Origin of the sequence: Massilia sp. 2TAF26, assembly GCF_052115005.1 — a bacterium.
In the GTDB taxonomy this organism is placed as follows: Bacteria; Pseudomonadota; Gammaproteobacteria; order Burkholderiales; family Burkholderiaceae_D; genus Telluria.
In genome coordinates this window covers 1-56,406 of sequence record NZ_JBFRFV010000026.1, presented here as the reverse complement: position 1 = coordinate 56,406, position 56,406 = coordinate 1, and the positions used below count along the sequence as shown (strand labels likewise).

Genomic DNA, 56,406 nt, shown 5'->3' with positions numbered 1-56,406 from the left:
ACTCGAACCGGCTGGGCTTTCGCGGCGTGGAGCAGCTCGGCAATGGGCTGAACGCGCACTTCCAGCTGGAGAGCGGCTTCAACAGCAAGACCGGCGCCCTGGACAACACCAACAACGTCCTGTTCAACCGTACCGCAGCGGTCGGGCTGGGCGGCAGCTGGGGTTCGATCGACATCGGCCGCCAGTACACGATCGGCTTCCGGACCGAGAAATTCCTCGACCCCTTCGATCACCACTACACGCCCATCGTGCCGTTGTCCTCGGGCGCCGGCACCAGCTTGCCGGCGGCGGCGAAAACGGCCGGCCTGAGCGCATCGTCGTCGTCCGGCACGCGCTTCAACAACGACATCCAGTACACCGGCAGCTTCGACGGCCTGACCCTGCGCGCCGAATACGCGCCGGGCGAAGTCGCGGGAGATGCCGGGAAGGGGACGGCGAAGGCAGTGGGCTTCAGCTACGCCAAGGGAATGCTGCTGGCGGCGGGTGCCTGGACGGACAAGCAGACCACCACCGGCTTCGACAATCACGCCTTCGTGGTGGGCGGCGGCGTCAAGGTCCATGCCTTCACCGTCAAGGCCGGCCTGTCGCGCGAACGCCAGGAGACCGCGAGCGCGGGCAGCTACCAGCTGGAGACGCGCTTCGGCGGCGTCAACTACCAGGTCAACCAGCCGGTGGAAGTCACCGCCGCCTTCTATCGCTCGGACTACGACAGCCGCACGGGCGGCGGCCGGCGCGACCTGACCCTGGTGGGCGCTGCGTACCACTTTTCGAAGCTGACCAACCTGTATGCGGAGGTCGACTTCAACCGCTATGACGACGCCCTGGTCCCGTCGACCAAGCAGACCTCCCAGCGCGCGGTGCAGCTGGGCGTGATGAAGATGTTCTGAGGTCAGGGAGAGACCGTCCAGGCTTCAGGCCGCAGGCCTTAGGGAGGCCGGCGGCGTGATCGGCAGCCGGATGGTGAAAGTCGTCCCGGCCTCGGGCGTCGATGCGACCTCGATGCGTCCGCCGTGCTTGTTGATGACGCTGTAGGACAGCGACAAGCCCAGTCCCGTGCCGCTGCCGACCGGCTTGGTGGTGAAGAAGGGTTCGAAGATGCGGTTCATGTTCTGCGCCGGGATGCCGCAAGCGGTGTCGCTGATCGCCACCCACACCCAGTCGCCGTCGACCCCGGTGCCGATGGTGATCACGCCGCGCGACCGTGGCCTGCCTCGGGCGCCGGCGGCGGGCTGCACGCGAAGGATTCGACTTCTTCAAACCGCATGGCCATGGCGGATTCGGCGGACGACGAAAGCACGATTCCATTATCGCGGCGAACGATAAATACGGAACGCATTCTTGCTTTTTCCGCACGGCGATATTGCGAAATATGGCCCCGATACGACAAAAAAGCCGCCCGAAGGCGGCTTGTCGTCGCTGGCGGGCGCCAGGATCAATAGGTGTAGAACATGCGCTGGATTTCCCTGGTGCTGTTCGTCTTGGTCAGCGCCAGCATCAAGAGGATGCGCGCCTTCTGCGGATTCAGCGTGTCCGAGACGACGAAGTCGAGCTGGTCGTCGTTGGCTTCGCCGTTGCGCGCCACGATGCCCTGGCCGACGCGGCTCGAACGCACGACGACCACGCCTTTTTCGCGCGCGGCGGAGAGGGCCGGGCGCACCTTGTTCGGCAGGCTGCCGTCGCCCACGCCGGCGTGGACCAGGCCCCTGGCGCCGGCGGCGACGAAGGCGTTGACCGCGGTCGGGCCGACGTTGGCGTAGCTGTAGGCGATTTCCACGGCCGGCAGCGACGTCAGGTTCGACACGTCGAACTCGGTGTCGACGGTGTGCTTGCGGGTCGAGGCGCGGTAGAAGTGCGGCTGGTTGCCGACCACATAGCCCAGCATGCCCAGCTCCGGCGACTTGAAGGTGTCGGTGGTGACGGTGTTGGTCTTGGTGACTTCGCGCGCGGCGTTGATCTGGTCGTTCATCACCACCAGCACGCCTTTGCCCACCGCTTCCTGGCTGCCGGCGGTCAGCACGGCGTTGTACAGGTTGATCGGGCCGTCGGCCGAGATCGCGGTCGAGGGACGCATCGCGCCGACCACCACCACCGGCTTGCGGCTCTTGACCACCAGGTCCAGGAAGTAGGCGGTTTCCTCGATGGTGTCGGTGCCGTGGGTGATGACGATGCCGTCCACGTTCGGCTGGGCCAGCAGGGCGTTGACGCGCTTGGCCAGGATCAGCCACTGCTCGTTGCCCATGTTCTCGCTGGCGATCTGGAACACCTGTTCGCCGCTCACGTGGGCGACCTTCTGCAGTTCCGGCACCGCCTTGATCAGGGCGTCGACGCCGACCGTGGCGGCGGTATAGCCGACCGTGGTGGTGCTGGTGGCGCCGGTGCCGGCGATGGTGCCGCCGGTGGCGAGGATGACCACGTTCGGCAGTTTGGCCGGGGCGGCGGTCTGGGCCTGGGCGGCGAGGGCGAACAGGCAGAGGAAGAGCGCGAACAGCGTGCGCGCGGATTTCAGGTAAGTCATATGGTCTCCAGAAAAGCGTCGCCCCCGCGCAGGCGGGGGCCCAAGTTCTGCGTGAGCTAACAAGACGCATGCAAACTTGGGCCCCCGCCTGCGCGGGGGCGACGGATGAAAATCAGCGCAGCGGCGACGTCGCAATATCCGTGCCGGCCGCCTTCGGGTCGCTCAGTTCGCCTTCCCACTTCGCGACCACGGCGGTGGCGATGCCGTTGCCGATCACGTTGGTGGCCGAGCGCGCCATGTCCAGGAAGTGGTCGATGCCCAGCAGGAGCAGCAGGCCGGCTTCCGGAATGTGGAACTGGTTCAGGGTCGCGGCGATCACCACCAGCGAAGCGCGCGGCACGCCGGCCATGCCCTTCGAGGTCAGCATCAGCACCAGCATCATGGTCAGCTGGGTCGACAGCGGCACTTCGATGCCGTAGGCCTGGGCGATGAAGATGGTGGCGAAGGTGCAGTACATCATCGAACCATCGAGATTGAACGAGTAGCCGATCGGCAGCACGAAGGCGGCCAGGCGGTTCTTGACGCCGAAGCGCTCCAGGCCTTCCAGGGTTTTCGGGAAAGCGGCTTCCGACGAGGCGCAGGTGAAGGCCAGGATGGTCGGTTCGCGCAGTTCGCGCAGCAGCTGCAGGATGCGCGGGCCGACGAACAGGATGCCGATCGCGATCAGCACGATCCACAGCAGCGCGATGCCGAGGTAGAACTCACCCATGAACACGCCGTAGGTCGACAGCACGCCGACGCCGCTCTTGGCGATCACGCTGGCGACCGCCGCGAACACCGCGACCGGCGCGAAGTTCATGACGTAGCCGGTTACCTTCAGCATCACGTGGGCGGCGCCGTCGATGGCGTCGATCAGCGGGGTGGCGCGCGCGCCCACGGCGGCGGCGCCGGTGCCGAAGAAGATCGAGAAGATCACGATCTGCAGGATCTCGTTCTTGGCCATGCCGTCGGCGATCGAGGTCGGCACCAGGTGGGTGATGAATTCCTTGAGCGTCAGGCCGGTCACGGCGATGCCCGAGGATTCGGTCACGGCCGGCAGGTGGCCGGCGGCGGCCATCGCGTCGCCCGGACGGAACAGGTTCACCAGGATCAGGCCCAGGGTCAGCGAGAGGATCGAGGCGATGATGAACCAGCCCAGCGCCTTGACGCCGATGCGGCCCACCTCGGAGGCGTCGCCCATCTTGGCGATGCCGACCACCAGGGTCGAGAACACCAGCGGCGCGATGATCATCTTGATCAGGCGGAGGAAGAGGGTGGTTACCAGCGACAGCGTGTCGGCGAAGCCGGCAGCGCTTTCCAGGTAATTGTGTGCGAAGTAGCCGACGGCGATGCCAAGCACCAGCCCCACGAGGATGTAAGTGGTCAGGCGATTACGATTATTCATAGGGTTCCTTCCGGTGATGGCGGTGCGACGGAAAACAGGGGAGATCGTCCGACCTGTTCCGCTGACTTTTCTGGCGCGGTACTGACAATCTTGGCAAGTTCCGCAGTATCCTAGGGGCCGATGGTGCTGTCAAGCACGCCCAAGGCACACAACTATATGATTGAAATAGACAATGTCAGCAAGTGGTACGGCAGCTTCCAGGTGCTCAGCGATTGCAGCACGCGGGTGGCGCGGGGCGATGTGGTGGTGGTGTGCGGCCCCTCCGGTTCCGGCAAATCGACTCTGATCAAGACCGTCAACGGCCTCGAGCCCTTCCAGCAGGGCAGCATCCACGTCGACGGCACCTCGGTCGGCGACCCGGCCACCCGGCTCCCGGCGCTGCGCGCGCGGATCGGCATGGTGTTCCAGAACTTCGAGCTGTTCCCCCACCTGTCGGTGCGCGACAACCTGAACCTGGCCCAGATGAAGGTGCTGAAGCGCTCGCGCGAGGAGGCGACCGCCAACGGCCTGAAATACCTGGAGCGGGTCGGCCTGCTGGCGCACCAGGACAAGTTCCCCAGCCAGCTCTCGGGCGGCCAGCAGCAGCGCGTGGCGATCGCGCGCGCGCTGGCGATGGACCCGGTGGCGATGCTGTTCGACGAGCCGACCTCGGCCCTCGATCCGGAGATGGTGGGCGAGGTGCTGGACGTGATGACGGGCCTGGCCCAGGACGGCATGACCATGATGGTGGTGACCCACGAGATGGGATTCGCGCGCCGGGTGGCCGACCGCATCCTGTTCATGGACCACGGCCGCATCGTCGAGGAAAGCGCCAAGGACGATTTCTTCGACGCGCCGAAGTCGGAGCGGGCGCGCGAATTCCTCGCGCGGATCATTCACTGACTAGAGCGCGCCGGCACAGCGCCAGCAGCGCCTCGATGCCCTCGGTGCGGTACTTCTGCCGGTGCAGCACGATGTGCAGCGGCCGCACCAGGCGCAGGAAGGGCGTCTCCACCAGCGCCAGGCTGCCGCGTTCGACTTCGCCGGCCAGGGTGGTCGAGGACAGGCAGGAGATCCCGATCCCGCTTTCCACCGCCCGCTTGATCGCCTCGGTGCCGCCCAGCTCCATCGCCAGCGCGATTTCGCCCAGCTGGCCGGTCAAGAGCTGCTCGACCACCTCGCGCGTGCCCGAGCCTCGCTCGCGCAGGATCCAGCGCGCACGCCGCAAGGTGTCGATGCTGGCGCCGCCCGGCCGGGCCAGCGGATCGTCCGGCCGCACGCACACCGCCAGCTGGTCTTGGCGCCAGGCGATGGATTCGATGTCCGCGTGCAGGCAGGGCCCTTCGACGAAGCCGACGTCGATCTCGAAGCGCAGCAGTGCATCCAGCACCTGCTGGGTATTGCCGACGTCCAGCCGCAGCTGGCTGCCCGGCCGCGCCGTCTGGAACTGTCCGATCAGGCGCGGCAGCAGGTAGTTGCCGATGGTGGAGCTGGCGCCCAGGCGCAGGTTCACCGCGCGCCCGCCTTCATGGAACAGCTGCTCCATCTCCACCGCCCGCTCGACCATCTCGACCGCCTTCGGGTACAGCACCCGGCCGTCGCCGTTCAGCACGAGGCGCTTGCCGACCCGGTCGAATAGCCGGGTGCCGAGCTGGCGCTCGAAATCGGCCAGGGCCATGCTGGCCGCCGACTGGGTCAGGCCGATCGCGGCGGCGGCCTGGGTCACGCTGCCTTTGCGGGCGGTGGCGACGAAGACTTCGAACTGCCTGAGGGTCGTGTGGAGCATTGCTTATCAGTTATGCTGATTAATCATATCAATATAACTTGTTTTTCTTATGAATGGGAAATGTTTAACCTGCATGGGTACAACAGGAGAAACCCATGCCTCACCCATCCCGCCCTTGTCTTCCCTACGTCCACGGCTGCGCGCTGGCGGCGCTGCTCGCCGCGCTGGCGATGTGGGGCGCCGCGCTGCCGGTATTCCAGCGCCTCGGCCTCAGCGCGCTGACCCTCGCCATCGTCGCCGGCATCGTGCTCGGCAACACGGTCTTCCCGCGCATCGCGCCCTTCAGCCAGGAAGGCGTCGACTTCGCCCGCAACCGCCTGCTGCGCCTGGGAATCGTGCTGTACGGCTTTCGCATCACCTTCCAGCAGATCGGCCACATCGGCTGGGCCGGCGTGCTGATCGACGCGCTGGTGATCGTCGCCACCTTCACTCTGGCGGTGCAATTGGGCACCCGGGCGTTCGGGCTGGACCGCCAGACCGCGATGCTGATCGGCGCCGGCAGCGCGATCTGCGGCGCCGCCGCCGTGATGGCGGCCGAGCCGGTGGTGCGCGGCCAGGCGCACAAGGTGTCGGTGGCGGTGGCGACCGTGGTCGTGTTCGGCACCTTGTCGATGTTCGTGTATCCGCTGCTGTATCCCTGGCTGCACCTGTCCGAGACCGCCTACGGCCTGTATGCCGGTTCGACCATCCACGAGGTGGCCCAGGTGGTGGTGGCCGGACGCGCCGTCAGCGAAGCCGCGGCCTCGAGCGCCGTGATCGAGAAGATGCTGCGGGTGATGATGCTGGCGCCCTTCCTGGTCGTCCTGAGCAGCCGCCTCGGCGCCGAAGAGGGAACCGAAGCTGCCGCCAGGCGCCGCATCACCATTCCCTGGTTCGCGCTGTTGTTCGTCGGCGCCAGCGGCCTGAATTCGCTGCGGCTGCTGCCGGCCGGCCTGGTCGACGCCATCCTGCAGCTCGACACCGTGCTGCTGGCGATGGCGATGGCGGCCCTCGGCCTGCGCACCCACGTCGGCGCGATCCGCCAGGCGGGCATCAAGCCGATCCTGCTGGCCAGCGTGCTGTTCCTGTTCCTGGTGGTCGGCGGCTACCTGATCAACCGCGTGGTCACCATGATCGCCTGATTCAGCGGCGTCCTTCGACGACGGGACTGGACAGCGTTCCCAGGAATGCGGCCAGGTCGCGCACTTCGCTGTCGCTCAGGCGCAGCGGTTTCAGTTCGCTGTGTCCGGCGGCGGCGGCCGGCGCGCGGCGGTAATGCTCCAGCACCTCGCCCAGCGACGCCAGCTGGCCCGCGTGCATATACGGCGCCCGCGCTGCCGCATTGCGCAGACCGGGCACCTTGAAGGCGCCGTCCAGCGTGTGGTCGTCGGCCGACAGGAAGCGCAACTCCTCGCACTGTTCCGGTTTGGCGTCGCTGTAGGGGCCGAGGCAGTTGAATTCGTCCCTCAGGAGTTGCGTCAGCGCCGCGCCGCGGCCGAAGTCCGGCTTGCCCGGCGTGCGCGGAGCGATGCCGGTGTTGTGGAACTGCTGGTCGCTGAACAGCGGGCCGTTATGGCAGGTCACGCATTGCGCCTTGCCGATGAACAGGCGCAGGCCGTTCTTTTCCTGCGCGCTCAGGCGCTGCGGCGCCGCCGGGTCGGCGTGCAGCAAGTCTTCGCGCAGTAAATCTTCAATATAGCCGTCGAGCCGCGACTCGCCGTAGTGCAGCGTCTTCTCGTAGGCGGCGATCGCCTTGCCGAGGTTGGCGAACACGCGCGACACCGCACGCCGGTCGTCCTCGCGCATCGCGGCCCAGGCGGCGCGCTGCGCCGGGGTGCCCAGCGGACCGCCTTCCGCCGGCAGCCGGCTCAGGTCCGGCATGGGGCCGAACAGCGCTTCGTACTGCGCGCGGTAGTGGGCGCGCACCAGGTGGGCATAGGCCAGGCGGCTGCCGCCGTGCTCGAGCTGGTCTTCGAGCGGACCGAGGGCCTGCGACCACAGGCTGTCCTTGCGGCCATCCCAGAAGGTGAAGGGCGCATGGCCGGCTTCGGCCAGCGGCATCGTGCGGCGCCGGCCGGTGCCGACGCCTTGGCCCAGCGGCCGGCCGTCCTGGAACTGCTTGTCCGGCTGGTGGCAGCTGGCGCAGGACACCGCGCCGTTGCGGCTGAAGCGGGTGTCGGCGAACACCTGCTTCCCGAGCTGCACGGCGTCCGGCCTGGCCTCGACCGCATTCGAGGGGTCTGGCGCCGGCGGCGCCAGTTGGCTCAGCCTGAGCGTGGACAGGATCTGCAGTTCGCCGTCGCTCCAGCCATCCCGGCCGGCCGAGGTGAATGCGGCGAGCGCGGCGCCCGTGGCCAGCAGGGCGGCCAGCGCCAGCAGGAGCTTCCGGAAAGGCGCTTTCACGGCCGGCCTCAGCGCGCCGCCAGCCGCCCGCCGCGGCCGTCGACGATGGTGTTGAAGGTGACGGTGTCGCTGCCCGCGGCGCCGTCGATCTTCAGCTTGATCTCCCACCAGCCGGTCATGCTGAACTTCATGCCTTCCATCAGGTAGCGGCCGGCGCCGAGCTGGCGGGTGACGCGCGGCCGCGTCGGCAGGCCGTGGCCGTGCTGGGGCATGCCGCCGTCGACCGCGATTTTCAGGCCGTCGACGGGCTGGCCGGACGGCGAGCTGACGTCGACTTCCCAGGCGTGGATGCGGTTCAGGTCGGCAGGGCCGTCGACCGGACGGATGTCGACCACGTAGCGCTGGTTGGCGGTGGTCCGGTGCGTGGACAGGTCCAGGTCGCTAGGTGGGGACATGCAGCCCGCCAGGAAGGACAGCGACAGGAAGGCCAGCAGCGGCAGGATTTTTTTGGTAACCATGATGTGCTTTCAAAAGTGAGGTGGATCGGAACCCTCACTTTCGAGCTTCCCATCATTGGAAGGTCAAGGGGTCAATCAAACATTTTTTATGATGAGGCTGATGCCGCCGATCACCAGCACGCCCCAGATCGCCTGCACCACCCGCGCCGCCGGCAGCCGGCTGTGCAGGTGATTGCCGAGCCACAGGCCGCCCATCGCGAACGGGAACAGGAGCGCGGCCAGCACCAGCAGCGTATGGTTGCGATACAGACCGGCGCTCGAGAACAGGGCCAGGCGCGCCAGGCCGCTGAAGAAGATCACGCCGCTGATGGTGGCGCGCAGCACCAGCTTGTCGCGCAGGCGGCGCGTCAGGTAGATCGTGTAGAAGGGGCCGCCGGTGCCGAACATGGCGGTGAACATGCCGCCGACCACGCCGAAGGGGAGGACCCAGCCGGCGCCGAGCGGTTTCGGCGGCTGCCGCAGCAGCAGGCTCCAGGCCGAATAGCAGAGGATGAAGGCGCCCAGCACCACCAGCAGCACGCGCTCCGGCGCCCGCACCAGCGCGAACACGCCCAGGCCCATCCCGGCCAGCATGAAGGGAATCAGGCGCAGAACTTCGCGGCGCTCGATCGTCTTCAGGTTCTTCAGGCCCAGCAGCAGGCCGGCGCTCAGGTCGAACACCAGCATCAGCGGCACCGCCATGCGCAGCGGGATCAGTTGCACCAGCAGCGGCATCGCCGTGACCGAGGAGCCGAAGCCGGTCAGGCCGAACACGGTGTAGGCGAAGACGATGATGAGCGCCAGCGGCGCGACCGTGCCGAAATCGAGATCCATGCCGATAGTCGAATAGTGAATAGCTAAATTTTATCTTCTTCTATCGATTTAGTTCTTTTAGGAAACGTATCGTGCGCGAGCCGTGGCGGGCGCGTGCCGTCTTCCATACCTGCAGGTAAAATGCCGGGGTTCGCAATCCGAGAGCCGCCATGTCCATCATCGAATCCCCCGACACCATCACCCTCATCCGCCCCGACGACTGGCACCTGCACCTGCGCGACGGCGCGCAGATGGCCAGCGTGCTGCCGCACACCGCGCGCCAGTTCGCCCGCGCGATCGTCATGCCGAACCTGAAGCCGCCGGTCACCACCGCTGCCGACGCAGCCGCCTACCGCGACCGCATCCTCGCCGCGCTGCCGGAAGGCATGCAGTTCGAGCCGCTGATGACCCTGTACCTGACCGATAACACCGACCCGGACGAGATCCGCCGCGCCCAGGACACCGGCTTCATCCATGCGGTGAAACTGTACCCGGCCGGCGCCACCACCAACTCGGCGGCCGGCGTGACCGACCTGCGCAAGTGCTACAAGACCCTCGAGGTGATGCAGGAACTCGACATGCCGCTGCTGGTGCATGGCGAAGTGACCAACCATGACATCGACCTGTTCGACCGCGAAGCCGTGTTCATCGAGCGCGTGATGCGCCCGCTGCGCCGCGATTTCCCGGAACTGAAGATCGTGTTCGAGCACATCACCACGCGCGACGCCGCCCAGTACGTGGCCGAGGCCGAAGGCCCGATCGCGGCCACCATCACGGCCCACCACCTGCTGTACAACCGCAACGAGATCTTCAAGGGCGGCATCAACCCGCACTACTACTGCCTGCCGGTGCTCAAGCGCGAGGAACACCGCCTGGCGCTGGTGACCGCCGCCACCAGCGGCGACGAGCGCTTCTTCCTCGGCACCGACTCGGCCCCGCACGCCGTGCACGCCAAGGAAAGCGCCTGCGGCTGCGCCGGCTGCTACACCGCCCTGCACGCGATGGAGCTGTACGCCACCGCCTTCGAACAGGCCGGCGCACTGGACAAGCTGGAGGCTTTCGCCAGCCTGAACGGCCCGAACTTCTATGGCCTGCCGGTCAACGAGGGCAGCATCACCCTCAAGCGCGAAACCTGGACCATCCCGCCGAGCGTGCCGATGGGCGAACACCAGCTGGTGCCGCTCGACGCCGGCCAGCAGCTCCACTGGAAGATGCTGTAAGCAGGAATGTTCGAGCAGTTCGAGCAGATCGGGTGGGCGCAGCCGTGGTATGACGCGGTGCGCCCGGCCTTCGACAGCCTGGAGCCGGCCGCGGGTTCAGCTGATCATTTCATCGACCGCTTCAATGCGAATGCGGCCCGCCTCCAGCTGCAGAACCACCGCGGCCAGCCTGTCCGCTTCGTGCCCCAGGCCGCGCTGCCGCCCAACACCGCCTACGAAGAATTCATCGGCGCCACCGGCTGCGTGCCGACGCGCGAGAACCTGCACGACTTCTTCAACGGCCTGGTGTGGCAAACCTTCCCGCTCATCAAGCGCGAGCTGAACGCACTACAGGCGGCGCAGATCGCCGCCGCCGGCATCAAGCAGTCGCGCGGACCGGCGCGCGATGCCGCCACCATCTTCGACGAGAACGCCGCCCTGCTGGTGGTGCGTGACACCGGCGATGGCCGCGCCTTGGTCGACGGTCTGCGCGGCCACCAGTGGCACCACACGCTGTACCTGCGGCGCGCCGCGTTCGAGCGCGATGCCGAGGTCTGGCTGTTCGGCCACGCCCTGATGGAAAAGCTGGTGGCGCCGCGCAAGGCGATCACGGCGCACACGCGGGTGCTGTTCGCGCCCGATGCCTGGTTCGGCCTGGCCTGGGACGACCGGCGCGCCTGGATCGACATGCAGGTGGCCGGCCAGCTGTGCACCGAGGGCCTTGCCACGTCCGGCTTCACGCCGCTGCCGGTGCTGGGCGTACCCGGCTGGTGGCCGCAGCAGGACGAGGCGTTTTATCTCGACCAGACCGTATTCCGGCCCAAGCGGCCGGCCAAAGAGCTGACTTAGGAGGAAACATGACTGATGTGGTCCGCTGGGGCATTCTCGGTACCGGGAAGATCGCCAAGGCCTTCGCCAATGCGCTGAAGGATACGCCGGGGGCGGTGCTCGCCGGCGTCGGCTCGCGCAGCTTGCCGGGCGCGCAAGGCTTCGCCGACGAATTCGGCGGCACTGCTTACGGCTCCTACGAGGAGCTGGCGCAGGCGCCTGACGTCGACCTGATCTACGTGGGCACGCCGCATCCCGCCCACGTCGACAACGTGCGCATGGCCCTGAACGCCGGCAAGGGCGTGTTGTGCGAGAAGCCCTTCACCATGAACCGCGCCGAGGCCGAAGAACTGGTGGCGCTGGCGCGCGCGAAAAACCTGTTCCTGATGGAGGCGATGTGGACCCGCTTCATGCCGGCGCTGGCGGAAGTGCGGCGCGTGGTCGACTCCGGCGAGATCGGCAAGGTGACGCAGGTGATCGCCGACCTGGGCTTCAAGGCCGACTTCGGCCATGAACACCGCGTGTTCAATCCGGTGCTGGGCGGCGGCGCGCTGCTCGACCTGGGCATCTATCCGCTGTCGATCGCGGTGGCGCTGCTGGGCCCGGTGGAATCGGTCGCGGCCCAGGCCGAACTCGGCCCCACCGGCGTCGACGAACAGACCGGCTTCGTGCTGCGCCACCGCGGCGGCGGAATGTCGATGTGCAGCTGCTCGCTGCGCGCGCGCCTGCCGAGCGAGCTGACGATCGCCGGCGAACGCGGCCACGTGCGCATGAACACCATGTTCCACCGCGCCCAGACGGTGACGGTGGTGCGTGCCGACGGCATCAACCGCACCATGCCCACGCCTTTCCTGGGCAACGGCTATGTGCACGAGGCGATCGAGGCCCAGCGTTGCTGGCAGGCCGGCCTGATCGAGAGCCCCGGCATGCCGCATGAAGACACGCTGGCCCTGATGGGCGTGATGGACGAAGTGCGGCGCCAGATCGGCGTGCACTACGCGGCCGACGACGGCACCGCCAAGGAATAACCAACAAGGAGAAAAACCATGAAACGCGATCCCCGTACCACCAGCCGCATGCGGCGCCTGAACGCACGCCAGCGCAAGAAGGCGCGCGTCGGCGAATTCAAGGAGCACTGCTTCGACATCGAACTCGTGTTCCACAGCCCGATGCGCGGCGAGCCTTACCACGACTTCATCAACGATTTCTTCGGCTTCCTGGAACAGCGCGGCCTGCTGGGCGGCGGCTTCGGCGGCAAGGAGCCATTCAGCGAGACCGAAGGCGTGATCGCCAACATCGAGCGCGGTTCGCCCGCCGAGGAAGACCGCGAGGCGGTGGTGCAGTGGCTGCGCGCCCGTCCGGAAGTCGTCGACGCCCGCGCCAAGGACTTCAAGGATGCCTGGCACGGCTACGGCTTCTGATTGCCTCCGATTGTAAGCATTTGTCAGCGCGGTAAGGCTTTGTAAGGAGCGTCAACAGGACAGTAAGGTTCCTCGTTTTAGGGACAAGTGACACGCAAACGACGTGCACTCCGAACCCGATAACCCTGAGGACCCTTCATCATGAAAAAGACCATCGCTACCCTGATCGCCGGCCTGTTCGCTACCGCAGCATTCGCAGCACAGACTCCTGCCACCACGACGCCGGCGGCTAGCACGCCGGCAGTGGCGAAGGCTGAAGTGAAAGAGACCAAGGCTGCGACCAAGGCCGACGTCAAGGCTGAAGTCAAGGAAGCCAAGGCCGACGCCAAGGAAGCCAAGGCCGATGCCAAGGAAGCCAAGGAGGTCGCCGCCAAGGCCGACGTGAAGGAAGCCAAGGCCGAGCACAAGGCTGTCCACAAGACCGCCCACAAAACCGCCCACAAGACCAAGAAAGCTGCGCACAAGGACACCACCGTCGCCGCAGCGACCCCGGAAGCTGTCGCCACCCCGGCACCGGCTACCAAGTAATCCCTGATGCTGTTTTACGCACGGCGGCCGATGGCGGCTGCCGCGCGGCTTCCCTGACCAGACAAGACAAAACTTGAGGATCGCACCATGAAAAAGACCATCGCTACCCTGATCGCCGGCCTGTTCGCTACCGCAGCATTCGCGGCACAAACTCCCGCCACCACGACGCCGACGGCTACCACGCCGGCAGTGGCGAAGGCCGAAGCCAAGCAAGAAAAGCAGGCTGCGAAGGCTGAAGTGAAAGAAACCAAGGCTGCGGCCAAGGCAGACGTCAAGGAAGCCAAGGCCGATGCCAAGGCCGAAGTAAAAGAAGCCAAGGCCGACGCCAAGGAAACCAAGGAAGCCGCCAAGGCGGACGTGAAGGTCGCCAAGGCAGAGCACAAGGTCGCCAAGACCCATCACAAGGCTGCGGTCAAGGCCGAAGCGCACAAGGACACCACGGTCGCTGCCGCTACGCCGGCCAAGTAAGCCCGCACTTTGTACGTCGTTCCCGGCATTGCCGGAAACGACTTCCCGCTCCTTGATCGTCATTCCCGCGCAGGCGGGAATGACGTTTACGGGCAGCCGGCGTGACATGCATATCCGGATTTGTTTGACATCGCGAACGGAAGCAATCGATACTTTTCGCTATCCGTTCCCCCGGTGTCCGACAAACGAAAGGAAGCCCCATGCTCCGCCGTGCCATCCTGCTCGCCGCTTGCCTGTGCGCAGCCCAACCCAGCTTCGCGGACCCGGTGCCGGTCCCCGCCGACAAATCAGCCTACGTGGGCGAATGGATCGGCGAGAAGATGCGGCTGAAGATACAGCAGAACGGCCAGGTCGAATACAAGCGCGACCGGCCGGGCAAGAACGTGGATCTCCACGTCGACCTGCAGGGCTTCAACGGCGACAATTTCGACGTCGGCGTCAGCCTGGTCCGCTCCACCTTCGTGGTCAGCAAGCCGCCGCACCGCGAGGGCGGCAAGTGGAAGATGACGGTGGACGGCGTCGACCTGACCAAGGTGAACTGAGAGCCTGGGCCGCCATCAGGCCGCGGCCGGCGCCGACGCCGCCCGGCGTGCGCCGAAGACCACCCAGGCCGCCAGCGCCAGCTCGATCACGTTGGCGGCGCGCTCCACCAGGAATACCGTCGACGCGGCGGCGTCCTGCACCTTCGAATACATCATGCACAGGTTCAGCACCATGTGCAGCACCACGCAGAGCCACAGGCTGCCGCTGCGGTAGCGCACGGCGGTGAACATCATGCCGGCGATCGAGGTCACCACCATCTTCCAGCAGGCGGTCTTCCAGTCGGTGTCCATGAAGCCGTGGATCAGGTGCATGGCGCCGAACAGCAGGCCGTTCAGCACGATGGCGCGCCATACCGGCAGCGACAGCAGCAGCGCGAAGATCACGCCGCGAAACAGCAGCTCCTCGCCGAAGGCGTTGAAGAGCTGGATCGTGAAGTCGGAGAGGATCTTGCCGCCGTCGGCGCTGCGCAGGCCCCAGGGCAGGAACAGCGCGGCGGTCGACAGGCTGGCCAGGAACACCGGTTCCGGGCGGATGCGGCCCAGGCCGAGCGCCAGCCGCTTCCACAAGCCGAAGGCATGGGCCAGCACCAGCGGATAGACGATGGTCGAGGCGAAGGCGAGCAGCTTGACCTTGCCGTAGGCTTCGGGCGGGGCCAGGCTGAAGCCGAACTTGAGGATCAGGATCGTCAGCAGGAACTGGCCGACGGCGCAGGCGATGGCGAAGGGAACCGGGGTCTCGTTGTGATAAGTGGTTTGCATGGCGCGTCTCGTTGTTTTTGTATTGACGTGCGCACTGTAATGAAAGGCGCTGTGCCGGGCGGTCCGTTTGCGACAGACGGCAGAAATCGCGGAACAGGCCGTCTTTACAACAGGTGTACATTAGGGCCTACGACAACGCGGAGGAGCCTCGAAATGAAAAACATGACCGCCATCCTGATCGCCGGCCTGTTCGCCGGCGCCGCATTCGCCCAGACCGCGCCTGCCCCGGTGCCGGGCCAGACCACCACGCCGGATTCGAGCACCTCGCCGGAAGTCGCCAAGGCCGCCGCCGCCCACGAGAAGGACGCCACCAAGGATGCCAAGTCCGATGCCCGGCAAAAGAAGGACGCTGCGAAGCCCGCCACCGGCAAGGGAAAAGGCAAGAGCAAGCCGACCCGGGCCAAGATCAAGGTCCCGCCCGACAACGGCCATACGAGCAAGGAAGACCCGACAGCTTAGAACCTATCCCGGTTCTTAGACCTTGAGGAACTCTTCCCGTCCGCCCAGCCAGCGCAGCAGGTGGGCGTCGACGACGGCATCAAGCTCCGGCCGGTCGGAGCCCAGCAGCCAGGCGGCGACGTCGCGCGCCTGTTCGACGATCCACTGGTCGGTCTCCAGGTTGGCGAAGCGCAGCATGGCTTCGCCGGATTGGCGCGCGCCGAGGAATTCGCCGGGGCCGCGGATCTCGAGGTCGCGGCGGGCGATCTCGAAGCCGTCGGTCGTCTCGCGCATCGTCATCAGGCGCTGCTTGGCCACCTGGCCGAGCGGGCTCTGATACAGCAGCAGGCACACGCTGGCCGCCGAACCGCGGCCCACGCGCCCGCGCAGCTGGTGCAGCTGCGAGAGGCCGAAGCGCTCGGCGTGCTCGATCACCATCAGCGAGGCGTTCGGCACGTCGACCCCGACCTCGATCACGGTGGTGGCCACCAGTACGTGCACCTCGCCTCTTGAAAAGGCATCCATGATGACCTGCTTTTCCGCCGGCTTCATGCGGCCGTGGACCAGGCCCACCACCAGGTCGGGCAGGGAAGCGGCCAGGGTCTCGAAGGTGTCGGTGGCGGTCTGCAACTGCAGCGCTTCCGACTCTTCGATCAGCGGACAGACCCAGTAGACCTGGCGGCCCTCCAGCGCGGCGGCGTGCACGCGCTCGATCACCTCGTCGCGGCGGTTCTGGTCGATCGCGCGGGTGACGATCGGCGTGCGGCCCGGCGGCAGCTCGTCGATCACGGACACTTCCAGGTCGGCGTAATAGGTCATCGCCAGGGTGCGCGGGATCGGCGTGGCCGACATCATCAACTGGTGCGGCACCAGGCCGTCGCTGCCCTTGTTGCGCAGGGTGAGGCGCTGGCCGACGCCGAAGCGGTGCTGTTCGTCGACCAGCACCAGGCCCAGCTTCGCGAACTGCACCGAGTCCTGAATCAAGGCGTGCGTGCCGATCACCAGGTTGGCTTCGCCCGATTCCGCCATCTCGCTGGCGGCCTGCTTTTCCTTCTTTTTCAGGCTGCCGGTCAGCCAGGCCACCTTCACGCCCAGCGGTTCCATCCAGGCCGCGATCTTGCGGAAGTGCTGCTCGGCCAGGATCTCGGTCGGCGCCATCAGGGCCGCCTGGTAGCCGCTGTCGATGGCCTGGGCGGCCGCCAGCGCGGCGACCACGGTCTTGCCGCTGCCGACGTCGCCCTGCAGCAGGCGCTGCATCGGATAACCCTCGCGCAGGTCCTTGCTGATTTCCTGCACCACGCGCTGCTGGGCATTGGTCAGCTGGAAGGGCAGGGCATTCAGGAAGGCCTCGGACAGCGCGCCGACGCTGGTGAGCTGGGGCGCGCCCTTTTCGCGGCGTGCCTGCTGGGCGCGTTTCAGTGACAGCTGCTGGGCCAGCAGTTCGTCGAACTTCACCCGGGTCCAGGCCGGGTGGGTCTTTTCGATCAGTGCGTTCTCGTCGACGTCCGGCGGCGGATAGTGCAGCAGGCGCACCGCCGGCTGGAACTCGGCCAGCGACAGTTTTTCGCGCACCGCGCGCGGCACGGTGTCGGTCCAGTCGACCCGCTTCATGGCATCGGAAATCGCGCGCCTCAGCACGGTCTGCGACAGGCCTTCGCCGGACGGGTAGACCGGCGTCAGGGAAGTCGGCAGGGGCGCGCCCTCGTTGACGACTTTATAAACGGGATGGACCATCTCGGCGCCGAAGAAGCCGTGGCGCACCTCGCCACGCGCCCGCACGCGGGTGCCTTCGGCCAGCTGCTTGACCTGGCTGCCGTAGAAATTCATGAAGCGCAGCTGGATGTCCGAGGTCTCGTCGGCGATCGAGACCAGCAGCTGCTTGCGCGGCTTGTACGTGATTTCGTTTTTGCTAACGATGCCTTCGACTTGCGAGACGTGGCCGCCGCGCAGGCAGGCCTCGCGGATCGGCACGATCTCGGTTTCGTCCTCGTAGCGCATCGGCAGATGCAGCACCAGGTCCATGTCGGTGCGCAGGCCGAGCTTGGCGAGTTTGCTCTCGATGGTCTTCTGAACCGGGGTTGTTGCGGGCTTGGCTGCGGCTTTGTCTTTGGTTGCGGGCATAAAGGCTGGTGTAAAATAGAGGGTTCGCCGCATACGCTTGAGCTTATATTGTAAGGCTCCTGGCACTGTTTTCCCATCATGAGCAGAATCTACTCCCTCTCCGATTTCGATTTCGACCTGCCCGACGAGCGCATCGCCCAGGTGCCGCTGCCGGATCGCAGCGCTTCGCGCCTGCTGCAGCTCGACGGCGACCGCATCACGGATCGCACATTTTCAGATATCGTCGACCAGCTTGCCGCCGGCGACGTGCTGGTGATGAACAATACCCGCGTGCTGAAGGCGCGCTTCTTCGGCCAGAAGGAATCCGGCGGCCAGGTCGAGGTGCTGGTCGAGCGCGTGCTCGACAACCGCACCGTGCTGGCGCAGGTCCGCGCGTCCAAGTCGCCCAAGCCGGGCAACCGCATCCGCCTGGCCGATGCCTTCGACGTCACCACCGGCGAACGGGCCGGCGAGTTCTTCACGCTCCACTTCGAAGGCGACGTGTTCGAGCTGATCGAGGCCCACGGCCGCCTGCCGCTGCCGCCCTATATCGCCCACGACGCCGACGAATTCGACGAGCAGCGTTACCAGACCGTCTATTCATCGGCGCCGGGCGCCGTCGCCGCGCCGACCGCCGGCCTGCACTTCGACCAGCCGCTGCTGGACAAGCTGGCCGCCAAGGGCGTGAACATCGCCTACGTCACCCTGCACGTGGGCGCCGGCACCTTCCAGCCGGTGCGGGTCGAGAACCTGGCCGAGCACAATATGCACAGCGAGTGGTACACGATCTCCTCGGCGACCGTCGATGCGGTACGCGCCGCGCAGGCCGCCGGCCGCGACGTGGTGGCGGTCGGCACGACCTCGCTGCGCGCGCTGGAGTCGGCCTCCCAGTCCGGCAGCCTGCAGGCCGGCAGCGGCGACACCCGCCTGTTCATCACCCCGGGTTACCAGTTCAAGACGGTGACCCGCCTGATCACGAACTTCCACCTGCCCAAGTCGACCCTGATGATGCTGGTCTCGGCCTTTGCCGGCTACGACGAAATCCGCAAGGCCTATGCACACGCGATCGCCAGCGAATACCGCTTCTTCAGCTATGGCGATGCGATGCTGCTAACCCGGAAAAATTAATCCAATATGCTGGAATTTACCCTTCTCAAAAAAGATACGAGCGGTCTGTCGCATGCGCGCCGCGGCCGCCTGAAACTCAACCACGGCACCATCGAGACCCCGATCTTCATGCCGGTCGGGACCTACGGTTCGGTCAAGGCGATGGACCCGACCGAGCTGAAGGAAGTCGGCTCGCAGATCATCCTCGGTAACACCTTCCACCTGTGGCTGCGCCCGGGCACCGAGGTCATGGACAAGTTCGGCGGCCTGCACGGCTTCATGGGCTGGGACAAGCCGATCCTGACCGATTCCGGCGGCTTTCAGGTGTTCTCGCTGGGCGCGATGCGCAAGATCACGGAAGAGGGCGTGAAGTTCGCCTCGCCGATCGACGGTTCGCGCCAGTTCCTGTCGCCGGAAATCTCGATGCAGATCCAGCGCTCGCTGAATTCGGACATCGTGATGCAGTTCGACGAATGCACCCCTTACGAGATCGACGGCCGTCCGGCGACCTTTGATGAAGCGGCCAAGTCGATGCGCATGTCGCTGCGCTGGGCCCAGCGCTCGATGAACGAGTTCAAGCGTGGCGAGAACCCGAACGCGCTGTTCGGCATCGTCCAGGGCGGTATGTACGAGCGCCTGCGCGACGAATCGCTGGCCGCCCTGGAAGACATCGACTTCCCGGGCCTGGCGATCGGCGGCCTGTCGGTGGGCGAGCCGAAGGAAGACATGATGCGCATCCTCGAGCACGTCGGCCCGCGCCTGCCCGAGAACAAGCCCCACTACCTGATGGGCGTCGGTACGCCGGAAGACCTGGTGGCCGGCGTGGCCAACGGCGTCGACATGTTCGATTGCGTGATGCCGACCCGGAACGCACGCAACGGCTGGCTGTTCACCCGTTTCGGCGATCTCAAGATCAAGAACGCGCGTTACAAGGATGACACGGCGCCGCTGGACGAGAGCTGCACCTGCTACTGCTGCAAGAATTTTTCGCGCGCCTACCTGCACCACCTGCACCGCTCGAAAGAGATCCTGGGCGCGCGCCTGAACACCATCCACAACCTGCACTACTACCTGAACCTGATGCAGGAAATCCGCGATGCGATCGATGCCGACCGCTTCCACGAATTCCGCCTGCAGTTCAACGCCGACCGCGCCCGCGGGGTGTAATCCCCAGGGTGGGCACACCGTGCCCACGCGTAAATATCGCTGCACGTGGGCACGGTGTGCCCACCCTACTTGTAATTTACGCAACCGCTCCCACATGGCCGGAAACTGGCTGTTGACAGTTTGCGGGTGCTAGAATACAGCGCTTGTTTTTTCACATTCTTATAAATCGGAGTCCTTGTGTTCATTTCCAACGCTTATGCGCAAACCGCCGCCGGCGCCGCCGACCCTGGCATCATGGGCAGCCTGACGACGTTCGCGCCGATCATCATCATGTTCGTGGTCATGTACTTCATCATGATCCGTCCGCAGCAGAAGCGCCAGAAAGAAATGAAGTCGATGATGGAGGCGCTGGCCAAGGGCGACGAAGTGATCACCATCGGTGGCGTGCTGGGCCGCGTGTCCAAGGTCGCCGACGCCTATGTCACCATCGAGGTGGCTGCCGGTACCGAAATCGTGGTGCAGAAGAACGCCGTCACCACCCTGCTGCCGAAGGGCACCCTGAAGGCCCTGTAACCAGCCTTGCGGCTTCGGCCGCACGCGCTCAATTCTGAACGCTGGAACATCATGAATCGCTATCCCCTCTGGAAGTACATACTGATCCTCGTGGCGGTGCTGCTGGGCCTCCTGTACACGGCGCCGAACTATTTCGTCGATTCGCCGGCGCTGCAGGTCACCACCTCGAAGGCGACGGTCAAGATCAACAGCGACACCGTGGCCCAGGTGACCGCGGCGCTCAAGCGCGACGGCATTCCGCCGGAAGCCGTGAGCCTCGAAGGTTCGGGTGACACGACCGCCGTGCGGTCGCGCTTCGCGTCCACCGATGCCCAGTTCAAGGCCAAGACCGCCCTCGAGCGCGACCTCAACCGCGACCCGACCGATCCGGACTACATCGTCACCGTCAACCTGGCGAAGAACACCCCGATGTGGATGCAGAAGCTGGGCGCGCAGGCGATGAACCTGGGCCTGGACCTGCGCGGCGGCGTGCACTTCCTGCTGCAGGTGAATTCCAAGGCGGTCCAGGAAAGCCGCATCAAGAACCTGCAAACGACCATCCGCGGCCAGCTGCGCGACAAGAACGTGCGCCACGCCGGCATCGACCGCATCGGCAACCGCATCGAAGTCCGCTTCCGGGACGCCGACACCCGTACCCAGGCGCGCAACGTGCTGGCCCAGGATCCGGACCTGACCTTCGCCGATACCACCGACGGTACCGACCTGAAGCTGGTCGTGACCCTGAAGCCGGAAGCGCTGCAGCGTGCCGTGGAAGAGGGCGTCAAGCAGAACATCTCGACCCTGGGCAAGCGTATCAATGAACTCGGCACCACCGAGCCGGTGATCCAGCAGCAGGGCCGCGACCGCATCGTGGTGCAGCTGCCGGGCGTGCAGGACGTGGCCCATGCGAAGGACATCATCGGCCGCACCGCGACCCTGGAATTCCGCACCGTCGACGATACCGTCACCCCGGGCACCGAGCTGAGCGCCGCGGTTCCGCTGAATTCGGAACTGTTCACCACCGGTCCGGGCGCACCGGCCGTGGTGTCGAAGGACGTGTTCCTGGGCGGTGAATCGATCACCAGCGCGACGGCCAGCTTCGACCAGCAGAACCAGCAGCCGGTCGTCAGCATCAGCCTGAACGCCGAAGGCGGCCGCAAGATGCGCCAGATGACCCGCGAACGCGTCGGCAAGCGCATGGCCGTGCTGCTGCTGGAAAAAGGCAAGTACACCGTGCTGTCGAACGCGACCATCCAGGGTGAATTCGGGGCCTCGTTCCAGATCACCGGCATGCCGTCGGCGGAGAAGGCGGCCGAGCTGGCCCTGCTGCTGCGCTCCGGCGCGCTGTCGGCACCGATGGAATTCGTCGAGGAACGCGTGGTCGGCCCGCAGCTGGGCGCCGAAAACATCACCAAGGGCCTGCACTCGACCGTGTGGGGCTTCGTGGCGATCGCGATCTTCATGATCATCTACTACCAGCTGTTCGGCTTCTTCAGCGTGGTGGCGCTGGCCTGCAACCTGCTGTTCCTGCTGAGCCTCCTGTCGATGCTGCAAGTCACGCTGACCCTGCCGGGCATCGCCGCAATCGCGCTGGCGCTGGGTATGGCAATCGACGCCAACGTGCTGATCAACGAGCGTATCCGCGAGGAACTGCGTGCCGGTAACACGCCGCAGGCGGCGATCTCGGCCGGCTTCAGCCACGCCTGGGCCACCATCCTGGACTCGAACGTGACCACCCTGATCGTCGGCGTGGCCCTGCTGGTGTTCGGTTCGGGCGCGGTGCGCGGCTTCGCGGTCGTGCACTGCCTGGGCATCCTGACTTCGATGTTCTCGGCCGTGTTCCTGTCGCGCGGCGTCGTGAACCTGTGGTACGGACGCAAGAAGAAGCTGAGCAAGATCGCCATCGGTACCGTCTGGGAACCGGGCATCACGGCAGCGGGCGCCAAGTCCGCGGCCAAGAAATAAGCAGCGAGGAAAGCCATGGAATTTTTCAAGATTAAACGGGACATCCCGTTCATGCGCCACGCGTTGATCTTCAACGTGATTTCGGCGCTGACCTTCGTTGCCGCGGTGTTCTTCCTAGTGACCCGGCCCCTGCACTACTCGGTCGAGTTCACCGGCGGCACCACCATGGAGCTGCGCTACCCGCACGCGGCGGACCAGGAAAAGATCCGCCACACGCTGGAAAAGATCGGTTATGAGCAGCCCGAGGTGACCAGCTTCGGCACCGCCCAGGACATCATGATGCGCCTGCCGATCCGCAAGGACCTGCCGGGTGCGACCGCCTCGACCACCGTGTTCAACGCCGTCTGCGCGGCCGAGAACGGTACGCCGAAGCAGGTCCAGGAGACCACCGAGAAGGGCGAGAACATTACCCGTACCAGCTGCTTCACCGCGGAGGGCAAGGAAGCCGTGCACCTGCAGCGCGTCGAATTCGTCGGCCCCTCGGTCGGCGACGAACTGGCGCAGAACGGCCTGAACGCGCTGATCATGGTGGTGATCGGCGTGGTGATCTACCTGGCCGTGCGCTTCGAGTGGAAATTCGCGGTGGCGGCGATCGTCGCCAACCTGCACGACGTCGTGATCATCCTGGGCTTCTTCGCCTTCTTCCAGTGGGAATTCTCGCTGACCGTGCTGGCCGCGGTGCTGGCGGTGCTGGGCTACTCCGTCAACGAATCGGTCGTGATCTTCGACCGGATCCGCGAGACCTTCCGCAAGCAGCGCAAGATGAGCGTGACCGAGGTCATCGACCACGCGATCACCAGCACCATCTCGCGTACCATCATCACCCACGGTTGTACCGAGATGATGGTGCTGTCGATGCTGTTCTTCGGCGGCCAGGCCCTGCATTACTTCGCCGTGGCGCTGACGATCGGTATCCTGTTCGGTATCTATTCGTCCGTGTTCGTGGCGGCCGCGATCGCCATGTGGCTGGGCGTCAAGCGCGAAGACCTGATCAAGCCGATCAAGGAACGCGACGAGACCGACGGCGCCGTCGTGTAATCGCCGTCAATACGGAAAAGCCGCCCGGGCCTTGGCCTTGGCGGCTTTTTTGTTTATTGCGCACGATTTCTTCAGGTGTGTGAAACAACGCACAGAGTGTCCCTTAAGGCGGCCTTAAGATGGACTCGTCTCTTTCAGGACATCCCTAGTTTTGGACTTCACCCGCTCCGCTGGAGCGGGTTTTTTTTTTGCCGACTGGCGGGACAATTGCGGTTCCATGCCGCGCGCCGTCGTTGCGGCATGGGATAGTGATACCGATACGTACCATCCTGTCGGAGAGCCTGCTATGACGCTGAAGATAGCCACCGAGGACGACAGCAACACGCCGCCATTCAGCATGGGGAGTTTGCCTGATCAATATCACGCGCTGGTGGTTGGGAGTAGCGGAACGATCGGCGCGGCGATGATCGCCCTGTTGCGATCCGACCCACGTTGCGGTTCGGTACGGGGTTTGCACAGGCATTCCCATCCGCCCCTCGACTTCGCCGATGAAGCTGGTGTTGCCGCGGCCTCCAGCGAATTGGCGCGCGGGCCGCGTCTGAACCTCGTGGTCAACGCGACAGGTATGTTGCATGCTCCGGAACTGATGCCGGAAAAGCGCTTGGCCGATCTGGACTACGCGCACCTGCTCGCGGCCTTCCAGGCGAACACCTTCGGCCCGGCCCTGCTTTTGCGCCACGTCGCGCCCTTGCTGGCCCCCGGGCGAGGCTTGATGGCGATGCTGTCGGCCAAGGTCGGCAGCATCGGCGATAACCGGCTGGGAGGGTGGTACAGCTACCGGGCATCCAAGGCGGCGCTGAACATGCTGGTCAGGACTGCTGCGATCGAGCTTGCGCGTACCCAGCCCAATACCGTGCTGGTCTCCCTGCATCCGGGCACAGTCGAATCGCCGCTTTCCCGTCCATTCCGCGGTGTTGCCTCGGCACGCCCGGCGCACGATGCGGTCGTCGATATGCTACGCGTCCTCGATCGTCTCGTTCCTTCCGATAGCGGGGCTTTTTTCGCATACGATGGCAGCCGCCTGCCCTGGTAGCCGGGTCCGGGAACGAAGTTCCGGATCAGCCTGCTTTTGAGCGCTGCAGGAAGGCCAGGAATTCGGCGCGCATGGCCGCATCCTGGCGGAATGCGCCCCGCGTGACGCTGCTGGTCATCCGCGCATCCATGTCTTTGACACCTCGCCATTGCATGCAGAAATGGTCGGCTTCCATCGCCAGGGCGAGGCCTCGCGGCGCCATCACCGCTTCGAGCGTATCGGCCAACTGGATCAGTGCTTCTTCCTGAATTTGCGGCCTGCTCATGATCCAGTCGGCAAGGCGTGCGTACTTCGAGAGGCCGATCAATTCCGTGTCCGGGCTGGGCAGGACACCGATCCAGATCTTGCCGATCACCGGGCACAAGTGGTGCGAGCAGGCGCTGCGGACGGTGAGCGGACCGATCACCATCAGTTCGCCCGCCTGCGACACGTTCGGAAATGCCGTTACCGAAGGCATGGTTTCATATCGGCCCTTGAAGACTTCCCTGAGGAACATCTTGGCGACACGTCGTCCCGTATCGCGGCTATTGTGGTCGGCCGCCGTATCGATGACGAGGCTGTCGAGCACGTCATGCATCCTGGCGCTCACCTCATCGAGCAGCTCGTCGAGTTCTCCCGGAGCGATGAAGTCAGCGATGTTGTCGTTAGAAAAAAACCGTACTCCCCGCGCTTTCAGGCGTGCGCGGATGCGCTGCGATACGGATTGCGTGTCCGGCAGCAGGGCGCCGGCGTCGAACGGGGGCAAGAGATCGTTGGGCATAAGCTATGGCCGGAGGAATACCTCGAGTATGGGACAAGTATAGCGCTCGTCCGCAATATCATGGTCGATTATGGTTCATTAATCGGTGCAATATCGGTTCATGATACATTTGCGCCTTTTAATGGAAGTGGCAGGCCTTCGGCGCGCGCCAGCCGTTCCAGCGCCGTTTCCAGGATCGCCCGCGCGCGTCCCGCCGCATGGCCGAGATCCAGGTGCAACTGCGCGTCCATGGTGTTGCGCGAAGCACATTGCTGGCTATAGCGCTCGAAGCTGCCGATCATCAGCAACAGCTCCGCCATATGCCGCGGGCACTCGCAGGCCAGCTTGCTGCTTGCCGCGGTCAGGTTGGCCAGCGATTCTTCGTCGAAGCGCTGCGCCGGCGGGAGTTGCTCGGCGTGCCGAGCGGGCAGGCGCTGGCCCTCCAGCGCCTGGCGGCACAAAGGGATGAGCTCGCCCATCTCGGACGGCACGCGCGCCACCAGCCATCCTTGCGACCGCAACGCGCGAATGGTCGCATTCGAGCAGAAGCGGTACAGGACCACGGTTGCCGCCGCCTGCAAGGCCTTGCTGGTCGCAGCGATCATCGGGATGGCGCCTTCGTCCAGCTCCGCCAACTCGACCAGCAGCACGTCCGCGTGCAGGCCGGGGCGTGGAAACGCGGACATGTCGAGGCGTGGACAGCTGTCCAGGACGTTCAGCAGCGCCGTGTCGCGCGGGCTGGCGCCGATCCGGCGCGCCAGGCCGGGGCCGATCACCACCACATCGATCGGCCCTGGCGGCGCGCTGTCGCCGGCCTGGTCGGCGCCCCCGAGGGTACGCAACTCATCGATCGAAAGATGGGCCAGCTGGCCGATCGGATGGCCCTGGTCGACCAGTTGCTTGAGCAAGCCCAGGCGCTGTACCTGCGACGCCGTGTACAGCCGTTGGCCATGGGCCGAGCGGCGTGTCTCGGACAGGTCGTAACGGCGTTCCCACACGCGCAAGGTCTCCACCGGCAAGCCCGCCAGGCGTGCCGCTACGCCACTGCGATACGTGACCTCGCCGGGAGCGGTCGACCGGCCGTCCTGTGCATGTTCAGTTTGCTTTGTCATGATGAACCGTATTTGAACCGTAATATTCGAATTATATAGATACAAAGTCTGGACATGTGTAATTGTCCAACCTATATTTCAGAACGTGGCATACACGCATCGCTGGCTTGTCCAGCTTCTCTTACCAGTTCAACGCTTGAAGAAGGAATCGATAATGAAAAAGTTCTGGCTCGTTACGTCTCTCATGTTGTCCTGCGCCGTGGCCCAGGCAGCCGACATCGTCGACACCGCGAAATCCGCAGGCAATTTCACGACGCTGGTCAAGGCGGTGGAAGCCGCCGGCCTGGTCGATACCTTGAAGGGGCCGGGGCCTTACACCGTGTTCGCACCGACGGACGAGGCATTTGCGAAAGTGCCCAAAGCGAAACTGGATGCCTTGCTGAAGGATAAGGCTGCGTTGACCAAGGTGCTGACCTACCACGTGGTGCCTGGCAAGGTGATGGCTGCCGACGTCAAGCCGGGAATGGTGAAGTCGGTGGAGGGCAGTCCCCTGCACTTCAGCATGAAAGGCGGCAAGGTCCATGTCGACAAGGCGACCGTGGTCGCTGCCGATGTCGCCGCCGATAACGGCGTCATCCACGCCATCGATACGGTGCTGATGCCGAAGTGATCCCCAATCTCATCGTGGCGTCACTCTGAAGGGAGGTCCATCATGTTTCGTTGGATAAAAGGAATCGCCGGCTTGTTACTGGTCGCTTCGATGGCGGCGTGCGGCGGTGGCGGCGGCGACGGTGGCGATCATCCCGGCAACATCGTGCAGGTAGCCCAAAAGGACAGCCGTTTCAGCACCCTGGTGGAAGCCGTCCAGGCTGCGGGCCTGGCCGACACGCTGTCCGCACCGGGGCCGCTGACGGTGTTTGCCCCGACCAACGACGCCTTCGCGGCGCTGCTTACCGAGCTAGGGCTGAGCAAGGATCAATTGCTGAGCAATAAGGCCTTGTTGACCGCGGTATTGAAGTATCACGTCGTCTCCGGCAGCGTAACCAGTACCCAGGTGCCGATCGGCAAGCCGATCATGCCGGCGGCGGGTGGCTTCTTCAAGGCGGACAAGGTGGGAGCCGATCTGGTCATCACCGACGGACGCAACCGGACCAGCAAGATCGTGCAGGCGGATATTCCCGCATCGAATGGCGTCATCCACGCCATCGACAAGGTGCTCTTGCCAGCTGATAAGACAGTGGTGCAGGTGGCGGCAGCCAACCCGGATTTCAGTATCCTGGTTGAAGCAGTCACAGCCGCGGGACTGGCCGACACCTTGAGCGCGCCCGGCCCATTCACGGTCCTTGCGCCGACCAATGCGGCGTTCGCCTCCTTGCTGGCAGAGTTGGGCCTCACCAAGGAACAACTGCTGGGCAACAAAGCGCTGTTGACCAAGGTGCTGACCTACCACGTGGTGCCGGGGTTGGTACTGAAGGCGCAAGTGCCGCTCAATACGCCGATCACGACCGTGGAAGGCGAGACCTTCCAGGTGAGTTCGACGCTCGTCATCACCGACCGCCGTAGCCGCATGGCGAACATCACCGCCGCCGACATCCTGGCGTCGAATGGCGTCGTGCACGTGATCGACAAAGTGATCCTGCCCGCTCCCTAGCGATACAAGGATGCAGGCTTAGCATTCGCTCGCGGCGACGTCCTCTCCGATGCTTAACCGTCGCCCGTTTTGCGCCATCTTGCGGTGGCGCATTTTTTTTACAAAGTTTGCGCGAAATGTTAAAAAATGTGAGTTCGCGCACAGAGTGCTCAGGTTCAGGGAACTAAGATGGACTCGTCTCTTTCAGGACATCCCTAGTTTTGGACTTTACCCGCTCCCTGGAGCGGGTTTTTTTTGCCTGCTTGTTTGCCTGCAGGATGGATGGGGGCGTAATACTTTTCTCATCTATACGGTATTCGGTCCGCCCGCCGAAAATCTCCACAGCATCGCCGATACCGTCGCCGCCGGCGCCTGCATCAATCGGCTTGCCGACAGGCGCAGCGCGCTCGCGCAGGCCGGCCTGCCTGGCGCCGGCAAAGCGATGCTGGGTTTCGGCTGAGGGCCGGCGTTCAGTCCAGCGCCGCCACCAGGCTGCGCACCTCGTCTTCCGATTCCTGCAGGACCAGCGCCAGGGTGCCGTCGCCGACCGCGAAGTCGATGGTGGCGCTGGCCTGGGTCGGGCTGAAGCCCGGGCGTTCGAGCAGGGGGGAGGGAACCGGCGCCAGGTCCTTGGCCAGCATCAGGGTGTCGCCCAGGGTTTCCGGCGGCAGGGCGCGCATGCCGTTCCACAGGGCTTCGATCGCATCCATCACCGGGCCCGGGACGCCCAGCTTGAGCAGGACGCCGCGGCCGATCTCGATCTGGCCGTGCTCGATCCATTCGTCGGCGCCGCCGTCCAGCAGGCCGGGGAACTCGCCTGCTCTCGACAGCAGATAGAAGCCGCCGACCTCGTGCACGATGCCGGCGAACATCGCCGTGTCCGGATCGACGAAGGAAACGCGCCGCGCGATCACCAGCGCCAGCGCGGCGACGTTGGCCGAGTGCTGCCACAGCTGGTCGGCCTTGGCGCGCAGCAGCGGGTCGCTGACGCCGCTGGCCAGCTGGCGCACGATGACAGAGGCGGCCAGCGCCCCCAGCGTGCGAAAACCGACTCGCTGCACCGCGGCGCGGACGTTGGTGACGTCGTTGCCGGCGCGGTTATAGGCGGCCGAGTTGGCGATGGCGACGGTGCGCGCGGCCAGCAGCGGCTCGGTCTGCACCAGGCGTGCGGCTTCCTCGACGTGGCAGTCGGGATCGCTCAGCGCGCGCTGCAATTTCAGCGTCGCGTTGACGTGGGTCGGAAAGGCCAGCTCGCCGCGCCCGGCTTGCGCGGCGATGCTCTTGAGGGCGTCGAGTCTGTCCATGGGGAAATATTATACGGCTTAGGGCTCGCTGAAAATGGCGTCGCAGCCATCTTTCGGCTCTTCCGTGTCTTGCAATTCGTCGACCAGGCCCAGGTCGAACAATTCCTCGACCGCGTTCATGAAGCTGTTGATTTTGGTGGCGCCGATCAGGCGATAGATTTCGCCGGCTTCGTTGCGCACGCCGATCAGCATCTTTTCCTGCTTCACCTCGTCGGGCGGGGCGACGTCGAGCAGCAGGTTGCCGATGATGTGCTTGTCGAAATGGGCGGGCTTTTTACCTTCGAGCAGGGCGGTTTTCACGGGTGGGTCTTCCTTTCTTGTGTGCTGGATCGGATTATAGCGGTCGGCGCGCGCGGAGGGTCGCCGCCCGGGATTCGCGTTTTGCGGCCGCGACAGTTACCATATCGCCATGACCCAGCAGCTGCGCGGCATTGCCGCCCTCATCCTCGTCGTCCTCGTGTGGGGCACGACCTTCCCGGCCATGAAAGACCTCACCGTGACCTTTTCTCCGGTGTGGATCATTTTGACGCGCTTTGCGCTGGCGCTCGTCATCCTGTCGCCCTTCCTGTGGCGCGCGCATTGGAGCGACCTGCGCGCGGGCGTGCTGCTGGGCCTGGTCCTGTTCTTCTGCTACCTGTTCCAGGTCGAGGGCCTGGCGCTGACCAGTTCGAACCGCAACGCTTTCATCACCGGCCTGAACGTGCTGGTGGTGCCGCTGCTGGGCATCCTCGGCGGACGCCTGCCGGAGCGCCGCATCGTGTTCGCGCTGGTGCTGGCGGTTGCCGGCCTGGCGGCCCTGTGCTGGGACGGCGGCGCCTGGGGTACGGGCGACACGCTGGCGCTGCTGGGCGCCTTCTGCTTCGGTGCCTACGTCAAGATCATGGAGATCCGCACCCGCACCGCGAAACAACTGCTGAGCGTGACGGCGGCCCAGATCGGCACCGTGGCCGTGTGCGCGGCCGTGTGGCTGCTGCTGCGCGAAGTGCCACGCGGCGTCGGCGTGCTGGAGGACGCGAACAATTACTGGCGCTACATCGGCGCCAGCCTGCTGGCCTACTGGCCGAACTTCGCCTACCTGGGCGTGGTCTGCACCGCCGCCATCATCTCGCTGCAGACCTGGGGCCAGTCGCGCACCAGCGCCAACGAGGCGGCCGTGATCTATGCCTTCGAGCCGGGAGCGGCGGCCTTCTTCGGCTATTTCTGGCTAGGCGAGGCGATGACGGCCCGCGGCTGGCTCGGCGCCGCCCTGTTGATATCCGGTATGATTGTCAGTCAATGGAATACCGAGAGCCGCCCGGCGGGCGCGCTCGCCCCCGAGTGATGATCCCGACCCCTGTTCCGCATCGTTTCGATGTCGCACGCTGAACTGTCCAGCCTCGCGCAGGAAGCGCCCTTGCGCGTGCTGCTGGTAAATGCCGGCGAGCCGGATTCCCTGACCTGGGCCGGGATCGTGCAGCCCTTGCGCCTGGCGGCCAAGATGGTGGGGCCGCAGCGCCTGATCGTCGACGTGCGCACCCCCGATAAATTCGGCGGCGACGGCCAGCGCCAGTGGCACCTGGTGCTGCTGGTCGCCGACGAGGCCGAGGCCGGCCTGCGCCCCGCCAATATGCGTCTGCTGGCCCAGCGCTGCCGCGCCGCGCCCTGCTGGGGAGGCGTGGGCGCCGGCGTGCTGTGGCTGGCCGAGGCGGGCGCCTTCAACGGCGTGCGCACCGCGCTGCCGTGGTCGCTGTACCCGGATGCCGAGACCTTTGCCGACCAGGCCCTGTTCAGCCCTCACCTGTTCGAGATCGACGGCGCGCGCCTGACTTGCTGCGGCGGCGGCGCCAGCATCGACTTCGCCCTGACCCTGGTCGACATCCTGTTTGGCGCCACGGTCCAGGCCCAGGTCAAGGAAATTCTGTGCGTGGACCGCGTGCGCGGCCAGGAAGAGCGCCAGCGGGTCGCCCTGCAGGCCCGCTTCGGCGTGCTGCAGCCCAAGCTGACCGAGGCCGTGACCCTGATGGAAGCCAACATCGAAGAGCCGCTCTCGACCGACGAGATCGCCCAGCTGGCCGGCATCTCGCGGCGCCAGCTGGAGCGCCTGTTCAAGCAATACCTGGGCAGCCTGCCGTCGCGCTACTACCTCGAACTGCGCCTGAAACGCGCCCGCCAGCTGCTGCGCGACACCAACCACTCGATCGTGCAGGTGGGCCTGATGTGCGGCTTCTCCTCCGGCTCCCACTTCTCCACCGCCTTCGGCGCCCTGTTCGGCAACACCCCGCGCGAAGAACGCCAGCGCAAACTCGCCGAGTAATTTCCCAACTTCGGGGTCAGGTCCATTTTCCTAGGCGAGATGGGTGAGGATGACTGATATTGCCGGAGCATGCGTGCAAAATTGAAGAAGTTGACAAAATAGAGTGCTCTGACCCCGAATTTTGCTTGAGATAGCGCAAAAGTTGCTCGTCCAAAAATGAAAATGCCTGTCGCAGTTTGGAAAGAACTGCAAGGGTCGTGTTTCTATAATGGGTCGCTCGGCGCGGCTGCTGGAGTTCGCGCGACTCTTATCTGGATGAGGAAGAACGTCATGAATGCTAAGCTCGAATCGGGTGTCACCACGCGGCCTGTTACACGCCAGACTTTCGACGAGGTCCTCGTCCCGACCTACGCTCCGGCTGCGATGGTCCCGGTGCGCGCTTCCGGCCTGGATGTCTGGGACCAGGAAGGCAAGCATTACCTCGACTTCACCTCCGGCATCGCCGTCTCCAGCCTCGGCCACTGCAACCCGCTGCTGGTCGACGCCGTGACGCGCCAGATCAATACCCTGTGGCACCTCGGTAACGGCTACACCAACGAGCCGGTGCTGCGCCTGGCCTCGGCCCTGACCGAAGCAACCTTCGCCGACCGCGCCTTCTTCTGCAACTCCGGCGCCGAAGCCAACGAAGCCGCGCTGAAGCTGGCCCGCAAGTACGCGCACACCAAGTTCGGTCCGCACAAGTCGCGCATCGTGTCCTGCCTGTCGTCCTTCCACGGCCGCACCCTGTTCACCGTCTCGGTCGGCGGCCAGCCGAAGTACACCGAAGGCTTCGAGCCGCTGCCGCAGGAAATCAACCACATCGCCTACAACGACATCGAGTCCGCGCGCGCCGCGATCCTTGACGACGTCGCCGCCGTGATCGTCGAGCCGATCCAGGGCGAGGGCGGCGTGATCCCGGGCGATATCGAATTCCTGAAAGTCCTGCGCGAGCTGTGCGACAAGACCGGCGCCCTGCTGGTGTTCGACGAAGTGCAGTCGGGCGTGGGCCGCACCGGCGCCCTGTACGACTACATGAACGTGGGCGTGACCCCGGACATCCTGACCTCGGCCAAGGCCCTGGGCAACGGCTACCCGATCGGCGCCATGCTGACCCTGGAGGAGATCGCCCAGCACTTCAACGTCGGCTCGCACGGCACCACCTACGGCGGCAACCCGCTGGCCGCGACCGTCGCCCTGAACGTGCTCGAGCAGATCAACCAGCCGGCCTTCCTGGCCCGCGTGAACGAAGCCAGCGCCAAGCTGTTCGCCCAGCTGGAAAAACTGTCGGCCGACTTCCCGCAACTGTTCGGCAAGCCGCGCGGCAAGGGCCTGCTGATCGGCCTGCCGATGGCAGAAGGCTTCAAGGGCCGCGCCAAGGACTACACCAAGGCCGCCGAAAAGCTCGGCCTGATGCTGCTGATCGCCGGCCCTGACGTCGTGCGCCTGGCGCCGGCCCTGGTCGTCAGCGACGCCCAGCTGCTCGAAGCCGACCGCATCATGCGCGACACCGCCCAGGCCTTCATCGCCGGCTGATACGCGCCATCCGCCGGCTGCTTCGACGCAGCCGGCCTGCCTGACTCTTGATCGGGAGTTCCCATGTATGTTGTCCGTCCGGTAGAGCCCGCGGATGTCGGCGCCCTCGAGACGCTGCTGGCCACCGCCATGCCGGGAGTGCATACCCTGCCGCGCACGCGCGAGAAGATCGCCGCCCTGGTCGAACGATCAAGCGCTTCGTTCGCGGCCCACGTCGACATCCCCAGCGAGGAAACCTATCTGTTCGTGCTGGAAGACCTCGAGCACCATGAACTGGTGGGCACCGCCTCGATCCACGCCTCGGCCGGCTCGAACGGCACCTATTTCGCGTTCCGCAACGATGTGATCCAGCAGGTCTCGCGCGACCTGAACATCAGTCACAGCGTGCATGCGCTGACCCTGTGCTCGGAGCTGACCGCCTACTCGCAGCTGTCGGGCTTCACGATCCGCCACCGCAATAAGGCCAACTACCGCGCCGGCCCCGAAGCGGCCCTGCTGTCGCGCGCCAGGCTGCTGTACGCCGTGCTGGCGCCGCACCGCTTCGGCGACCGCTTCTTCGTGCCGCTGGCCGGCGTCACCGACGACGACGGCCAGTCGCCGTTCTGGGATGCGCTCGGCCGCAAGTTCTTCAAGATGGATTTCCTCGACGCCGAACGCACCATCGGCGGCGCCCGCAACCGCACCCTGATCGTCGAGCTGATGCCGCACTATCCGGTGTACGTGCCGCTGCTGCCCGGTCCGGCGCAGGCGGCCATGGGCCAGATCCACCCGGATGGCCAGCTGGCCTTCGATCTGCTGACCGAAGAAGGCTTCGAGGCCGACGAGTACATCGACATCTTCGACGGCGGCCCGATCCTGCAGGCGCACAAGAACGCGCTGCGTTCCTTCCGCGGCTCGATGGTGCGCCGCGTCGCGACCCAGGACCAGCCGCCGGGCGCGCCGGACACCATGGCCAGCTACGCGGTGGCCAGCAGCGAGCGCAAGTTCCGCGCCATCGTCGTGACCTGCGCGCCGGCCGAAAGCAGCGAGGCGCTGTGCCTGCCCGCCTGGGCCCAGCAGGCGCTCGGCGTCGCGCCGGGCGATAACGTCATCTGCGTGCGCATTTAAAGGAAACCGATCCATGCTCTTGATTCGCGCAATCACCCTGGACGACATCGATCCGCTGATCGAGATGGCGCGCCAGGTCGGCAGCGGCATGACGACCCTGAAACCGGACCGCGACATGCTGGGCGAACGCGTGAACACCGCGGTCGCTTCCTTCGCCCAGGCCATCCCGCCGGAACAGCGCGACTACATGTTCGTGCTGGACGATACCGCCAACCATCGCCTGGCCGGCGTATGCGCCATCAAGGGCGCGGTCGGCCTCACCGAACCCTTCTACAACTACCGCATCGGCACCCTGGTCCATTCCAGCCGCGAGCTGGGCGTGTTCACCCGCATGGACACGCTCTACCTGTCGAACGACCTGACCGGTTCGAGCGAACTGTGCTCGCTGTTCCTGATGCCGGAATACCGCACCGGCCATAACGGCAAGTGGCTCTCCAAAAGCCGCTTCCTGTTCATCGCCCAGTTCCAGCACCTGTTCACCGAGAAGATCATCGCCGAGATGCGCGGCTTCCAGCTTGATGACGGCTCCTCGCCGTTCTACGAAGGCCTCGGCCGCCACTTCTTCAAGATGGATTTCGACCACGTCGACGGCCTGACCGCGATCGGCAAGAAGTCCTTCATCGCCGAGCTGATGCCGCGCCAGCCGCTGTACGTGGCCTACCTGCCGGAAGACGCCCAGGCCGTGATCGGCCAGGTGCACCGCTCCACGCTGCCGGCGAGGAAGCTGCTCGAGCAGGAAGGCATGCACTACGAGGGTTACGTCGACATCTTCGACGCCGGCCCGGTGCTGCAGGGCCGCGTGGCCGAGCTGCGTGCGGTGCGCGACAGCGTGCTGACCGTGGCCGGGGAAGGCGCGGCGGAAGGCGAGTGCGACATCACCCTGGTCTCGAACACGAAGCTCGACGATTTCCGCATGATCCTCGCGCAAACCTGCGATGGCGGCACCAAGGTGGCGCTGTCGGTACGCGAACTGCAGCTGCTGCATTGCCAGGCGGGCGACCCCGTGCGCACGCTGTCACTCAATGTAAGGAAGAATACGAATGGCTGATACCAACCTCTCGAATTACATCGGCGGCGATTGGCTCGCCGGCAGCGGCCAGGAACTGGTCACCATCGATCCGTCGACCGGCCGCCAGACCTGGACCAGCAAGGAATCGAACGCCGACGACGTGGCCCGCGCAGTCGAAGCGGCGCGCGATGCCTTCGAAGACTGGGCCCTGACCCCGCTCGAGCAGCGCATTGCGATCTGCCAGCGCTTCCGCGACCTGCTCAAGGAGCATAACGAGGAACTGGCCGCGATCATCGCCGAGGAAGTCGGCAAACCGCTGTGGGAAGCCCGTACCGAAGTCACGACCATGGCCAACAAGGTCGATATTTCGGTGCAGTCCCATGGCGCGCGCACCGGCGAGACCGCCGCCAGGGTCGCCGACGGCAATGCCGTCCTGCGCCACCGCCCGCATGGCGTGTTCGCCGTCTTCGGCCCGTATAACTTCCCCGGCCACCTGCCGAACGGCCACATCGTGCCGGCCCTGATCGCCGGGAACACCCTGGTCTTCAAGCCCAGCGAATATGCGCCGCGCACCGCGGTGCGCACGGTCCAGCTGTGGGAACAGGCCGGCCTGCCGAAAGGCGTGCTGAACCTGGTCAACGGCGGCCGCGAGACCGGCATCGCGCTGGGCGCCAACCCGATCGTCGACGGCGTGCTGTTCACCGGCAGCAGCCAGACCGGCGCCGCCCTGCATAAACAGTTCGGCGGCATGCCCGGCAAGATGCTGGCCCTGGAAATGGGCGGTAATAATCCGCTGGTGGTCTGGGACGTAGAGGATCAAAAGGACAAGCGCGACGCCGCCGTCCACCACGCCGTGATGTCGGCGTTCATTTCGGCCGGCCAGCGCTGCACCTGCGCGCGCCGCCTGATCGTGCACGACACCCCGCAGGGCCAGGCCTTCATCGACCGCCTGGTCGAGGTGGCGGGCAAGCTGGTGGTCGGTCCCTCGAACGCCGATCCGCAACCCTTCATGGGCCCGGTCGTATCAAGCACGGTGGCGAGGCGCCTGGTCGAAGCCCAGCAGATGATGGAAGAGAAGGGCGGCAAGGTGCTGCTGCGCATGCGCCAGCTGGATCCTGATAACGGCTTCGTCACCGCCGGCATCGTCGACGTCACCGGCGTGCAGGGCATCCCGGACGAGGAATGGTTCGGCCCCCTGCTGCAGATTATCCGCGTGCAGGATTTCGACAGCGCGATCAAGGCCGCCAACGCCACCGAGTTCGGCCTGGCCGCCGCGCTGCTGTCGCCGTCGGAAGCGCTGTGGAAGCGCTTTGCCGTCAAGGCCAGGGCCGGCGTGGTGAACTGGAACCGCCCGACCACCGGCGCGGCCAGTTCGGCGCCTTTCGGCGGCGTCGGCAAGTCGGGCAACCACCGCCCGAGCGCCTACTACGCGGCCGACTACTGCGCCTATCCGGTCGCCTCGATCGAAACCTCCGAGCTGGAAATGCCGGCCAAACTGTCCCCCGGACTGAGCTTCTAACACTATGCGTAATGCCCGCGAATTCAACTTCGACGGCCTGGTAGGGCCTTCGCACAACTACGCCGGCCTCTCCTTCGGCAACGTCGCCTCCTTCAACAACGTGAAGAGCGCGTCGAACCCGAGGCAGGCTGCCCTGCAGGGCCTGGCCAAGATGCGCGAACTGGCCGCGCGCGGTTTCGCGCAAGCCGTGCTGCCGCCGCAGGCGCGCCCGAACTTCCGGATGCTGCGGCGCCTCGGCTTCTCTGGCCTTGATGCCGACGTGCTGGCCCAGGCGTATCGGGAAGCGCCGGTGATCCTGGCCTGCGCCTGGTCCGCTTCGCCGATGTGGACCGCGAACGCCGCCACCGTCAGCCCGTCGAGCGACACCGCGGACGGCCGCGTGCACTTCACGGCCGCCAACCTGAACAACAAGCTGCACCGTGCCGAAGAGCACATCCAGTCGACCCGCACCCTGCGCGCACTGTTCGCGAACAGCGACCGCTTCGTGGTGCACGAGCCCCTGCCTTCCACGCCGGCGTTCGGCGACGAGGGCGCGGCGAACCACACCCGCTTCGCCAGCGCCCACGGCGCTCTTGGGGTCGAGTTCTTCGTCTACGGCCGTGTGGAATTCGACCCGTCCGCACCGAGCCCGAAAAAATACCCGGCGCGCCAGACCCTCGAAGCCTCGCAGGCGATCGCCCGCCTGCACGGCCTGGATGCGGCGCGCACCGTGTTCGCTTCGCAGAACCCGGACGTGATCGACCAGGGCGTGTTCCACAACGACGTGATCGCGGTCGGCAACGGCAACGTGCTGTTCTACCACGAGCAGGCTTTCGCCGACGAGACCGCGACCCTGGACGCGCTGCGCCGTGCGCTCGCCAACGTGGACGCCGACCTCGCCGCGGTGCGTGTCGATACCGGCATGGTGCCGGTCGCGGACGCGGTGGCCAGCTACCTGTTCAACAGCCAGCTGCTGTCGAAACCGGATGGCCGCATGGCGCTGGTGGTACCGCACGAATGCCGCGAGAACGCCGCGGTCTCGCGCTTCTTGGCCGGCCTGGTCGCGAGTGGCGGCCCGATCGACGAACTGATCGAGTTCGACCTGCGCCAGAGCATGCGCAACGGCGGCGGCCCGGCCTGCCTGCGCCTGCGCGTGGCGCTGACCGATGACGAGGCGGCCGCGATGCACCAGGGCGTGATCATGACCGATGAGCTCTACGCGAAGCTGGTGCCCTGGGTCGAGCGCCACTACCGCGACCGCGTCGAGCCGAAGGACCTGGCCGACCCGCAGCTGGCGATCGAATGCGCCGCCGCGCTGGAAGAACTGGAGCGTCTGCTCGGCCTGCCCGGACTGTACGACCTGGATTAACGAAGAGCCCCCGAAAATATTGCCGCGTGGATACAGAACTGCCTCGCCAGCGTCTTTACGGCATGTTCTAATAGCGGATTAGCTTTCGGGATAAGAAAGCAAGGAATCTGGACGGGACAACCCCGTCCGCATAAGCCTGAGCACGCGTGGCCACAAGCCGCGACGGACTCGGCATCAACACTCAGCTTTGGAGAAGCAAATGAATAAAGACATGCCGTCGGACCTGCGTACCCGTACGCTCGCCCTGGTTAACGAGAAAAATGCGGAAAACAAGCCTGCCGAACAGCTTGGTGCGCTGATCGGCGCCTGGCTCGGTTCCCTCGACGACGAGGACCTGGCGGGCGTTTCGCCGGACAGCCTGGCCGCGATCCTGCAGGACGGCTTCGCCCAGGTTGCGCAACGCACCGGCCAGGGCTGCCAGATCGCCCAGATGCGCTACACCGACGGGCGCTGCGGCATGTCGACTGCTCTCCTGATCCTCAACGAGGACATGCCCTACCTGGTCGATTCCTTCGTGATGGCGCTGCGCCGCCAGCGCGTGGTGGCGACCGGTGTGATGAATGCCGTGCTGCCGGTTCGCCGCGACGCGAATGGCGCCGTGGTCGCCGTCGGCGAAGCCGGCGCGCCGCTGGAATCCTATGTGCTCTGCCTGCTGGGTGAAGACCTGCCGCAGGAAGAGCTGGCCGCCCTGGTCGAGCGCCTGCAGATGGTGGCGCGCGACGCCGCCGTCGTCCACCGCGACGCCGTCGCCATGGGCGACCGCATGAGCGCCGTTGCCGCCGACGCCGCCGCGCAGGGCACGCCTGCCGGCCAGGAAGTCGCCGCCTTCCTCGAATGGGCCAGGAACGAAGGCTTCGAGCCCTTCGGCTATGCCTACTACTTCGTCAAGCCGGGCGTGCGCGAACTCGAACGCGACATCCCGAGCCGCATCGGCGTGCTGCAGGACACCTCGCACCCGGTCTACGCGACGAGTATCCAGAACATCCCGGGCGACTTCGAGATCCTGTCGAAGCGCGAAGAGACCCTGTCGATCGTGAAGGCCGACGTCGCCGGCACCCTGCACCGCGACCAGCCGCTCGACTTCATCGGCGTGCGCGCCACCGACGCCCAGGGCAACACCATCGGCGAACACTGCTTCATCGGCCTGTTCACCCGCGCCGCCACCTCGACCCCGTTGGCGCGCCTGCCGTTCGCGCGCGGCCGTGTCGCCAAGGTGCTCGGCATCGCCGGCGTGCGCCAGGAAGGCTTCCGCGCCGAGAAATTCCTGGAGATCCTGGAATCGCTGCCGCGCACCGAAGCGCTGGAAGCCGATCCGGAATGGCTGGCCCAGGTCTGCAGCGCCGTGGTCTCGCTGTACAAGCAGCCGCGCGCCAAGGTGTTCGCGCGCCGCGACGTCTACGCCCGCCACCTGAACGTGCTTGTCTACCTGCCGCGCGAGCGCTACAGCGCCGCCGTGGTGGCCGCCCTGGCCCAGGCCCTGAAGGACAGCTCGGGCGCCAGCGACGTGCGTACCCAGACCCTGGTGGCCGACGGCCCGCTGGCCCGCGTCTACCTGATCGCCCAGGCCGCGCGCAATCCGCTCGACCTGGAAACCGACATCCAGCAGCCGCTGCTGTCCGTGCTGGACGGCTGGCATGACCGCTACACCACGCTGACCGATGGCGTCGAAGACGTCCCGACCCGCAACGCGCTGCGCAAGCTGCTGCCGACCCTGCCGGTCAACTACGTGGCCGCCACCGCGCCGGAAGTCGCCTTCCGCGACGTCGCCGCCATCCTCGGCAACGGCAAGCCGAACCACGTGTCGGTTCGCATCGAGAGCGACGCCGCGACCGCTGGGGCAAGCTCTGCGTCGATCCGCCTGTACTCGACCGGCAGCCTGCCTTCGCTGTCGCGCATCCTGCCGGCCCTGCAGAACGCCGGCGTGGCGATCGACCGCGAGCAGGCCTTCGCGATCACCACCACCGACGGCGCCCGCCACTTCGTGACCAGCCTGATCGTCGATGCGGAAAGCGCGGCCAAGCTGGCCAAGCCGGGCATCGCCGAGGTGGCCGAAGAGCTGTTCGCCGCCCTGTTCAACGATGAAGCCGAAGACGGCCGCCTGAACGGCCTGACCATCGAAGGCGGACTGTCGACCCGCGAAGTGCAGCTGGTGCGTGCCTACATCAGCTACTGGCGCCAGGCCGGCAGCAAGTTCTCGACCCGCTACATGGCCGAAACCCTGCGCCTGCGCGCCGGCCTGGTGCGCGAACTGGTCGAAGGCTTCAAGCTGCGCTTCGATCCGAAGCTGGGCGAAAACGAGCGCGCCTCCGGCAACGCCAAGCTGGCCGCGCTGAAGGCCGGCCTGGCCCAGGTCAACCACGCCGACACCGAAGAGATCATGGCCGCCCTGGTCGACCTGGTGATGGCGACCGTGCGCACCAACTACTTCCAGGGGGACGAGAAAACCCGCGGCGACAAGATCATCTTCAAGATCGCCACCGCCGACCTGGCGCTGGCCCCGGAACCGCGTCCGTGGCGCGAAATCTATGTGTTCTCGCGCCGCTTCGAAGGCGTGCACCTGCGCGGCGGCCCGGTCGCCCGCGGCGGCCTGCGCTGGTCGGACCGCATGGAAGACTACCGCACCGAAGTGCTGGGCCTGGTGAAGGCGCAGATGGTCAAGAACGCCGTGATCGTGCCGGCCGGCTCGAAAGGCGGCTTCGTCTGCAAGCAGATGCCGAAGGATGCCGTGCGTGAAGTGGTGGCGGCCGAGGGCGAAGCAGTCTACCGCCTGTTCATCTCCAGCCTGCTGGAAGTGACCGACAACCGCGTGCGCGGCGAGATCGTCGCGCCGAACGACACCGTGCGCTACGACCAGGACGACCCGTACCTGGTGGTGGCTGCCGACAAGGGCACCGCGACCTTCTCCGACATCGCCAACAACATCGCCGTCTCGCGCGGCTTCTGGCTGGGCGACGCCTTCGCCTCGGGCGGCTCGAACGGCTACGACCACAAGAAGATGGGCATCACCGCGAAGGGCGCCTTCGAAGCCGTCAAGCGCCACTTCTACGAGATGGGCCATGACATGAACACCACCCCGATCACCATGGTCGGCGTGGGCGACATGTCGGGCGACGTGTTCGGCAACGGCGTGCTGCTGTCGAACCAGCTGAAACTGGTCGCCGCATTCGACCACCGCCACATCTTCCTGGATCCGACCCCGGACGTCGCCGTCTCCTTCAACGAGCGCAAGCGCATGTTCGCGCTGCCGCGTTCCTCGTGGGAAGACTACGACAAGAGCCTGATCTCGCAGGGCGGCGGCGTGTTCCCGCGCAGCGCCCGCCACATCGAGCTGACCCCGCAGGTCCGCGCCGCGCTGGGCATCGAAGAGACCAGCCTGTCGCCGGAAGAGCTGATGCACCGCATCCTGCTGGCGCCGGTCGACCTGTTCTACAACGGCGGCATCGGCACCTACATCAAGGCCTCGACCGAGACCCACGCCCAGGTGCGTGACCGCGCCAACGACAACATCCGCGTCAACGGCAGCGAACTGCGCTGCAAGGTCGTGGCGGAAGGCGGCAACCTGGGCGCGACCCAGGCCGGCCGTATCGAGTTTGCCCTGGCTGGCGGCCGCATCTTCACCGATGCGATCGACAACTCGGCAGGCGTGGACTGCTCCGACCACGAAGTCAACATCAAAATCTGGCTGGACACCGAAGTCAATGCCGGCCAGCTGCCGGAAGCCGACCGTAACCGCGTGCTGAACGAGATGACCGGTGCCGTGGAAGAGCTGGTCCTGCGCGACAACAAGCTGCAGACCCACCTGCTGGTGCGCGAAGCCCAGGCCCAGTCGAACAGCGCGGTGGTGGACGGCTATGCCGCCCTGATCGCCAGCCTGGAAGCCGAGGGCGCCGTTTCCCGCGAGCTGGAACAGCTGCCGTCCGAGACCGAGCTGCAGCGCCGCAAGGCACTCGGCCAGGGCCTGACCACGCCGGAACTGGCGGTCGTCATCGCCAACGTCAAGAACCGCTTCAAGCGCATCCTGGCCGCCCTGCCGCTGACCGAGCAACCGTGGGCCGAAACCGTGCTGCGTCCGTACTTCCCGGAACAGCTGGTCGCCACCCGCAAGCCGCTCGCGCACCCGCTGGCCAACGCCATCCTGGCGACCGTGCTGGCCAACGAGTCGGTCAACCGCTGCGGTCCGCTGATGCTGCGCGACCTGGCCCAGGAACACCGCATCGACGACGCCGAAGTGGTCAAGGCCTGGGGCCAGGCCTGGGCTGCCCTGCACCTGGCGCCGGTATTCGATGCGCTCGACGCCGACGCCCTGAAGGTGCCGCGCGACGTCTCGCAGACCGTCGATGTGCGTACCCGCGTGATGCTGCGCACCGTGATCGAAGGCGTGCTGTCGCTGCCGGCCGAACAGGCAGGCGCCGGCGGCATGGCCGAGCTGTCCAAGCTGTTCTCGCAGCCGGAGCAGCTGGCGCGCCTGAATCCGGGCAAGTCGGATGCGGACGCCCACGCCGGCCTGCCGCCGTCCTTCGCGCAGGCATGGAAGGCGGTCGACACGGTCGAATCGCTGGCGGCCTTCCTGTTCGCGGCGGTGTCGGTGCAGAGGCCTGGCGGCATGTCGCTGGCCGAGTTCCTGCAGGTCGGCATGCTGCTGCGCGCCGAATCCGGCATCGACACGCTGGAGCGCGGCCTGAAGCTGCCGGCCACCAGCAAGTCGCAGGAACAGCTGCGCAACTACGCGATGCAGGCCCTGCGCCGCACCCAGCAGCGCCTGCTGCTGACCGTGCTGGAACGCAGCAAGCAGACCGGCGACATGCAGGCCGCGGTGCAGGAAGTCACCAGCGCCATGGGCCTGACGGGCTTCGCCCAGCCGACCGACCTCGAACAGGCGATGCTGAACGTCTGGTCGCTGTCGGAAGGTTCGAGCCCTGAACGCATCGCGGCCTAAGTTGCTGAGTCAAGCCATGAGCGCAGCTTCGTTCGAAGCACTGCCGGAATCGGTACGGGTCCTGGCCCAGGCCGATTTCGGCCAGGTGGCCGGCCTGTTCCGCGACGCCGGCTTCACGGTCGGCCTCCCTGCAAAGGGCGTGCTGACCTTGAAGCATGCGCATGCCGACACGGCGCGTGCGAGCGTGCTGCTGTCGGTGGGCGTGCACGGCGACGAGACCGGGCCGATCGAGATGGTCGCGCACCTGCTCGATGCGCTGTCGCGCGCGCCGCGGGAACTGAAGGTGGACCTGATGCTGTGCGTCGGCAGCATCGACGCCATCGCGGTCGGCAAGCGTTTCATCGACGCCGACCTGAACCGCATGTTCCGCCTCGAACGCGGCGACCTCGCCGGCACCTTCGAGGCGGGCAGGGCGGACACCCTGATCGCCGCGACGCGTGCGTTCTTCGACGGCGCCGGCCCGCAACGCTGGCACCTCGACCTGCACACGGCAATCCGCGCCTCGCGCTATCCGAAGTTCGCGATCGTGCCGGAGCTGATCGAGAAGGGCGCGCGCAAGGCCCTGATCGAATGGCTGGGGCAGGGCGGCATCGAAGCCGTCATCATGAACCCGAAGTCGGCCGGTACCTATTCGTACTGGACGGCGGAGCGGCACGGCGCCGCCGCCAGCACGGTGGAGCTGGGCCGCATCGGCACCCTGGGGCGGAACGACCTGTCGCAGTTTGCGGCGATGAGCGCGGCGCTGCATGCGCTGTTGCGCGGAGCGCCCGCGCCGTCCGGGCAGGCGCCGCTGGTGTTCGACACCGCCCAGTCGATCATGAAGCTGTCCGATGCCTTCCGCATGAGCTTCGGGCGCGACACCGAGAACTTTACGCCCCTGAAAAAGGGCGAGGTCATCGCCACCGACGGCGATACCGTCTATACCGTCCAGCACGACGAGGAATTCGTCGTCTTCCCCAATCCGGACGTGCGTGTGGGTCTGCGCGCCGGAATCATGGTGGTGCGCACCTAATTCAATCGTGCGCGCTAGACTACCCCTTTCGACCGAAAGGGGAGTCTTTTCCATGAGCATGCTGTTTTCTCCGATCAAGCTGGGCCCGCTGGAGCTGGCCAACCGGATCGCCATCGCGCCGATGTGCCAGTACTCGGCCGACGAAGGCCTGCCGACCGACTGGCACATGATCCACCTGGGCCACCTGGCGCTGTCCGGCGCGGGCCTCCTGATCATCGAGGCGACCGCGGTCACGCCGGAGGGACGCATCTCGCCCGAGGACCTGGGCCTGTGGTCCGACGAGCACGCGGCCGCGCTCGAACCCGTCATCAATGCGATGCGCCGCCACTCGCCAATCAAGATCGCGATCCAGCTCGGCCATGCCGGCCGCAAGGCATCCAGCGAAGTCCCCTGGCAGGGCGGCGCCAACATCCCGCCGGATCACCAGCGCGGCTGGCAGACCGTGGCGCCGTCCGCCATTCCGCATGCGCAGGGCGAGACCGTGCCGCTGGCGCTCGATGCCGACGGCCTGCAGCGCGTGAAGGAAGGTTTTGTCGCCAGCGCCCGCCGCGCCGATGCGCTCGGCCTGGACGCGATCGAGATCCACGGCGCCCACGGCTACCTGCTGCACCAGTTCCTGTCGCCGCTGTCAAACAAGCGCTCCGACGAATACGGCGGCTCGCTCGAGAACCGCATGCGCTTCCCGCTGGAAGTGTTCGATGCGATCCGCGCGGCCGTGTCGCCGGAGATGGTGGTCGGCATGCGCATCTCGGCCACCGACTGGGTCGAGGGAGGCTGGGACCTGGGCCAGAGCCTGGCCTTGTCCGAGGCGCTGGAACAGCGCGGCTGCCAGTTCCTCCACGTCTCGAGCGGCGGGCTGTCGCCGCTGCAGAAGATCCCGGTGGGGCCGGGCTACCAGATCGAGTTCGCGGCCCGCATCAAGCAGGAGACCAGCATGCCGGTGATCGGCGTGGGCTTGATCACCGAGGCCAAGCAGGCCGAGACCATTGTCCAGACCGGCCAGGCCGACATGGTGGCGCTGGCGCGCGCCATGCTGTACGACCCGCGATGGCCCTGGCATGCGGCGGCCGAACTCGGCGCCAGCGTGAGCGCGCCGCCGCAGTACTGGCGCTCCCAGCCCCACGAGTACAAGAACCTGTTCGGCGATACCCGCCTGGGCCAGCGCTGACGCCGTTCGTTCCGCGTTTCCTGCAGTTTGTCGCATGAGGAGGGCTGGCCCGGTCGCGCCTTGTTAGAGTTCAATCACTACTAACAGAAAGGCCATCCCATGCGTACACTGCTCGCCATCGCCTGCCTCGCCGCCCTCGGCGGCTGCGCCATCGTCGTCGCTCCCGGCGCCGACGGCGACTACCAGGTCCGGACCCCCTTCAACGGTAACACGGTCGACGGCGACGGCGTGGCCGCGCGCGACCAGCGCATGATCGGCACCGTGAACGGCCTGGACGTGAATGGATCCTTCGTGGTCGACGTGCGTGTCGGCCCGGCAACCTCGCTGGTGGTGGAAGCCGACAGCAACCTGCTGCCGCTGATCCGCACCGACGTGCGCGGCGACACCCTGAACATCTATGCCGACCGCTCCTACCGCAGCCGCAATCCGGTGCACGTGATCTACACGGTGCCGCGCCTGACCGACCTGAACCAGAACGGCTCCGGCCGCATCACGGTGGAAGGCCTGAGCGGCACGCCGCTGTCCGTGCGCCGCAACGGCTCGGGTTCCGTGAACCTGTCCGGCCAGGTGGCCAGCCTGGAAGCCAGCAGCAACGGCTCGGGCAGCCTCGACGCCTCGCGCCTGCAGAGCGCCAACGCCAGGCTGAACCTGAGCGGCTCCGGCCGCCTGGAAGTCGGCGAGGTTCGCGGCGACTACGCGATCGTCAACCTGAACGGCTCGGGCCAGCTGCGCGTGACCGGCACAGTGCGCTCGCTGACGGCACGCGCGAACGGCTCCGGCCACCTCGACCTGGGCAAGCTGTCCAGCGACCAGGCCGACCTCTCGTCCTCGGGCTCGGGCGGCATCACCGCCAACGTCCGCCAATCGCTGATCGCCCAGAACGGCGGTTCGGGCGGGATCCGCGTGTACGGCAATCCGGGGCAGCGCTCGGTGAGCGGCAACCACGTTCAAATGCTGAATTAAATATCGTGGCGGCCGCATCAACGTAGGGTGGGCACTCCGTGCCCACGCCCGTCGATGGTATTACAGCAGGTGATCGAGCAGCTCCGGCCCGAACACCTCGCGATGCAGGCGCCCAGCCGGCACACCCAGGTGCAGCAGCGACAGCCACTGCGCCTGCATGAACTTGTGCGGACCGCACAGCCACACATTCGCTCCCTCGCGCGGCCAGGACGGCAGCTTGGTCACGTCCATGCGGCCTTGCGCATCTTCATAGAAGGTCACCAGCGACAGGTTCGGCATCGCATCCTTCAGCGCGCCCACTTCCTCGCGCAGCGGATGGTGGGTGGCGTCGCGCGCGGCATGGGCGAAGATCACGCGGCGCTGCGGATTCACTTTTGCGATGCGCTTCAGTGCCGACACCATCGGGGTGATGCCGATGCCGGCCGACAGCAGCACGATGGGCTGCTCGCCTTCGGTGTCGGGAGTGAATTCGCCGAAGGGATGCGAGACCTGCAGGATCGAGCCCATCTGCACGTTCTGGTGCAGCCAGTTCGAGACCATGCCGGCCGGCGTGCCGGCGTCGGCGTCTTCACGCTTGACGGAAATGCGCTGGCTTTCCTTGCCGGGGGCGTCGGACAGGCTGTACTGGCGCAGCTGGTGGCTGCCGTCCGGCAGGTCGACCGCGACGCTGACGTACTGGCCGGCCTGGAAGGCCGGCAGCGGCTTGTCGTCGGCCGCGACGAAGCGGAAGGACACCACGTTCTCGCTCTCGCGGACGACTTCCGTGACGCGCATCGGGCGGGTCTCGCCCGGCTGGATGCCGGCGGTGCTATACATCTCGGCTTCGGCGGCGATCAGCAGCTTGGCCAGCGAGTTGTAGGCTTCCTTCCAGGCGTCCAGCAGCGGTTCGGTGGCGGCGTCGCCCAGGGTCGCGGCGATTGCGCCCAGCAGGTGGCGGCCGACGATCGGGTAGTGTTCGGCGCGGATGCCGACCGAGACGTGCTTGTGGACGATGCGATTGACCACCGGACCCAGCGCGCCCGGATTGCCGATGTTGGCCGCGTAGGCGAACACCGCCGATGCCAGCGACTGCTGCTGCGCCCCGCTTGCCTGGTTGCCCATGTTGAAGATGCGGGTCAGCTCAGGATGCGCGCCCAGCATGTTCTGGTAGAACAGCTTGGTGATGGTCAGGCCGTGTTGGCGCAGGACCGGCACGCTGGCGTCGATATAGGGGCGGGAAGCGTCGGAAATCATGGTTTTTTCCTTATTGATGCATTTAAAATGCAGATTTAACGTTCAAAAAAATGCCCGCGAAGCGAGCACCTACTTCTCTTCTTTCCAAGTCTATGAGCCAGCCTTGGCTGTCTCACTCTTGTTTCCACTCCAGAACATCCGGTGCATGCGAATCACCTGTTCGCCAGTCGCGCCCGAGGTGGCGTTGGCCAGCGTGTAGCGGTCCATCGCCTCGTAGAAGGCGCGCATCCCGGCGCGCAGCATGCCGCGCAGCTGGCAGTCGAGCTTGAGGGCGCAGTCCGTTCCCTCGCAGTCGACCAGTTCATCGTCCTCGCCTTCCAGCTTGCGCAACACCTGGCCGATGGTCAGGGTGCTTGGGTCGGCCGCCAGGCGCAGGCCGCCGTTGCGTCCGCGCGTCGCCGTGATCCAGCCCAGCTTGGCCAGCTGCCCGACCACCTTCACCAGGTGGTTCAGCGGGATGTCGAACTGGGCGCCGATCTCGGCAACCGTCACCGGGTGAGGGCGTTCGCCGGCCCGCTCCAGGTAAATGAGCACGCGCAGGCCGATATCGGAAAAGCGGGTGAGGCGCATCGTTTGGTCTTCGTGAAAACACAGGTATTCTACATAAATATGCATAAAAAATGCATCTTTAAGGGAATATTTTTTCTGAGCATTGCAAAATGTTATCTATAAGTGGCCAGCAACTGGCCCTATAATCGCAGGCTTTGGAAGTGCGACCAAAGGACACGCCGTGAACCAGACATTGGGCCAGAAGCTCTTTAGAACCAAGACGTCCGAGCGCAAGCTCGACGACTCTGCCGTCCATGGCGGTGGGCTCGGCCGCACGCTCGGCCTGTTCCCGCTGACCATGATCGGCGTCGGCGCCACCATCGGTACCGGCATCTTCTTCACCATGGTCGAAGCGGTGCCGAAGGCCGGCCCGGCGGTGGTGCTGTCGTTCCTGCTTGCCGCCATCACCGCCGGCCTGACCGCGCTGTGCTATGCCGAGCTGGCGGATCGCGTGCCGGCCTCCGGCTCGTCCTATTCCTTCGCCTACGCCACCGTGGGCGAATTCGCCGCCTTCGTGGTCGCCGCCTGCCTGCTGCTGGAATATGGCTTGGCCGCCAGCGCCACCGCGATCGGCTGGTCCGACTACCTGAACAACTTCCTGCAGAACGCGATCGGCTGGCAGATCCCGGACGCCCTGCGTTCGCCGATGATCGTCTCGGGCAAGAACGGCATCGAATTCCATGCCGGCCACATCAACCTGCCGCCGATCCTGCTGGTGGTGATGTGCTGTGTCCTGCTGATCCGCGGCACCAAGGAATCGGCGGCCACGAATGCCATCATGGTCATGATCAAGCTCGTCATCCTGATCTTCTTTGCGGCGATCGCCCTGACCGGCTTCGACATCAATAACTTCCACCCCTTCTTCGCGGCGAAGGACGGCCACAGCCTGGGCGGCATGGCCGGCGTGACGGCGGCGGCGGGCACCGTGTTCTTCTCCTTCATCGGCATCGACACCATCGCCACCGCCGGCGAGGAAACCCGCAACCCGACCCGCGACGTGCCGCTCGGGATCCTGATCGCCCTCTTGATCGTGACCGTGTTCTACATGCTGGTGGCGGTTGCCGCCATGGGCGCCCAGCCGGCCCATATGTTCGAGGGCCAGGAAGCCGGCCTCGCCGTGATCCTGCAGAACGTGACGGGCAAGGCCTGGCCGGCACTGGTGCTGTCGGGCGGCGCCGTCATCTCCGTGTTCTCGGTGACCCTGGTGACGATCTACGGCCAGACCCGCATCCTGTATGCGATCTCGCGCGACGGCCTGATCCCGAAGACCTTTCAAAAAGTGAACCCGCGCACCCAGTCGCCGGTGGCGAATACCCTGATCGTCTCGATCGTGGTGGGCATCGTGGCCGGCCTGGTCGACTCCACCTTCCTGTGGGACATGGTGAGCATGGGCACCCTGGTCGCCTTCATGGTGGTCTCGGTGGCGGTGCCGGTCATCCGCCGCAAGCAGAAGGAAGAGGACAAGCGCACCGGCCGCAAGGGGTTCCGCGTGCCTTTCGGTCCCTACCTGGTGCCGGGCCTGTCGATCCTGGCCTGCCTCTACCTGGTGCTGGGCCTGTCGCCGATCACCTATACCGTGTTCGCGGTGTGGATGACGGTGGCGGTGCTGACCTATTTCGGCTATGGGCTGCGTAACAGCCGCTTGAACAGGGCTGGGACGCAGGCAACGGAGTTGACGCATTAATCACGCGTCATCCCCGCGAAAGCGGGAACGACGTGCTTGAGTTACCGGATTACTTCTGCATCCTGTAACGCTCCAGCCAATGCGCGCGGTCAGCGGCAGGTTCTGCGGCCAGACTTCGCGCACGGCCTCCAGGGTCGTCCAGCGTCATCTCCTTCGGCACTTTCGGCAGGCCGCCACCGTAGGCGACAGCCGACAGCGCGATGGTGTCCCAGCCTTAGGGCGCATCGGACGGGATGTGGTCGTCGCCTTCCCAGGGACGGTTGGCGCTGGCCTTGCGGCCGATCGAGAACCGCCGGTCCTCACCGCGCCAGCGGCTTCACATACGTTAACAGGCTGACCAGCGTCTTGCCCGGCTCTTCCCAGGGGATCATGTGGGCCGAGCGCTCGAACCATACCGCGCGCTTGTACGGGGCCTGTACCTGCGCCAGCCAGGCTTCGGCCGGGGCGGTGGGCGTGGTGTAGTCATGCCGGCCGAGGAACATCACGACCGGGATCGGGAAACGCTTCACGCCGGAGAAATCGACCTGCACGAATTCCGGCAGCACCCGTCCCAGCGTCAGCAGGCTTCCACGGTCGATGTCGCGCACCTGCTTGCCGTCGTATTCGGGCGAGAGAAGGGGACCATCGAAGAAGTAGCCGGAGCTGCTGCGGAAGGCGCTCAGGCCGCCGTAGTATTGCGGCCACTTGCGCGCCACGATGATGCGCTCGCGCGTGATCGGCTGGTTGCCGGGGTAGGGAGCGATCGAGGCGAGGTCGCGCAGCGCCTCCCGGTTGTCGTGCGCCTTTGCCTGCGCCATCGCATAGTCGAAGCTGATGCGCTCGTTCTCGCGCGTGCTGATCACCTGGCCGATGCCGACATAGGCATGGAACAGGTCGGGGCGCTTGAGTGCCGCCTTCATGGCGATGATGGTGCCCCAGCTGTGACCCATCAGGATCAGCTTGTGCTTGCCGTAGCGCTGGCGCAGGTGCTCGGCCACTTCGATCGCATCGTCGACGTAGCGTTCGATACGGATCGTGCCGCCGACCGCTTCCGGATCGGTCTCGCCATAGGTCTTGCCCGCACCGCGCTGGTCGTAGTTGGCGACGGTGAAGTATTCTTCGATCGGACGCTGGAACTGCCACATGGTCGGCGTGACGGGGGAGGCCGGGCCGCCGTGAACGAACAGGACCATCGGATTCTCGCGATCCTGGCCGCGCACGCTGATCCACTGGTCGATGCCGCCGATGCGGGTCTTGTACGACTCCTGTATGGCGCCAGGGGCGACGATCTTTTCCAGGTCCGCGACCGCGGCGCGCGCCTCGCGGTACTCCCTGGCCTGCGCCTGCAAATCGGTATCCTGCGCCGCGGCGCCCGCGGCGCCCGCGGCCACCATGCCGGCCAGCGCCCAGCATGCGATCCATGTCCTTTTCATGCCGCTCCTCCCTGATCGATGGCGCCGGGCGCCGATTGCAGGCAAGTGTAGCGGTGCGGGCGGCAAGCGGCAGCTGACGGTGGACTGGAATGCCGATCCGGCCGGATGAACCGCCGCCATGGGCGACGAACGGAAAAAAAGCCACGCGCCTTGCGGCAGCGTGGCTTCTTGGATTGGACGCCGCGAAGCGTCCACCCAGGCGTTTACTTGACGCCCATTTCCTTCAGCAGGTTGTCCGCGTGGTCGACCTTGTCCATGTTCCACAGGATGTAGCGGATGTCGACCTGGATGTCGCGCGTGGCTTCCTTGTTGAAGTCCCAGTCCGAGATGATCGAATCGAGGGTGCCGTCGAAGGCCAGGCCGATCAGCTCGGCCTTCGAGTTCAGCGCAGCCGAACCCGAGTTGCCGCCGGTGATGTCCAGGGTTGCCAGGTAGTCGACCGGCACGGTCTTCAGCTTCGGATCGGCGTAGTTGCCGAAGTCCTTGGCGCGAATCGCGGCCAGCTGCTTCTCCGGTGCGTTGAATTCGCCTTCGCCGGTGTGCTTGGCAACCACGCCCTTCACGGTGGTGAAGGCGGTCCAGGAACCGGTGCCGTCGGCGCCGTAGCTGCGGCCCTTGACGTTGCCGAAGGTGACGCGCAGGGTCGAGTTGGCGTCCGGGTAGACGGCCTGGCCGCGGCTGTTCATGTAGGCGATCTTGGCCTTCATGTAGCTGGCGTAGGCTTTCTGGATGTTGCCGCCCAGTTCCTCGTCCTCGGCTTCTTCCTTGCGGTCGGCGTCGTACAGGGCGACGGCGGCCTTGATGAAGGCGTCGTTGCTGGACTGGAAGTCAGCCGGCGACTTGTTCAGCCACTGGACACGGAAGTCCTTGTTCTGCAGCTGCGAACCGGCGTACAGCTTGTCCAGCGCGGCCTTCAGTTCGGCTTCGCTCATGCCCGGCTTGATGCCCAGCGCGGCGTCGAAGGCGGCGTTTTCATTACCCGGCTGGGCGCGATTTTGCTCCACATATTGCTTCAGGAAGTTCAGCACCAAAGCCTTGTCGACCTTCTCGTCGTAGGTGCGGTCCTGGCCGGTGATGCTCGACGTCAGGCGCGGCATGTCGCGTTCCTGGTAGCCCGACTTGCGCTCGGCATCCGGCTTGGTGCGCTCGTTGGCCAGGCGGTACAGGGCGCGCGCCGAGTTCAGGAAGCGCGGGGTCGAGTAGCTCAGGAAGAACTCGCGCTTGATCTTGGCGTCGCGCTCGGCGATCAGCTTCTCGACGGTGTCGATGTCGGCGCCGAATTCGGCTTTACGCTGCGGGTTGGCGTTGACCCAGGCCTTCAGCGCACTGTGCTCGGCGGTCTTGCGCGCCAGGATGTCGCTGCCTTCGTAGCTGGCGATCATGCCCTTGCGGTTCTTGTAGTAGTTGTTGACGCCCGCGACCTGGCCGGCGTACTTCAGCTTGGCGGCCGGATCGTTCTTGGTCTCGCGCTCGATGATCGCCAGGGTCTCGCCCGACGCCTTCACGAAGGCCGGGTAGTTCCAGTCGAAGGTGAACGCCACTTCCGACGGCAGGCGGTGACGGTTGGTGCGGCCCGGGTAGCCCATGGCCATGATGAAGTCGCCTTCCTTGACGCCTTCCTTGGCGATCTTCAGGAAGTGCTTCGGCTTGTACGGCACGTTATCCTTCGAGAACTCGGCGGCCTTGCCGTCGCGGCTCACGTAGGCGCGGTAGAAGCCGTAGTCGCCGGTGTGGCGCGGCCACATCCAGTTGTCGGTGTCGCCGCCGAATTTGCCGATGCCGACTGCCGGCGCGTGCACCAGGCGCACGTCGCGGATTTCCAGCTGCTTGATGCGGTAGAACTCGAGGCCGCCGTAGAAGCTCGGCACGGTGCAGCGGTAGCCGGCGTCTTTTTCGCACTCGGCCACCAGCGCCTTCTGGTTCTTCTCGATCGCCTCGACGCGGGCCTTGCCGGTCAGCTTGGCGACTTCCGGGGTGATCACGCGGTTGGTGACGTTCGCCACTTCCTCGGTCACGAACACGCGGCTGCCCGGTGCGGCCGGCAGTTCCTCGTCCATGGTCTTGGCCAGGAAGCCGTTCGCCAGCAGGTCGCGCTGCGGGGTCGAGTTGATCGCCACGCTGTTGTAGACGCAGTGGTGGTTGGTGATCACCAGGCCCTGCGGCGAGACGAAGGAAGCCGAGCAGCCGCCCAGGCTCACGATCGCGCCCGCCGGGAATTCGGTCAGCTTGGTCAGGGTGGCCGGGTCGAGCTTGAGGCCGGCGGCTTTCAGTTGCTTGGCTACTTGTGGCAGCTGCTGCGGCATCCACATGCCTTCGTCCGCCTGAGCGGCGAAGCTGGTCAGGATGGCCAGCGAAAGAAGAGATTTTTTCATTCGTGTGGTGGGGGCTGCCAAAACCTGTTTTGGAGGCCCCGATACGTTAGTGGTTATTGGATTGTCGTCTCGTGGCTCTCTGGGAGCCGCCACAGTATGCGGATGTGAAAAACGACCGTCAACCAATATTTGCCACTTTGTAATTACAGCTGCGCACCGATCAGGTCGGCCAGTTTGCCCGCCGCCTTGTCGTGCAGCGGACGGTTTTCCCACTGCTGCAGCGAGACCGGCTTCGCGCGGCGCCAGTCGTCTTCGAAGACCGCTTCCTGTTGCTTGGCGAAGACCGGATCGAGGACGTTCAGGTTGGCTTCGTCGTTCAGGCTGAAGGAGCGGCTGTCGAAGTTGGTGGAGCCCACCGACACCAGCAGCGAATCGACCACCAGCGCCTTCACGTGGTACATGGTGGGCTGGTACTCGGCGATCCGGATGCCGGCCGCGAGCAGTTCGCCCCAGCGCTCGCGCGAGGCGGCGCGCACCACGTCCGAGTCGATGATCTTGCCGGGAGTGATGACGCGCACGTCGACCCCGCGCTTGGCCGCCGCGACCAGGGCCCGCACCGCCAGGTCGTCCGGCACGAAATACGCGTTCGACAGGTGGATCGTGTGGCGCGCGGCGGTGATCGCCAGCAGGTACATCAGGTGCATGCTCTCGCTGCCGCCGGTGATGGAACTGGAAAACATCTGCGCCGCCGACTCGCCCTCGTGCTTCAGGGCCGGGAAGTAGGCGTCGCCGTCGAGCACGGTGCCGGTGGCCTTGGTCCAGTTGTCGTTGAACACGGCCTGCATCTGGCCGACCACCGGGCCCTCGACGCGGAAATGGGTGTCGCGCCAGTGGTCCTCGTCCTGGCCGTGGCCGCGCCATTTGTCGGCGATGCCGACGCCACCCGTAAAGCCGATGCGGCCGTCGACGACCAGCAGCTTGCGGTGGGTGCGGTTGTTCAGCCGCGCCAGCTTCCACCACACCGGCTTGTGGTAGCGGTGCAGCTCGACGCCGGCGCTGCGCATCTGCTCCATTTCGGCATTACTGATCTTCATGCTGCCGATCCAGTCCAGCAGGACGTGGACCTTGACGCCGGCGCGCGCGCGTTCCGCCAGCGCTTCCGTGAATTCGCGGCCGATCGAGCCGGACCAGTAGATATAGGTTTCGAAGGTGATGGTGCGCTGCGCCTCGCGAATCGCCTTCAGCATGGCGGGGAAGATCTGGTCGCCGTTCAGCAGGACCTCGACCTTGTTGCCTTCGACCAGGGGCGGGCCGAGCAGCACGCCGAGGGAGCGGCGGAATTGCGGGTCGTTGGTGTCGTACTGGCGGGTCAGCTGGGTCTCGATCTGTTTTTCGTTCGGCATGAGGTTGAGCGCCAGCAGGCCGACCATGAGGGTGGCGATGCAGGCGATCAAGGCAACGATGGAGCGACGTATACGCATGGAAGTATTTTAGACACAAAAAAACCAACGCCGGAAAGAGCGTTGGTTTTAACCGAAGTAGCGCACTGCTTAGCGGACGCGGCCGCGACGCAGCAGATTCACGATGGCCAGCAGGATCACGGCGCCCAGGAAGGAAACGAGCAGCGACGAGACACTGAAGTCGTCCGCGTTGATGGTGCCGGAACCGAACAGCGGGGACAGCAGCCAGCCGCCCAGGAAGGCACCAACGATACCGACCACGACATTGAGAATCATGCCTTGTTCAGCGTCCGTCTTCATGACCATGCTGGCGAGCCAGCCGAGAATACCACCGACGACGATCCAGATAATGAATAACATGTTGATTCCTCCTCAAGTTGGAAAAACATACTCCAGGCCAATTGATTGCCGAGGCCATGGGCAAAGTCTAGTGATGCGTACGTACCCGGGTCGGTGCGGCAACGTACGTTAGACGCGCAAAGTGCGACGACGTTCTCTTGATGCTTGGAATGTCCGGGCAAGGGTGCGTCAGCGAACAGAAGCGCACTGCTGGGCAGGCATATCGTTGCTTCCATTGCACTACCCGATTTTTAGAAAACACGTATCCAATACGTGCCTGGCACACCGACCTTGAGAGGACACACTATGAGCATCTTCGACACCGACAAGCAGAACAACCAGAATCGCATGGTCACCGGCCTGTTCCCGGACCGCGCCAGCGCCGAACGCGCCTACAGCGCCATCTCGACGCGCGGCTATACCAAGGACGACGTCAACCTGATGATGTCGGACTCGACCCGCAAGACCCATTTCAACGACACCGAAACCGAGCTGGGCAGCAAAGCGGCTGAAGGCGCCGGCGTCGGTGCCGGTATCGGCGGCACCATCGGCGCCGTGCTGGCCGGCGTGGCCGCGCTGGGCACCACCCTGGTGCTGCCGGGCCTGGGCCTGGTGGTGGCGGGTCCGCTGGCGGCCGGCCTGGCCGGCGCAGGCGCGGGCGGCATCACCGGCGGCCTGATCGGCGCACTGATCGGCGCCGGCATCCCGGAGGAGCGCGTCAAGCACTACGAAGAAGGCATCAACCAGGGCGGCATCCTGATGGGCGTGAATCCCCGTTCGGATGACGACGTCGAATACATCCAGCGCTCCTTCACCGATAACGGCGGCTCGCACGTGATCGGCACCGGCATCGGTGCCCTCGCCGGCGCGGCCGTGGGGGCGGGCATCGGCTCGGTCGCCGGCCCGGTCGGCACCCTGGCGGGCGCCGCGATCGGCGGCATCACCGGCGGCATGGCCGGCAAGGGCGCCGGCGAAGTCGTGAACCCGAAAGCGGGCGACGACCTGGGTGAACACTACATGGCCAAGGGTGTGGGCGCGGGCGCCGGCGCGGCAGTCGGTGCCGCCGCCGGTGCGGTGGCCGGCCCGATCGGCATGGCGGCCGGCGCCGCGATCGGCGGCCTGGCCGGCGGCGCTGCCGGACGTGGCGCGGGCGAAGTCGTGAACCCGCATGCGGAAGACCGCCTGCATGAACACAACCTGGCGCAGGGCACCGGCGCTGCCGGCGGCGCGCTGGCCGGTGCTTCGATCGGCGCCGTCGGAGGCCCGATCGGCGCGGTGGCTGGCGCGGTCGTCGGCGGCATTGCCGGCGACATGGCCGGCAAGGGCGCGGGTGAAGTCGTGAACCCGAAACCGGGCGACCAGCTGCATGAGCACAACCTGGCCGGCGGCGTCGGCGCGGGCGGCGGCGCGGCGGCCGGTGCGGCGCTGGGCGCGGTCGGCGGTC

General features: G+C 65.8%; 50 protein-coding genes and 2 pseudogenes (1 of these 52 only partly in view). 32 read left to right on the top strand and 20 right to left on the bottom strand.

Annotated features, from left to right (window positions below):
• Positions 1-887: the 3' portion of a porin gene (locus AB4Z32_RS21865; RefSeq protein WP_442123976.1), read on the top strand. The gene continues 169 nt to the left of window position 1, outside the view; the window shows 887 of its 1,056 coding nt (coding positions 170-1,056); its start codon lies beyond the left edge, outside the window; the stop codon is at positions 885-887.
• A 24-nt stretch (positions 888-911) separates the two neighbouring features.
• Here AB4Z32_RS21865 and AB4Z32_RS21860 read toward each other — a convergent pair.
• From AB4Z32_RS21860 to AB4Z32_RS21850, 3 genes and pseudogenes are all read right to left on the bottom strand, one after another.
• Positions 912-1,196: pseudogene (locus AB4Z32_RS21860) on the bottom strand (sensor histidine kinase); the annotation flags it as partial.
• 236 nt (positions 1,197-1,432) lie between these two features.
• The gene (locus tag AB4Z32_RS21855; RefSeq protein WP_442123975.1) at positions 1,433-2,515 is read right to left on the bottom strand and encodes a type II asparaginase; all 1,083 of its coding nucleotides are present in this window, start codon (positions 2,513-2,515) and stop codon (positions 1,433-1,435) included.
• 112 nt (positions 2,516-2,627) lie between these two features.
• A complete protein-coding gene (locus tag AB4Z32_RS21850) occupies positions 2,628-3,899 on the bottom strand; it encodes a dicarboxylate/amino acid:cation symporter (RefSeq protein WP_442123974.1) in 1,272 nt (423 codons plus the stop codon).
• Between the two features lie 156 nt (positions 3,900-4,055).
• Here AB4Z32_RS21850 and AB4Z32_RS21845 point away from each other — a divergent pair, with 156 nt between their 5' ends.
• Positions 4,056-4,781 carry an amino acid ABC transporter ATP-binding protein gene (locus tag AB4Z32_RS21845; RefSeq protein ID WP_442123973.1) on the top strand — a complete coding sequence of 242 codons (726 nt, stop codon included), beginning with the start codon at positions 4,056-4,058 and terminating at the stop codon, positions 4,779-4,781.
• Here the strand turns inward: AB4Z32_RS21845 and AB4Z32_RS21840 are convergent.
• Complete coding sequence (locus tag AB4Z32_RS21840) at positions 4,771-5,664, bottom strand: LysR family transcriptional regulator (RefSeq protein WP_442123972.1); 894 nt, start codon at positions 5,662-5,664, stop codon at positions 4,771-4,773. The genes AB4Z32_RS21845 and AB4Z32_RS21840 overlap by 11 nt on opposite strands.
• A 95-nt stretch (positions 5,665-5,759) precedes the next feature.
• Here AB4Z32_RS21840 and AB4Z32_RS21835 point away from each other — a divergent pair, with 95 nt between their 5' ends.
• Complete coding sequence (locus tag AB4Z32_RS21835) at positions 5,760-6,785, top strand: YeiH family protein (protein ID WP_442123971.1); 1,026 nt, start codon at positions 5,760-5,762, stop codon at positions 6,783-6,785.
• 1 nt (position 6,786) lies between these two features.
• Here the strand turns inward: AB4Z32_RS21835 and AB4Z32_RS21830 are convergent, their stop codons facing one another.
• The 3 genes from AB4Z32_RS21830 to AB4Z32_RS21820 form a co-directional block, all read right to left on the bottom strand.
• Complete coding sequence (locus tag AB4Z32_RS21830; protein ID WP_442123970.1) at positions 6,787-8,046, bottom strand: cytochrome-c peroxidase; 1,260 nt, start codon at positions 8,044-8,046, stop codon at positions 6,787-6,789.
• Positions 8,047-8,054: 8 nt separating this feature from the next.
• Positions 8,055-8,504 carry a FixH family protein gene (locus AB4Z32_RS21825; RefSeq protein ID WP_442123969.1) on the bottom strand — a complete coding sequence of 150 codons (450 nt, stop codon included), beginning with the start codon at positions 8,502-8,504 and terminating at the stop codon, positions 8,055-8,057.
• A 75-nt stretch (positions 8,505-8,579) separates the two neighbouring features.
• Positions 8,580-9,317, bottom strand: coding sequence for a sulfite exporter TauE/SafE family protein (locus tag AB4Z32_RS21820; protein ID WP_442123968.1), 738 nt, complete (start codon positions 9,315-9,317; stop codon positions 8,580-8,582).
• Positions 9,318-9,466: 149 nt separating this feature from the next.
• Between AB4Z32_RS21820 and pyrC the strand changes: the two genes are divergently transcribed.
• From pyrC to AB4Z32_RS21785, 7 genes are all read left to right on the top strand, one after another.
• Complete coding sequence (gene pyrC, locus AB4Z32_RS21815) at positions 9,467-10,516, top strand: dihydroorotase (RefSeq protein WP_442123967.1); 1,050 nt, start codon at positions 9,467-9,469, stop codon at positions 10,514-10,516.
• 6 nt (positions 10,517-10,522) lie between these two features.
• A complete protein-coding gene (locus AB4Z32_RS21810) occupies positions 10,523-11,344 on the top strand; it encodes a DUF3025 domain-containing protein (protein ID WP_442123966.1) in 822 nt (273 codons plus the stop codon).
• Positions 11,345-11,352: 8 nt separating this feature from the next.
• Positions 11,353-12,351, top strand: a complete 999-nt coding sequence (locus AB4Z32_RS21805) for a Gfo/Idh/MocA family protein (protein WP_442123965.1) — start codon at positions 11,353-11,355, stop codon at positions 12,349-12,351.
• Between the two features lie 18 nt (positions 12,352-12,369).
• Entirely contained in the window at positions 12,370-12,744 is a 375-nt protein-coding gene (locus AB4Z32_RS21800; protein WP_442123964.1) for a 50S ribosome-binding protein YggL, read from the top strand.
• Positions 12,745-12,885: 141 nt separating this feature from the next.
• Positions 12,886-13,272 carry a hypothetical protein gene (locus AB4Z32_RS21795; RefSeq protein ID WP_442123963.1) on the top strand — a complete coding sequence of 129 codons (387 nt, stop codon included), beginning with the start codon at positions 12,886-12,888 and terminating at the stop codon, positions 13,270-13,272.
• Between the two features lie 87 nt (positions 13,273-13,359).
• Positions 13,360-13,740, top strand: a complete 381-nt coding sequence (locus AB4Z32_RS21790) for a hypothetical protein (RefSeq protein ID WP_442123962.1) — start codon at positions 13,360-13,362, stop codon at positions 13,738-13,740.
• A gap of 200 nt (positions 13,741-13,940) precedes the next feature.
• Positions 13,941-14,282, top strand: a complete 342-nt coding sequence (locus tag AB4Z32_RS21785; protein ID WP_442123961.1) for a hypothetical protein — start codon at positions 13,941-13,943, stop codon at positions 14,280-14,282.
• A gap of 15 nt (positions 14,283-14,297) precedes the next feature.
• Here the strand turns inward: AB4Z32_RS21785 and AB4Z32_RS21780 are convergent, their stop codons facing one another.
• Complete coding sequence (locus AB4Z32_RS21780) at positions 14,298-15,041, bottom strand: CPBP family intramembrane glutamic endopeptidase (RefSeq protein WP_442123960.1); 744 nt, start codon at positions 15,039-15,041, stop codon at positions 14,298-14,300.
• Between the two features lie 153 nt (positions 15,042-15,194).
• Here AB4Z32_RS21780 and AB4Z32_RS21775 point away from each other — a divergent pair, with 153 nt between their 5' ends.
• Complete coding sequence (locus tag AB4Z32_RS21775) at positions 15,195-15,500, top strand: hypothetical protein (RefSeq protein ID WP_442123959.1); 306 nt, start codon at positions 15,195-15,197, stop codon at positions 15,498-15,500.
• A 15-nt stretch (positions 15,501-15,515) separates the two neighbouring features.
• On the opposite strand, the gene recG is transcribed toward AB4Z32_RS21775, so the two are convergent.
• Complete coding sequence (recG, locus tag AB4Z32_RS21770; protein ID WP_442123958.1) at positions 15,516-17,600, bottom strand: ATP-dependent DNA helicase RecG; 2,085 nt, start codon at positions 17,598-17,600, stop codon at positions 15,516-15,518.
• Between the two features lie 87 nt (positions 17,601-17,687).
• Between recG and queA the strand changes: the two genes are divergently transcribed.
• The 6 genes from queA (at position 17,688) to AB4Z32_RS21740 (ending at position 24,381) form a co-directional block, all read left to right on the top strand.
• Complete coding sequence (gene queA, locus AB4Z32_RS21765; RefSeq protein WP_442123994.1) at positions 17,688-18,707, top strand: tRNA preQ1(34) S-adenosylmethionine ribosyltransferase-isomerase QueA; 1,020 nt, start codon at positions 17,688-17,690, stop codon at positions 18,705-18,707.
• Between the two features lie 6 nt (positions 18,708-18,713).
• Positions 18,714-19,853 (top strand): tRNA guanosine(34) transglycosylase Tgt, encoded by a 1,140-nt coding sequence (gene tgt, locus AB4Z32_RS21760; protein WP_442123957.1) that lies wholly within the window; start codon positions 18,714-18,716, stop codon positions 19,851-19,853.
• A gap of 177 nt (positions 19,854-20,030) precedes the next feature.
• Positions 20,031-20,366: a preprotein translocase subunit YajC gene (gene yajC / locus AB4Z32_RS21755; protein ID WP_442123956.1), complete on the top strand. Its 336-nt coding sequence runs from the start codon at positions 20,031-20,033 to the stop codon at positions 20,364-20,366.
• A gap of 51 nt (positions 20,367-20,417) precedes the next feature.
• Complete coding sequence (gene secD, locus AB4Z32_RS21750; RefSeq protein WP_442123955.1) at positions 20,418-22,310, top strand: protein translocase subunit SecD; 1,893 nt, start codon at positions 20,418-20,420, stop codon at positions 22,308-22,310.
• Positions 22,311-22,325: 15 nt separating this feature from the next.
• Positions 22,326-23,348, top strand: coding sequence for a protein translocase subunit SecF (gene secF, locus AB4Z32_RS21745; protein ID WP_442123954.1), 1,023 nt, complete (start codon positions 22,326-22,328; stop codon positions 23,346-23,348).
• Positions 23,349-23,499: 151 nt separating this feature from the next.
• On the top strand, positions 23,500-24,381 hold the full coding sequence (locus AB4Z32_RS21740; RefSeq protein ID WP_442123953.1) for an SDR family oxidoreductase: 882 nt from the start codon (positions 23,500-23,502) through the stop codon (positions 24,379-24,381).
• A gap of 25 nt (positions 24,382-24,406) precedes the next feature.
• Here the strand turns inward: AB4Z32_RS21740 and folE are convergent, their stop codons facing one another.
• Both folE and AB4Z32_RS21730 read right to left on the bottom strand, forming a co-directional pair.
• On the bottom strand, positions 24,407-25,141 hold the full coding sequence (folE, locus tag AB4Z32_RS21735; RefSeq protein ID WP_442123952.1) for a GTP cyclohydrolase I: 735 nt from the start codon (positions 25,139-25,141) through the stop codon (positions 24,407-24,409).
• A gap of 98 nt (positions 25,142-25,239) precedes the next feature.
• Complete coding sequence (locus AB4Z32_RS21730) at positions 25,240-26,232, bottom strand: MerR family transcriptional regulator (RefSeq protein ID WP_442123951.1); 993 nt, start codon at positions 26,230-26,232, stop codon at positions 25,240-25,242.
• A gap of 154 nt (positions 26,233-26,386) precedes the next feature.
• Here AB4Z32_RS21730 and AB4Z32_RS21725 point away from each other — a divergent pair, with 154 nt between their 5' ends.
• The gene (locus tag AB4Z32_RS21725) at positions 26,387-26,842 is read left to right on the top strand and encodes a fasciclin domain-containing protein (protein ID WP_442123950.1); all 456 of its coding nucleotides are present in this window, start codon (positions 26,387-26,389) and stop codon (positions 26,840-26,842) included.
• A gap of 42 nt (positions 26,843-26,884) precedes the next feature.
• A complete protein-coding gene (locus tag AB4Z32_RS21720) occupies positions 26,885-27,823 on the top strand; it encodes a fasciclin domain-containing protein (RefSeq protein ID WP_442123949.1) in 939 nt (312 codons plus the stop codon).
• Positions 27,824-28,272: 449 nt separating this feature from the next.
• Here the strand turns inward: AB4Z32_RS21720 and AB4Z32_RS21715 are convergent, their stop codons facing one another.
• The gene (locus AB4Z32_RS21715; protein WP_442123948.1) at positions 28,273-29,106 is read right to left on the bottom strand and encodes an HDOD domain-containing protein; all 834 of its coding nucleotides are present in this window, start codon (positions 29,104-29,106) and stop codon (positions 28,273-28,275) included.
• 18 nt (positions 29,107-29,124) lie between these two features.
• Complete coding sequence (locus tag AB4Z32_RS21710) at positions 29,125-29,406, bottom strand: hypothetical protein (RefSeq protein ID WP_442123947.1); 282 nt, start codon at positions 29,404-29,406, stop codon at positions 29,125-29,127.
• 109 nt (positions 29,407-29,515) lie between these two features.
• Between AB4Z32_RS21710 and AB4Z32_RS21705 the strand changes: the two genes are divergently transcribed.
• From AB4Z32_RS21705 to AB4Z32_RS21655, 11 genes are all read left to right on the top strand, one after another.
• Positions 29,516-30,427: a DMT family transporter gene (locus tag AB4Z32_RS21705; RefSeq protein ID WP_442123946.1), complete on the top strand. Its 912-nt coding sequence runs from the start codon at positions 29,516-29,518 to the stop codon at positions 30,425-30,427.
• A 30-nt stretch (positions 30,428-30,457) separates the two neighbouring features.
• Positions 30,458-31,399, top strand: a complete 942-nt coding sequence (locus tag AB4Z32_RS21700; RefSeq protein WP_442123945.1) for a GlxA family transcriptional regulator — start codon at positions 30,458-30,460, stop codon at positions 31,397-31,399.
• Positions 31,400-31,669: 270 nt separating this feature from the next.
• Positions 31,670-32,911 carry an acetylornithine/succinyldiaminopimelate transaminase gene (locus AB4Z32_RS21695; RefSeq protein WP_442123944.1) on the top strand — a complete coding sequence of 414 codons (1,242 nt, stop codon included), beginning with the start codon at positions 31,670-31,672 and terminating at the stop codon, positions 32,909-32,911.
• 63 nt (positions 32,912-32,974) lie between these two features.
• Entirely contained in the window at positions 32,975-34,018 is a 1,044-nt protein-coding gene (locus AB4Z32_RS21690) for an arginine N-succinyltransferase (protein WP_442123943.1), read from the top strand.
• A 13-nt stretch (positions 34,019-34,031) separates the two neighbouring features.
• On the top strand, positions 34,032-35,066 hold the full coding sequence (astA, locus tag AB4Z32_RS21685) for an arginine N-succinyltransferase (protein WP_442123942.1): 1,035 nt from the start codon (positions 34,032-34,034) through the stop codon (positions 35,064-35,066).
• Positions 35,059-36,546, top strand: coding sequence for a succinylglutamate-semialdehyde dehydrogenase (gene astD / locus AB4Z32_RS21680; RefSeq protein ID WP_442123941.1), 1,488 nt, complete (start codon positions 35,059-35,061; stop codon positions 36,544-36,546). Before astA ends, astD begins: the two co-directional genes overlap by 8 nt.
• Positions 36,547-36,550: 4 nt before the next feature.
• Entirely contained in the window at positions 36,551-37,894 is a 1,344-nt protein-coding gene (gene astB, locus AB4Z32_RS21675) for an N-succinylarginine dihydrolase (RefSeq protein ID WP_442123940.1), read from the top strand.
• A 199-nt stretch (positions 37,895-38,093) separates the two neighbouring features.
• On the top strand, positions 38,094-42,830 hold the full coding sequence (locus tag AB4Z32_RS21670; RefSeq protein WP_442123939.1) for an NAD-glutamate dehydrogenase domain-containing protein: 4,737 nt from the start codon (positions 38,094-38,096) through the stop codon (positions 42,828-42,830).
• Positions 42,831-42,846: 16 nt separating this feature from the next.
• The gene (locus tag AB4Z32_RS21665) at positions 42,847-43,842 is read left to right on the top strand and encodes a succinylglutamate desuccinylase (RefSeq protein ID WP_442123938.1); all 996 of its coding nucleotides are present in this window, start codon (positions 42,847-42,849) and stop codon (positions 43,840-43,842) included.
• A 52-nt stretch (positions 43,843-43,894) separates the two neighbouring features.
• The gene (locus AB4Z32_RS21660) at positions 43,895-45,010 is read left to right on the top strand and encodes an NADH:flavin oxidoreductase/NADH oxidase (RefSeq protein WP_442123937.1); all 1,116 of its coding nucleotides are present in this window, start codon (positions 43,895-43,897) and stop codon (positions 45,008-45,010) included.
• Between the two features lie 99 nt (positions 45,011-45,109).
• Positions 45,110-45,973: a head GIN domain-containing protein gene (locus AB4Z32_RS21655; RefSeq protein WP_442123936.1), complete on the top strand. Its 864-nt coding sequence runs from the start codon at positions 45,110-45,112 to the stop codon at positions 45,971-45,973.
• A 60-nt stretch (positions 45,974-46,033) separates the two neighbouring features.
• Here the strand turns inward: AB4Z32_RS21655 and AB4Z32_RS21650 are convergent, their stop codons facing one another.
• Both AB4Z32_RS21650 and AB4Z32_RS21645 read right to left on the bottom strand, forming a co-directional pair.
• On the bottom strand, positions 46,034-47,206 hold the full coding sequence (locus AB4Z32_RS21650; RefSeq protein WP_442123935.1) for a globin domain-containing protein: 1,173 nt from the start codon (positions 47,204-47,206) through the stop codon (positions 46,034-46,036).
• Positions 47,207-47,296: 90 nt separating this feature from the next.
• Complete coding sequence (locus tag AB4Z32_RS21645; RefSeq protein ID WP_442123934.1) at positions 47,297-47,776, bottom strand: RrF2 family transcriptional regulator; 480 nt, start codon at positions 47,774-47,776, stop codon at positions 47,297-47,299.
• Positions 47,777-47,936: 160 nt separating this feature from the next.
• Here AB4Z32_RS21645 and AB4Z32_RS21640 point away from each other — a divergent pair, with 160 nt between their 5' ends.
• Positions 47,937-49,439, top strand: coding sequence for an APC family permease (locus tag AB4Z32_RS21640; RefSeq protein ID WP_442123933.1), 1,503 nt, complete (start codon positions 47,937-47,939; stop codon positions 49,437-49,439).
• Positions 49,440-49,572: 133 nt separating this feature from the next.
• Here AB4Z32_RS21640 and AB4Z32_RS21635 read toward each other — a convergent pair.
• The 5 genes and pseudogenes from AB4Z32_RS21635 to AB4Z32_RS21615 form a co-directional block, all read right to left on the bottom strand.
• Positions 49,573-49,719 (bottom strand): annotated as a pseudogene (locus AB4Z32_RS21635) (NADH:flavin oxidoreductase/NADH oxidase); the annotation flags it as partial.
• A gap of 19 nt (positions 49,720-49,738) precedes the next feature.
• A complete protein-coding gene (locus AB4Z32_RS21630) occupies positions 49,739-50,851 on the bottom strand; it encodes an alpha/beta fold hydrolase (protein WP_442123932.1) in 1,113 nt (370 codons plus the stop codon).
• Positions 50,852-51,054: 203 nt separating this feature from the next.
• Complete coding sequence (locus AB4Z32_RS21625; protein WP_442123931.1) at positions 51,055-53,223, bottom strand: S46 family peptidase; 2,169 nt, start codon at positions 53,221-53,223, stop codon at positions 51,055-51,057.
• Between the two features lie 143 nt (positions 53,224-53,366).
• A complete protein-coding gene (gene cls / locus AB4Z32_RS21620) occupies positions 53,367-54,644 on the bottom strand; it encodes a cardiolipin synthase (RefSeq protein ID WP_442123930.1) in 1,278 nt (425 codons plus the stop codon).
• Positions 54,645-54,713: 69 nt separating this feature from the next.
• Entirely contained in the window at positions 54,714-54,983 is a 270-nt protein-coding gene (locus AB4Z32_RS21615) for a GlsB/YeaQ/YmgE family stress response membrane protein (RefSeq protein WP_036170652.1), read from the bottom strand.
• Between the two features lie 285 nt (positions 54,984-55,268).
• On the opposite strand from AB4Z32_RS21615, the gene AB4Z32_RS21610 reads away from it, so the two are divergent.
• A partial coding sequence (locus AB4Z32_RS21610; RefSeq protein ID WP_442123929.1) for a hypothetical protein occupies positions 55,269-56,406 on the top strand: 1,138 nt, incomplete at its 3' end.

Excerpts from the sequence above, each read along its gene's own strand:
- AB4Z32_RS21700 (WP_442123945.1), top strand. The coding sequence starts at position 30,458 with ATGTCGCACGCTGAACTGTCCAGCCTCGCGCAGGAAGCGCCCTTGCGC.
- AB4Z32_RS21655 (WP_442123936.1), top strand. The coding sequence starts at position 45,110 with ATGCGTACACTGCTCGCCATCGCCTGCCTCGCCGCCCTCGGCGGCTGC.
- AB4Z32_RS21795 (WP_442123963.1), top strand. The coding sequence starts at position 12,886 with ATGAAAAAGACCATCGCTACCCTGATCGCCGGCCTGTTCGCTACCGCA.
- secF (WP_442123954.1), top strand. The coding sequence starts at position 22,326 with ATGGAATTTTTCAAGATTAAACGGGACATCCCGTTCATGCGCCACGCG.
- AB4Z32_RS21615 (WP_036170652.1), bottom strand. The coding sequence starts at position 54,983 with ATGTTATTCATTATCTGGATCGTCGTCGGTGGTATTCTCGGCTGGCTC.
- AB4Z32_RS21820 (WP_442123968.1), bottom strand. The coding sequence starts at position 9,317 with ATGGATCTCGATTTCGGCACGGTCGCGCCGCTGGCGCTCATCATCGTC.
- astB (WP_442123940.1), top strand. The coding sequence starts at position 36,551 with ATGCGTAATGCCCGCGAATTCAACTTCGACGGCCTGGTAGGGCCTTCG.
- AB4Z32_RS21810 (WP_442123966.1), top strand. The coding sequence starts at position 10,523 with ATGTTCGAGCAGTTCGAGCAGATCGGGTGGGCGCAGCCGTGGTATGAC.
- pyrC (WP_442123967.1), top strand. The coding sequence starts at position 9,467 with ATGTCCATCATCGAATCCCCCGACACCATCACCCTCATCCGCCCCGAC.
- AB4Z32_RS21775 (WP_442123959.1), top strand. The coding sequence starts at position 15,195 with ATGAAAAACATGACCGCCATCCTGATCGCCGGCCTGTTCGCCGGCGCC.
- AB4Z32_RS21665 (WP_442123938.1), top strand. The coding sequence starts at position 42,847 with ATGAGCGCAGCTTCGTTCGAAGCACTGCCGGAATCGGTACGGGTCCTG.
- AB4Z32_RS21730 (WP_442123951.1), bottom strand. The coding sequence starts at position 26,232 with ATGACAAAGCAAACTGAACATGCACAGGACGGCCGGTCGACCGCTCCC.
- AB4Z32_RS21660 (WP_442123937.1), top strand. The coding sequence starts at position 43,895 with ATGAGCATGCTGTTTTCTCCGATCAAGCTGGGCCCGCTGGAGCTGGCC.
- cls (WP_442123930.1), bottom strand. The coding sequence starts at position 54,644 with ATGCGTATACGTCGCTCCATCGTTGCCTTGATCGCCTGCATCGCCACC.
- AB4Z32_RS21825 (WP_442123969.1), bottom strand. The coding sequence starts at position 8,504 with ATGGTTACCAAAAAAATCCTGCCGCTGCTGGCCTTCCTGTCGCTGTCC.
- AB4Z32_RS21720 (WP_442123949.1), top strand. The coding sequence starts at position 26,885 with ATGTTTCGTTGGATAAAAGGAATCGCCGGCTTGTTACTGGTCGCTTCG.
- AB4Z32_RS21630 (WP_442123932.1), bottom strand. The coding sequence starts at position 50,851 with ATGAAAAGGACATGGATCGCATGCTGGGCGCTGGCCGGCATGGTGGCC.
- tgt (WP_442123957.1), top strand. The coding sequence starts at position 18,714 with ATGCTGGAATTTACCCTTCTCAAAAAAGATACGAGCGGTCTGTCGCAT.
- AB4Z32_RS21725 (WP_442123950.1), top strand. The coding sequence starts at position 26,387 with ATGAAAAAGTTCTGGCTCGTTACGTCTCTCATGTTGTCCTGCGCCGTG.
- AB4Z32_RS21850 (WP_442123974.1), bottom strand. The coding sequence starts at position 3,899 with ATGAATAATCGTAATCGCCTGACCACTTACATCCTCGTGGGGCTGGTG.
- AB4Z32_RS21790 (WP_442123962.1), top strand. The coding sequence starts at position 13,360 with ATGAAAAAGACCATCGCTACCCTGATCGCCGGCCTGTTCGCTACCGCA.
- AB4Z32_RS21645 (WP_442123934.1), bottom strand. The coding sequence starts at position 47,776 with ATGCGCCTCACCCGCTTTTCCGATATCGGCCTGCGCGTGCTCATTTAC.
- AB4Z32_RS21670 (WP_442123939.1), top strand. The coding sequence starts at position 38,094 with ATGAATAAAGACATGCCGTCGGACCTGCGTACCCGTACGCTCGCCCTG.
- AB4Z32_RS21650 (WP_442123935.1), bottom strand. The coding sequence starts at position 47,206 with ATGATTTCCGACGCTTCCCGCCCCTATATCGACGCCAGCGTGCCGGTC.
- AB4Z32_RS21855 (WP_442123975.1), bottom strand. The coding sequence starts at position 2,515 with ATGACTTACCTGAAATCCGCGCGCACGCTGTTCGCGCTCTTCCTCTGC.
- AB4Z32_RS21715 (WP_442123948.1), bottom strand. The coding sequence starts at position 29,106 with ATGGACAGACTCGACGCCCTCAAGAGCATCGCCGCGCAAGCCGGGCGC.
- AB4Z32_RS21840 (WP_442123972.1), bottom strand. The coding sequence starts at position 5,664 with ATGCTCCACACGACCCTCAGGCAGTTCGAAGTCTTCGTCGCCACCGCC.
- secD (WP_442123955.1), top strand. The coding sequence starts at position 20,418 with ATGAATCGCTATCCCCTCTGGAAGTACATACTGATCCTCGTGGCGGTG.
- AB4Z32_RS21780 (WP_442123960.1), bottom strand. The coding sequence starts at position 15,041 with ATGCAAACCACTTATCACAACGAGACCCCGGTTCCCTTCGCCATCGCC.
- AB4Z32_RS21695 (WP_442123944.1), top strand. The coding sequence starts at position 31,670 with ATGAATGCTAAGCTCGAATCGGGTGTCACCACGCGGCCTGTTACACGC.
- recG (WP_442123958.1), bottom strand. The coding sequence starts at position 17,600 with ATGCCCGCAACCAAAGACAAAGCCGCAGCCAAGCCCGCAACAACCCCG.
- AB4Z32_RS21785 (WP_442123961.1), top strand. The coding sequence starts at position 13,941 with ATGCTCCGCCGTGCCATCCTGCTCGCCGCTTGCCTGTGCGCAGCCCAA.
- AB4Z32_RS21800 (WP_442123964.1), top strand. The coding sequence starts at position 12,370 with ATGAAACGCGATCCCCGTACCACCAGCCGCATGCGGCGCCTGAACGCA.
- astD (WP_442123941.1), top strand. The coding sequence starts at position 35,059 with ATGGCTGATACCAACCTCTCGAATTACATCGGCGGCGATTGGCTCGCC.
- AB4Z32_RS21705 (WP_442123946.1), top strand. The coding sequence starts at position 29,516 with ATGACCCAGCAGCTGCGCGGCATTGCCGCCCTCATCCTCGTCGTCCTC.
- AB4Z32_RS21845 (WP_442123973.1), top strand. The coding sequence starts at position 4,056 with ATGATTGAAATAGACAATGTCAGCAAGTGGTACGGCAGCTTCCAGGTG.
- astA (WP_442123942.1), top strand. The coding sequence starts at position 34,032 with ATGCTCTTGATTCGCGCAATCACCCTGGACGACATCGATCCGCTGATC.
- AB4Z32_RS21625 (WP_442123931.1), bottom strand. The coding sequence starts at position 53,223 with ATGAAAAAATCTCTTCTTTCGCTGGCCATCCTGACCAGCTTCGCCGCT.
- AB4Z32_RS21690 (WP_442123943.1), top strand. The coding sequence starts at position 32,975 with ATGTATGTTGTCCGTCCGGTAGAGCCCGCGGATGTCGGCGCCCTCGAG.
- AB4Z32_RS21835 (WP_442123971.1), top strand. The coding sequence starts at position 5,760 with ATGCCTCACCCATCCCGCCCTTGTCTTCCCTACGTCCACGGCTGCGCG.
- AB4Z32_RS21805 (WP_442123965.1), top strand. The coding sequence starts at position 11,353 with ATGACTGATGTGGTCCGCTGGGGCATTCTCGGTACCGGGAAGATCGCC.
- folE (WP_442123952.1), bottom strand. The coding sequence starts at position 25,141 with ATGCCCAACGATCTCTTGCCCCCGTTCGACGCCGGCGCCCTGCTGCCG.